This is a genomic window from Bacillus cereus group sp. MYBK95-2 (genome assembly GCF_051915225.1).
GTDB classification, from domain to species: Bacteria; Bacillota; Bacilli; order Bacillales; family Bacillaceae_G; genus Bacillus_A; species Bacillus_A cereus.
In genome coordinates this window covers 576,716-634,386 of record NZ_JBQAEH010000001.1, presented here as the reverse complement: position 1 = coordinate 634,386, position 57,671 = coordinate 576,716, and the positions used below count along the sequence as shown (strand labels likewise).

Here is a 57,671-nt window from a genome sequence, read left to right as displayed (position 1 = left end):
CATTTGCAATTTTTAAAGATATAACAGAAGTTGTAGATTTAGCGGAAGAAGTTACAGATTTAAAGGAGATTCAAACACTATTAGAGGCAATTATTAACTCATCTGAAGAAGCAATTTCGGTTGTGGATGAAAAAGGAAGAGGTTTAGTCATTAACCCGGCATATACGAAATTAACGGGTTTAACAGAAGAAGATATTATTGGGAAGCCTGCTACAACTGATATTGTAGAAGGCGAAAGTATGCATATGAAAGTACTTCGAACGCGTCGTGCGGTGCGCGGAATACATATGAAGATTGGGCAAAAAAAGCGCGATGTAATTGTAAACGTGGCACCAGTCATTGTGGATGGAATATTGAAAGGAAGCGTTGGCGTTATCCGTGACGTGTCGGAAATTCAAAAGTTAACAAATGAATTGAATAGAGCAAGGCAAATTATTCGCACATTAGAAGCGAAATATTCATTTGATGATATTGTCGGGAATTCAGATGAAACAACGGCAGCTATCGAACAGGCGAAGCTAGGAGCAAATACACCAGCAACAGTACTGTTACGCGGTGAATCTGGGACTGGTAAAGAATTGTTTGCACATGCAATCCATAATGGAAGTAATCGAAAATACAATAAGTTCGTCCGTGTAAACTGTGCGGCCATTTCGGAGACGTTGTTAGAAAGTGAATTATTTGGTTATGAGGAAGGGGCGTTTTCTGGAGCGAAAAGAGGCGGGAAACGTGGGTTCTTTGAGGAAGCAAATAACGGTAGTATTTTTTTAGATGAAATAGGGGAGTTATCTGCAAATACACAAGCGAAACTCCTTCGTGTACTGCAGGAAAAAGAAATTGTAAAAGTTGGTGGAACGAAAGCGATACCTATTAATGTTCGAGTAATTGCAGCGACGCATGTGAATTTAGAAAAGGCTATTCTAGAAGGGAAGTTTAGGGAGGATTTATATTATCGATTAAATAAAATCCCAATTCAAATTCCATCTCTTCGTCAACGTAAAGGAGATATACCGACAATTGCGGACAGATTGATTCAAAAAATTAATCAAGATTACGGTCGTAATGTAGAAGGGCTCACTGATTCAGCCATTTTATATTTACAATCATACGAATGGCCAGGGAATGTGAGGGAACTTGAAAATATTCTGGGAAGAGCTATTATCTTTATGAATTATAACGAGACCTATATTGATGTACACCATTTACCGCCATTACATAACGAAGAGCAGGTGGAGTCAAAGCAATCTCATTTATTACCTGAATTAGAAGAAAAGCCACTTGAACATTTAGTGACAGAGTTTGAAGGGAATATTATTCATGAATATTTGGAGAGATTTGATGGGAATAAAACGCAAACTGCAAAAGCGTTAGGAATTTCCGTTCGAAATTTATATTACAAGCTAGAAAAGTATGACCATGCAAAAAATAGCATGCAATAAATTGCGTACCGTGCAATTTATTGCATGGTATACAAAAAGCGACAAAATAAGACAGAATCTTTTGTTATTTTCCAAAGTATTGATTTTACTGCATTTTGAATGCGTTTTCATTATTGGTAAGACCACTTTTAAAAGTTGGCACGGTATTTGCTTTATAAATAGACGAGGGACGACGGAAAGGGTTGATTACAAAATATGAAGTTAGAATACTTAATTGATCAAGCAGCAGGGCAGCCTAAAAAAACTGTAGCTGTAGCAGTAGCTGAAGATCATGAAGTAATTGAAGCTGTAGCGAAAGCAATTAAATTACAGTTAGCTCAATTTCGTCTATATGGAAATCAAGAAAAAATAATGGGGATGCTACAAGAACATGGTTTACAAACTTCAGAACATGTTCAAGTGATTGCAGCAATGTCTAGTGCAGAGGCTGCAGAACTTTCTGTTAAAGCTGTGAGAAATGGTGAAGCAGACGTGCTTATGAAGGGGAACATCCCAACAGCGAATATTTTGAAGGCTGTGTTAAACAAAGAGTGGGGCCTACGTAAAGGTAGCGTACTTTCACATGTAGCAGCATTTGAAGTTCCAAATTACGATCGTCTTATTTTCGTTACAGATGCAGCGATGAACATCGCACCTGATGTAACACAAAAAGCTGCTATTATACAAAATACTGTAGAAGTTGCCCGGGCAATAGGAATCGACTTGCCAAAAGTGGCACCAATTGCAGCAGTAGAAGTTGTGAATCCAGCGATGCAGGCGACAATTGATGCAGCGATGTTAACACAAATGAATCGCCGCGGACAAATTAAAGATTGTATCGTTGATGGACCACTTGCTTTAGATAATGCAGTATCACAAATTGCAGCAGAGCATAAAGGCATAGTAAGTGATGTAGCAGGTAAGGCAGATATTTTACTCGTCCCAACGATTGAAGCTGGAAATGTGCTATATAAATCACTCGTATACTTTGCGGATGCAAAAGTAGGAGCAATGATTGCTGGCGCAAAAGCACCGATCGTTTTAACATCTCGTGCTGATTCAGCAGAAACAAAAGTATATTCATTAGCATTGGCAGTTGCGACTGCTTCAAAATAAACCAAAAAGGGTAAAACATTAGGGGGAAACGACAATGACATTAGAAATCTTCGAATACTTAGAAAAATATGATTATGAGCAAGTAGTATTTTGTCAAGATAAAGAATCTGGTTTAAAAGCAATTATTGCAATTCATGATACAACACTTGGACCGGCTCTTGGTGGAACAAGAATGTGGACATATGATTCTGAAGAAGCGGCGATTGAAGATGCATTGCGTCTTGCAAAAGGGATGACATACAAAAACGCAGCAGCTGGTTTAAACTTAGGTGGTGCGAAAACAGTAATTATCGGTGATCCTCGTAAAGATAAGAGCGAAGCAATGTTCCGTGCACTAGGACGTTATATCCAAGGACTAAACGGACGTTACATTACAGCTGAAGATGTTGGTACAACAGTAGATGATATGGATATTATCCATGAAGAAACTGACTTTGTAACAGGTATCTCACCATCATTCGGTTCTTCTGGTAACCCATCTCCGGTAACTGCATACGGTGTTTACCGTGGTATGAAAGCAGCTGCAAAAGAAGCTTTCGGTACTGACAATTTAGAAGGAAAAGTAATTGCTGTTCAAGGCGTTGGTAACGTAGCATATCACCTATGCAAACATTTACACGCTGAAGGAGCAAAATTAATCGTTACAGATATTAATAAAGAAGCTGTACAACGTGCTGTAGAAGAATTCGGTGCATCAGCAGTTGAACCAAATGAAATTTACGGTGTTGAATGCGATATTTACGCACCATGTGCACTAGGCGCAACAGTTAATGATGAAACTATTCCACAACTTAAAGCAAAAGTAATCGCAGGTTCTGCAAATAACCAATTAAAAGAAGATCGTCATGGTGACATCATTCATGAAATGGGTATTGTATACGCACCAGATTATGTAATTAATGCAGGTGGCGTAATTAACGTAGCAGACGAATTATATGGATACAATAGAGAACGTGCACTAAAACGTGTTGAGTCTATTTATGACACGATTGCAAAAGTAATCGAAATTTCAAAACGCGATGGCATAGCAACTTATGTAGCGGCAGATCGTCTAGCTGAAGAGCGCATTGCAAGCTTGAAGAATTCTCGTAGCACTTACTTACGCAACGGTCACGATATTATTAGCCGTCGCTAATCATTCATATATAACTTTTACAAAAGGTGTGGTTACCTCTTATGAGGTTTCCACTTCCTTTTGAATTTATTAGTGGAGGTAGCAACATTGTCTGTAAATCGAATTCTTGTTATTAACCCAGGTAGTACATCCACAAAAATTGGTGTTTTTGATAATGAAAGACCCGTTCTAGAAGAAACGATTCGTCATGACGTAGAACAGATTGGAAAATATAAGAGAATTATCGACCAATATGAGTTTCGAAAAGAAACGATTTTAGAAGTTCTACATTCTCATGGTATTAACATTTCAAAATTAAACGCTGTTTGTGGGCGTGGTGGATTACTTCGTCCAATCGAAGGCGGTACGTATACAGTAAACGATGCGATGTTAGAAGATTTGAAAAATGGCTTTAGCGGTCATCACGCTTCAAACCTTGGAGGCATTTTAGCATATGAAATTGCTTCTGGATTAAACATTCCTGCATTCATTGTAGATCCTGTCGTTGTAGATGAGATGGAGCCGGTTGCTCGTATAAGTGGCATTGCTGGTATGGAACGCAAAAGTATCTTCCATGCATTAAATCAAAAAGCAGTTGCTCGTAAAGTAGCTGAACAGTTAAATCACAAATACGAGGATTTAAATTTATTAGTTACACATATGGGTGGCGGTATTACAGTTGGTGCTCATAAAAAAGGAAGAGTAATCGATGTGAATAACGGTTTAAACGGAGAAGGACCATTTAGTCCAGAGCGCGCTGGTACAGTACCAGTAGGGCAACTAGTAGAAATGTGTTTCTCTGGTGAGTATTACCGTGATGAAATGATTAAAAAACTTGTCGGACAAGGTGGACTTGTAAGTTTAATCGGTACAAATGATGCGATTAAAGTAGAGCAAATGGTTGAAAAAGGTGATCCTGAAGCAACTCTTATTTATAAAGCAATGGCATATCAAGTTGCAAAAGAGATTGGCGGAGCTAGCGCTGTACTTCACGGGAAAATCGATGCAATCGTATTAACTGGTGGACTGGCATACAGTAAAATTCTTGTCGATGAAATAAAAGAGCGAGTGGACTGGATTGCAGATGTTATCGTACATCCAGGCGAAGATGAGTTAGAAGCGTTAGCAGAAGGAGCACTTCGTGTATTACGTGAAGAAGAAGCTCCAAAAGAATACGTTGTACGTGAAAAAGAAACGGTAGCTAGGGGTTGAGATAATGGCAAAAGAATATGATTTAGTCATCGTTGGCGGCGGTACTGGTGGATATGTTGCTGCAATTCGTGCATCACAACTAGGGTTAAAAACTGCACTAGTCGAAAAAGAAAATCTTGGTGGTACTTGTTTACACAAAGGATGTATTCCTAGTAAAGCTCTTTTACGTAGTGCGGAAGTATATGCAACTGCTAAAAAAAGCGAAGAGTTCGGAGTTATTGCAAGCAATGTAGAATTAAACTTTGCGAAAGTACAAGAGCGTAAAGAGAAGATAGTAACGCAGCTTCATAAAGGCGTTCAACATTTAATGAAACAAGGTAAAATTGATGTGTTTGAAGGTATTGGCCGTATTCTTGGCCCATCTATTTTCTCTCCGATGCCAGGGACAATTTCAGTTGAACTTGCAAGTGGAGAAGAGAATGAAATGTTAATTCCAAAAAATGTACTTATTGCAACAGGTTCTCGTCCAAATTCATTACCAGGTTTAGAATTAGACGGAGAGTACGTAATGTCTTCAGATCATGCTCTAAAAATGGAAACGCTTCCTAGTTCGATTATTATCGTTGGTGGCGGTGTAATCGGTATTGAGTGGGCATCTATGCTTGCTGACTTCGGTATAGAAGTTACAGTATTAGAGTATGCGAAAACGATATTACCACTAGAAGATCAAGACGTTTCAAAAGAAATGCAACGTCTATTCAAGAAAAAAGGTATTAAAGTGGTAACTGGTGCAAAAGTATTACCAGAAACATTGGTAAAAGATAATGGAGTAACAATCCAAGCTGAACACAACGGTGAAAATAAAGAATTTAAAGCAGAAAAAATGCTTGTATCTGTAGGAAGACAAGCGAATACGCAAAATATTGGCTTAGAGAATACAGATATCGTTGTGGAAAAAGGATACATTCAAACAAATGAGTTTTATCAAACGAAAGAATCGCATATTTACGCAATTGGAGATGTAATCGGTGGCCTGCAACTCGCTCACGTTGCTTCTCACGAAGGAATTGCTGCAGTAGAACATATTGCAGGGAAAGAAGTTACACCAATTGATTACTCTATGGTATCAAAATGCGTATATAGCAGTCCGGAAGTTGCTTCTGTCGGTTTAACAGAACAAGAAGCGAAAGAAAAAGGCTATAAGTTAAAAGTAGGTAAGTTCTCATTCCGCGCAATCGGAAAAGCACTTGTATACGGAGAATCAGATGGTTTCGTAAAACTTGTAGTTGATGAAGAGACAAATGACATTCTTGGTGTTCATATGATTGGACCGCATGTAACAGATATGATTTCTGAAGCGGGTCTTGCAAGAGTACTTGATGCAACACCTTGGGAAGTAGCACATACAATTCATCCGCATCCATCATTATCTGAGGCGATTGGTGAAGCAGCACTTGCTGTAGATGGAAGAGCGTTACACGCATAAAAATGTGGATTTAGGAGGTTATGAAAAATGGCAGAAGTAAAAGAAAAGCGCCATGAAGAGCTTGGCTTAAGTGATGAGCAAGTATTAGAAATGTTCCGTACGATGTTACTTGCACGTAAAATCGACGAACGTATGTGGTTATTAAACCGTGCTGGTAAAATTCCATTCGTAATTTCTTGTCAAGGACAAGAGGCTGCACAAGTTGGAGCGGCGTTCGCTCTTGATAGAGAGAAAGATTATGCATTACCATACTACCGTGATATGGGTGTTGTACTAGCATTTGGTATGACAGCTAAAGAGCTTATGTTGTCTGCTTTCGCGAAAGCTGGAGATCCAAACTCTGGTGGTCGTCAAATGCCTGGTCACTTCGGTCAAAAGAAAAATCGTATTGTTACAGGTTCATCTCCAGTAACAACGCAAGTACCACATGCAGTTGGTATTGCATTAGCTGGAAAAATGGAGAAGAAAGATTTAGTAACGTTCGTTACATTTGGAGAAGGTTCTTCAAACCAAGGTGACTTCCATGAAGGGGCAAACTTTGCTGGTGTACACAAACTACCTGTTATTTTTATGTGTGAAAATAACAAATATGCAATCTCTATTCCAGTTGAAAAACAATTAGCATGTAAAAACGTATCAGATCGTGCGATTGGTTACGGTATGCCTGGATATACAATAGACGGAAACGATCCGCTTGCAGTATATAAAGCTGTAAAAGAAGCAGCAGATCGCGGTCGCCGTGGTGAAGGCCCAACTTTAATTGAAACAGTATCATATCGTTTAACAGCACATTCTAGTGACGATGATGATCGTGTTTATCGTGATAAAGAAGAAGTAGAAGAAGCAAAGAAAAAAGATTCAATTATAACATTCGCGGCTTATTTAAAAGAAGCTGGTGTATTAACTGAGGAATCGGAAAAACAAATGTTAGACGAAATTATGCATATCGTAAATGAAGCAACAGAATATGCAGAAAATGCTCCGTATGCAGCACCTGAAGATGCATTGAAGCACGTATACGCAGAATAGGGGGGAACGTTTCATGGCTGTAATGTCTTATATTGATGCTATTACATTAGCAATGCGCGAAGAAATGGAACGCGATGAGAAAGTATTCGTTTTAGGAGAAGATGTTGGTAAAAAAGGTGGCGTGTTTAAAGCGACACACGGCTTGTATGATCAATTTGGTGAAGATCGTGCGCTTGATGCACCGCTTGCAGAATCTGCAATTGCTGGGGTAGCAATTGGTGCGGCAATGTATGGTATGCGTCCAATCGCTGAAATGCAGTTTGCTGATTTCATCATGCCAGCAGTAAACCAAATTGTTTCTGAGGCAGCAAAAATTCGTTATCGTTCTAATAATGATTGGACTTGTCCAGTTACAATTCGTGCACCATTTGGCGGGGGTGTTCACGGTGCATTGTATCATTCACAATCTGTAGAAGCGATGTTTGCAAACCAACCAGGTTTAAAAATCGTTATCCCTTCTACACCATATGATGCAAAAGGCTTATTAAAAGCAGCCATTCGTGATGAAGATCCAGTATTATTCTTCGAACATAAACGTGCATATCGTTTAATTAAAGGTGAAGTGCCGGAGGATGACTACGTATTACCAATCGGAAAAGCAGATGTAAAACGTGAAGGTGATGATATTACAGTTATCACGTACGGATTATGTGTTCATTTTGCTCTTCAAGCGGCTGAAAAGTTAGCACAAGATGGCATCTCTGCACACATTCTTGATTTACGTACTGTATATCCATTAGATAAAGAAGCAATCATTGAAGCAGCTTCTAAAACAGGTAAAGTTCTTCTTGTAACAGAAGACAATAAAGAAGGAAGCATTATGAGTGAAGTGGCAGCAATTATTGCTGAAAACTGTCTATTTGATTTAGATGCGCCAATCGCACGTCTTGCAGGTCCAGACGTTCCAGCAATGCCATATGCACCAACAATGGAAAAATTCTTTATGGTAAATCCAGATAAAGTTGAAAAAGCAATGCGTGAACTTGCGGAATTTTAATCGGGGGGACTATACATGGCTGTAGAAAATATTACAATGCCTCAGCTCGGGGAGAGCGTTACAGAGGGCACAATTAGTAAATGGCTCGTTAATGTTGGCGATCACGTAAACAAGTATGATCCGCTTGCAGAAGTAATGACTGATAAAGTAAATGCTGAAGTACCATCTTCTTTCACGGGGATTGTAAAAGAGTTAATCGCTGGTGAAGGTGATACGTTAGCTGTAGGTGAAGTAGTTTGTGTGATTCAAGTAGAAGGCGCAGATGAAGTAGCAGCAACAGCTGTTGAAGAAAAAACGAAAGAAGAACCAAAGGCAGAAGTAGCTACGTCTGAAAAAGCACCGAAAGTAAAACAACCAACTGATGGAAAACCACGTTTTTCACCAGCTGTGTTAAAACTTGCGGGTGAGCATAACGTTGATTTAGATCTAGTAGAAGGTACGGGAGCAAACGGCCGTATCACTCGTAAAGATATTTTAAAGCTAGTGGAATCTGGAAATATTCCGCAAGCAGGTGCAGCGAAGAAAGAGGAAGCTGTAGCGGCAGTAGTAGAAGCTCGCCCAGAAGCACCAAAAGCAGCACCAGTAGCGCAAAAAGTAGAAGCTGCGAAACCAGTTTCTGTACCTACAATGCCTGGAGATATCGAAATTCCAGTAACAGGTGTGCGTAAAGCAATCGCAGCAAACATGTTACGTAGTAAACATGAAGCACCACATGCTTGGATGATGATTGAAGTAGATGTGACAAACCTTGTGTCATACCGTAACTCAATTAAAGGTGACTTTAAGAAGCGTGAAGGCTTTAACTTAACGTTCTTTGCTTTCTTCGTAAAAGCAGTAGCACAAGCGTTAAAAGAGTATCCTCAAATTAATTCAATGTGGGCTGGCGATAAAATTGTTCAGAAGAAAGATATTAACCTTTCTATTGCTGTTGCAACAGAGGAAGAACTATTTGTACCAGTAATTAAGCAAGCGGACGAGAAAACAATTAAAGGTATCGCTCGTGAAATTACAGAACTTGCAGGAAAAGTACGTACGAAATCGTTAAAAGCAGACGAAATGCAAGGTGGAACATTTACAATTAATAACACAGGATCATTCGGTTCTGTTCAATCTATGGGTATTATTAATTACCCACAAGCGGCTATTTTACAAGTTGAATCAATTGTAAAGCGCCCAGTAATTATGGATAATGGTATGTTCGGTGCTCGTGACATGGTTAACTTATGTTTATCACTTGATCACCGAGTACTTGATGGTTTAATTTGTGGTAAGTTCTTAGGGCGTGTTAAAGAAATTTTAGAAAACATGTCAGAAAATAATACATCTGTATATTAATAAAAAGCTCGCTTATGCGAGCTTTTTATTATCTTATTTCTTCATCTACATCCTACTATATGTATAAATATCTTTCCCAGTAATCTTACAATAAACGATTATGTATTAGGAATTTACGAAAATACATTGCTGATATATGGTATATGGATATAAAATAAGAAAAGAATAATTTTTTTGGCAAATCTTACTGATGAAACTGTAGTATAATATATTGTATTGTATGAAAAAGAGAGTTATTCTATATAAGTGTTTTATAGATAATGTGTAATCAGTCGTCAAAACATGAAGAATGTTGACTCCTGGTTTTTTATTTTTGCCGTAACAATGTTTCAGGAGGATGTCATGAAAAGAAGTACCGAGTTTCTAAAAAGTTTAGATGTAAAATTAATTTTAATTTTGTGTGCACTATGTGTGACGAGTATAGCTGCTATATATAGCAGTCAGCAAACGGGACAGTATGGAGCTGCAAACTTTGCTATGAAACAAGGTGTTAACTACATAATTGGGGTTGTATTGTTACTTCTTGTTGCAAGCATTGATTTAGATCAGTTACAAAAATTATCTTGGCCGCTTTATATTGCTGGGTTTGCTTCACTTATTCTTTTGAAAGTATTACCACCATCAGGTTTTACACCTGAAAAATTAGGTGCAAAAAGATGGTTTGTTTTCCCAGTATTTGGACAAATTCAGCCGTCTGAGTTTTTCAAAATTGCATTGCTACTTGTAGTAGCGAGTATAGCAGTAAAACATAATGCACAGTATATGGCAAGGACATTCCAAACAGATTTAAAGCTAGTAGGTAAAATTATGCTAGTGTCACTTCCACCTATGGCGGTTGTATATAGTCAACCTGATACAGGTATGGTGTTCTTATATGCTGCTGCTATTGCATGTATTTTATTTATGTCAGGTATTCAAAAGAAATTGATAGCATTATGTACAGTTATTCCGTTGACCATATTATCTGCTTTAATATTTATTTTCTTTAAGTATCAAGATTTTTTCTATAATAATTTAGTTACTTTACTAAAACCTCACCAACAGTCGCGTATTGTAGGTTGGTTAAATCCATTTGAAAATGCAGATCAAGGTTATCAAACGCAACAATCGATTTTAGCTGTAGGTAGTGGAGGAATGGAAGGTAAAGGGTTTGGGGGAGGAAGCGTCTATATCCCAGAGAAGCATACTGACTTTATTTTCGCTACAATTGCCGAAGAAGGTGGATTTATCGTAGCAGCCTTAGTTGTCTTCTTGTTCCTATTACTACTATATCGAACAATTATTATTGGTTATTCCGCTGATAATTTATTTGGTACATTATTATGCGCTGGATCGATCGGTATATTAACAGTTCAAATATTCCAAAACATCGGTATGATCGTTGGATTAATGCCTGTAAAAGGTATTGCATTACCTTTCTTATCGTATGGGGGAAGTTCCTTATTCTCGAATATGATTATGATGGGGCTCATACTATCGGTACGGAAAACGTATAAAAAATATATGTTTTCAGTTAAGTAAAAAAAGCTGGTTCGTTTTTAAACGAACCAGCTTTTTTACATATATGCTCATAAACGTTGCAAACTAAAACAGGTTAGCAGTTTGAGACGGGTAAGGAGTGCAAAGTGATGCATATGCATATTTTTGAAGGAGCACGGCATCTTTCTAGTAGTGAATGGGTTATTCGGGCTATTATAGCATACATATTTTTAATATTAGTTGCGAAAGCGATGGGACAAAGGTCTATCGCACAACTTCGTTTTTTAGATGTTGTATTAGTGTTATTGCTTGGTGGGAATATTTCTAACGCATTGTCTGATGAAAAAGTAGGGTTACTGGGCTCGATGATTACAACGTTCATACTCGTTGTACTTCATATTATAAGCTCAGTTTTAATGCTGAAATGGGATAGATGGAGACGTTTTTTAGAGCCAGCACCTATCATTCTTATACATAATGGTTCCATTGATTTTAGCAATTTGAAAAAGGCGAGAATTACCGTGGAATATTTGTTTTCGGAACTTCGTATGCGAAATGTGAGCGATATTCAAACGATTAAATTAGCATTATGGGAAGCAAACGGTGTCGTTTCTATATTTCGGTATCCAGAATATGAAGCAGTTTCGCGGCTTGATCTTAAAGTGGCGGGAAAAAAATCTCCAGTTTCTTTTGTATTAGTAAAGGATGGGAGGATACAGAAAGATGTTCTTGCATTATTAGGAAAAACAGAAGCTTGGGCGAGAGAATTTCTAGAGGAGAGTACAGAAGTGGAATCTATTATGTTAGCTACAGTAGATGAATCACATAAAATAAATATTTTGTTAAAAAAATGAAAAATATACGCATTTTGTCGTTTCGAACATATGATACAATAGTGTGGACAACGAAAAAGGAGGCGATACGGTGGGATATGTAGAAGAATTACGAAAAATAGTTGGTCATCGCCCTTTAATTTTAGTTGGTGCTGTTGTACTCATTATAAATGAAAATGGATATGTTTTATTGCAGCAGCGGACAGAGCCGTACGGAAAATGGGGGCTACCTGGCGGGCTAATGGAGCTTAGTGAATCACCAGAAGAAACAGCTTATCGTGAAGTATATGAAGAGACAGGAATAAAAGTGAAGAACTTGCGACTAATCAATGTATTTTCTGGAGCGAACTACTTTACAAAATTAGCAAACGGTGATGAATTTCAATCTGTAACAACCGCCTATTATACAGATGAATACGAAGGGGATTTTGTTATGAATAAAGAAGAAGCAGTTCAGCTTAAATTCTTTTCAGTAACAGAACTACCTGACTATATTGTAGGATCGCATAAAAAAATGATTGCTGAATATATGAAGATTATGGAAAAAAAGATATAATCATAGTGAAAGAAATACAAAAACACAGTTCTGGTTGGTAGTCCAGACGCATGATTTCATGTCAGTAACCTTCCCCTCCGGGATGTCCTGTATTTCTAATCTTTTAAAGGAGGGGCTGTCAATGGATTTGACAGTATATCACGATGGCCAATTTTTTGTTGGAATCATTACATGTAAAGAACAAGGGAAATTGTATGGGGCGAGGTATATTTTTGGGGCGGAACCGTCAGATGAAGAAGTGCTTATGTTTGTGAATGGTTCACTTTTAGAGCATTTTCAGCACTTTGCAAAATGTGGTGTAGAAGTTAAAGAAAAACAGCGTCCTAAAAACATAAAGCGTATCATACGACAAGCAGCAAAAGAAATAAATATTAAACGTTTTACTAAGGCGCAAGAGGCGATTAGTTTATCTTATGAATTGCATAAACAAGAAAAGAAAGTGCAGTCTAAAGAGAAGCGAGAAGCTGAAAAAGAAAGAAGACGTTTAATGAAAGTACAAAAAGCAAAGCAAAAACATCGTGGTCATTAAAGAAAAGGTGTTAGAGCAAGAGCTCTAACACCTTTTCTATACTGAAATACAAGTAAACTTACTTGTATTTCATAAACATTAACTGGTAAGATACAAATAGGTAGTTTTAGAGGAGGGAAAAGAGTGATTAATTTTAACTTTTTTATGAATGATGTTGTCCGCCAAGCGCGTGAAGAGATTGTCTCTGCTGGATATACAGAATTGACGACGCCAGAAGCGGTAGAAGAAGCGTTTAAAAGAAATGGAACAACACTTGTAATGGTAAACTCTGTATGTGGTTGTGCAGGTGGTATTGCTCGTCCTGCTGCTGCGCATTCCGTACATTATGATAAACGTCCTAACCACCTTGTAACGGTGTTTGCAGGTCAAGATAAAGAAGCGACAGCAAGAGCGCGTGAATATTTCGAAGGGTACCCACCTTCTTCTCCATCATTTGCTTTATTAAAAGATGGAAAAATTGTAACGATGGTAGAGCGTCATGAAATTGAAGGTCATGAACCGATGCAAGTTATTGCGAAACTACAATCATATTTTGAAGAGAATTGTGAAGAACTATAAAAAATAAGAGAAGAGGCGGCACGTCCACAATCAAGTGGATGTGCCGCCTTTTTTATTTATTATTAAAATTTATGGAATATGCATAGTCGTGTTATTTTATGCATCATTTTATACATAAAAAATAGCATTTATATTGTTTTGTTATTTATTTTTATTTTATATATTGCATAAAAATAAAAGTGCTGATACAATACAAACATCGAATAAATATTCTATTAAACTTTTAAATATACATTATTAGGGGGAAGAAAGATGAAGAAGTTAGTATCAATATCGTTTGCACTTATTTTAATTGTAAGTATATTCAGCGCTTGTAGTAATGGGGAATCGAAAGAAACAAAAGGAAATAAAAAAGTACTCGTAATGGGAACTTCAGCAGATTATAAACCTTATGAATATGTAGATGCGTCAAAGAGCGATGAAATTATTGGTTTTGATGTTGATGTTGCTAAATATATCGGAAAAGAACTTGGGTATGAAGTGAAAGTGAAAGATATGGATTTTGGTGGTTTATTAGCATCTCTTAGTTCAGGAAAAGTTGATTTCGTAATGGCAGGCATGACGCCAACTGCAGAGCGTAAAAATAATGTTGATTTTACAGATATTTATTTTGTTGCGAAAAATATGGTCATTTCTAAAAAGGATTCTAACATTAAATCTGTAGAGGATTTAAAAGGGAAAAAAGTAGGAGTACAAACAGGGTCTATTCAAGAAGAGAAAGCAGCAGAATTTAAAAAACAAGTAGATTTCCAGGTTGAGGGACGTGACCGTATACCAGAAATCGTACAAGAAATTAAAGCTGGTCGTTTTGAAGCTGCAATTATAGAAGACACAGTTGCTAAAAATTATTTAGAGAAAATGAAAGATTTACAAGGAGTTGAAATTAAAGAAGCGCCAGAAGAAGTTGGAGCAGCAATTGCCCTTCCGAAAAACAGTGATAAAACAGCTGAATTTAATAAAGTAATTAAAAAAATGCAAGAAAATGGAGAAATGGATAAATTAGTGAAGAAATGGTTTGGCAGCGGAAAATAAGCTGCCTTTCACTTTTCTGTGAGGGGAATGAAAAGAATGAACTTAGATTTTTCGGCGATTACGCCTTCGATACCATATATACTAAAAGGTTTAGAAGTTACTTTGAAAATTGTAGCAGTATCAGCTTTAGCAGGATTTATTTTAGGAACGCTATTAGCACTTTGTAAAATTGCTAGAATACGAGCATTAAATATAGCAGCAGATTTTTATACATCAATTTTTCGTGGTACACCCCTTGTATTGCAATTAATGATTATTTATTTCGGTGTCCCGCAAATAATTGGTTATGAAATACCAGCATTCTTAGCTGCTGTACTTGCATTTAGCTTGAATTCAGGTGCATACATGTCAGAAGTAATTCGTGCTGGTATTCAAGCGGTTGATAAAGGACAAACAGAAGCAGCAATGGCTTTAGGGGTACCATACGGAAAAATGATGAGAAATATTATTTTCCCTCAAGCATTAAAAAATATATTACCAGCGCTTGTGAACGAATTTGCGACACTTACGAAAGAATCGGCTGTAGTAACAGTAATAGGCGCGACTGATTTAATGCGTCGTGCTTACATCGTAGGCGGTGAGACATTTAAATATCTTGAACCATTACTTTTTGTTGGACTGATTTATTATATGTTAGTCATTATTCTTACATTAGTCGGGAAGGCAATTGAAGGGAGAATGAAGAAAAGTGATTAAAATTGAAAACCTTCATAAATCATTTGGTAAAAACGAAGTATTAAAAGGAATTACAACAACGATTGAAAAAGGGGAAGTAGTTGCAATTATAGGACCTTCTGGATCAGGAAAATCAACATTTTTACGTTGTATGAATATGTTAGAAGCACCAACGGATGGTCACATTTGGATTGGAACGGAAGAAGTAACGAATCCGAAAACGAATGTTATGCATGTTCGTGAAAATGTCGGTATGGTATTTCAACATTTTCACTTATTTCCTCATATGACTGTATTAGAAAATATTACGTATGCTCCTACCAATGTAAAAGGGGTAACGAAGCAAGAAGCTGAAAAGAAAGCTGAGAAACTTTTAGAAAAGGTTGGACTAGTAGATAAAAAAGATACGTATCCAAATCGTCTTTCGGGAGGACAAAAGCAACGTGTAGCAATTGCAAGAGCGTTAGCAATGGAACCCGAAGTTATGTTATTTGATGAACCGACATCGGCGCTAGATCCAGAGATGGTGAAAGAAGTGTTAGAAGTTATGAAATCGTTAGTTACGACAGGAATGACGATGGCTATCGTTACACATGAAATGGGCTTTGCAAAAGAAGTGGCAGATCGTGTTCTTTTCTTGGACGGAGGAAAGCTTGTAGAAGATAGTGCGCCAGAAGAATTTTTTGCAGCGCCGAAAAGTGAACGTGCGCAACAATTTTTACAAAAAATATTGTAATATGAAAAGGTTATGTGAATAATAAGTAGAAAAGGATGACATTGTGTCATCCTTTTTTTATACTAGCTGTAAATACGTTTATACATATAGGAGTAATGATATGTTTAAAATTGGATACCGTACAGTAAAAACAGCAATAGGGACAGGCGCGGCAGTTTTTATTGCTCAGTTATTAGGGTTGGAATTTTATAGTTCAGCAGGTATTTTAGTTATTTTATGTGTACAAAATACGAAGCGCAAATCGCTTCAAGTGTCGTTACATCGTTTTCTAGCTTGTGTATTATCAATGGTATTCGCGTTTTGTATTTTTGAAACGATCGGCTATACACCACTTGCAATTAGCATATTGTTACTTACATTTATTCCGACTGCAGTAATGCTTAAAATTCAAGAAGGCATTGTCACGAGTTCAGTTATTGTTATGCATCTATATTCATTGAAGCAAATTACATGGCTTATAGTTGGAAATGAAATTGCTATATTAACGATAGGGATTAGCGTGGCGTTATTAGTAAATATGTATATGCCGAGTAGTGAAAATAAGCTAAAAGAGTATCAGGATAAAATAGAGAGCAATTTTAAAACGATTTTGTTTGAAATGGTTGTGTATTTACGAAATCGAGAAAGTAGTTGGAGTGGGGCAGAACTCATTGAAACCGAGAATATGTTAAATGAAGCAAGAGATTTATCGTTTAAAAAACTTGAGAATGCATTTATGCGAGAAGATGATTATTACTATCGTTATTTTAATATGCGTATGCAACAATTCGAAATTTTAGAGCGAATGATACCACTAGCAGCTTCTTTATCATGGACATATGAACAAGCTGATATGATTGCAGATGTTGTTGAAAACATTGGTAATGCTATTAGCCCTGAGAGTACTGGCGTTATTTCCTTAAGGCAGCTTCAAGAAATGAGGGAATTATTTAGAGACATGCCATTACCAGCTACACGCGAAGAATTTGAGATACGTGCGAAACTTGTTCAACTTGTGTATGAAATGGAACAATATTTACTCATTAAAAGTCGCTTTAAGGGAAAGGATAATATAAAAGAACTTATATAGAAGGTAGGAATTATCTATGCCGTATCTTCTCTCTATCATATTATGTCTTTCTTTATCGCCGATTTGGCCTCTTGGGGATAATCCACGTGCCGGAGATCCTTTTATTATTGTAAATAAAGCAACGAATAAATTAGCTTACATTGACGATGGGAAGATTCAAAAGGTTTTTCCAGTAGCGACAGGGAAAACGAATGAATTAACTCCAGAAGGAACTTTTGATGTTGTAATGAAAGCGAAGGATCCGTATTATATTGCGAAGGATATTCCAGGTGGGTCGCCAAAAAATCCACTTGGGTCAAGGTGGATTGGATTTAATGCAAGAGGAACTGATGGAAGTAAATATGGAATACATGGAACAAACCAACCGAGTTCAATTGGAAAGTATATTTCACAAGGGTGTATAAGAATGAAGAAAAACGATGTGGAATATTTGTTTGATCGCATTCCAATTGGAACGAAAGTATGGATTGTGAAATCGAAAAAATCATTTCAGCAATTGGCAAAAGAAAAAGGAGCCGTTGCATATGAAAAAGCCAACGAAAAGGTTGGCTTTTTCTATTATAATAAGTTGTCTTGACATGTGTACATAACCGTGCGTTAATGAGAATATAGAAAGATAAAATTAGATAAAGGGGTTGCTCATATGTACTTGAATCCAAAACTTTCGTATATGCAGTTTTTTATGGGATTTCTATTTGTTATTACATTCATATTGGCAACTTTTAATATATGTTCTTATCTTGTAGCGATTGTATGTATGGCATTGCTTAATCTAACTTTTGTTATTGGAGCATTTCAGCAGAAACAATATACAAGTTTTGTAATAGCACTTGTAATGTCATTTTCCTTTAGTATTGTAGCGATTGTGTTTTATATAAAATAAACCATCTCGATGTCGAGATGGTTTATTTTGTCATGTGTAAAAAGTAAAAAAAGGACGAACACATCGCCCTTTTTACCAAAACATACTCGCGCCAGCAAGTAATGTTGTTACAAGCATAGAAATCAGCATCACATAAACCATAACTTTTTGAGCTTTTTTATGCATCGTTATACCTCCTTGCAAATCAGTACAATTTCATTGTAACGAGAAATGAAATTATGGACAAGGGGAGAGTGAGGACAAAATTCGGGAGGGGATTGCAAAATATAACAGGAAATTTGAGTGTGTATAGAGAATATAGTAAAAGGGTATATTGTTAATTTTTAGTTGGGCAAGCTGAAGAATGGAGATACGATGATGAAAATATACGAAACAGATCGTTTATACTTAAGGGAAATTGATGAGTCGTATGCTGAAACAGTTCTTCAATATTACGACAGAAATCGTGAATTTTTAAAAGCTTGGGAAGAGTATAGACCGGATGATTTTTTTACGCTAGATTATCAAAAGAAAAAGTTGCAAAAGGATAGAAAAGAGTTCGAAGAAGGGAAAATCATCAGACTATGGATTTTTAAAAAGGGTGATGATACGAAAATAATTGGGTGTATTTCATTTAATTTAATCGTTCGTGGCATTTATCAATCTTGTGTACTCAGTTATAAATTAGATAAAGCAGAGTTAAACAAAGGGTATACGACAGAAGCGCTTAGAAAAGCAATTCAAGTTGCTTTTGGGGAATTTCAGTTACATCGTATAGAAGCTCCGATTATGCCTCGTAATTTAGCATCTATACAAGTAGTAACGAAGATAGGTTTTCAATATGAAGGCGTGTCTAGGAAGATGTTAATGGTAAATGGCGTGTGGGAAGATCATATGCGCTGGGTATTGTTAAATGAGTAATAGAAAGCAGATGGTTATCTAGACATGTAAACCATCTGTTTTTTGTCTTGTATTTCGAAACTTTTGCGAAATTCTGTTATAATTAATAGTGTTACATACATAATGGTAGTGCAGGAGGCGCAGTCTTATGATTAATCAAGAACGTTTAGTAAATGAATTTATGGAATTAGTACAAGTAGATTCTGAAACGAAATTTGAAGCAGAAATCTGCAAAGTATTAACGAAGAAATTTACAGATTTAGGTGTAGAAGTATTTGAAGATGACACAATGGCTGTAACTGGTCATGGTGCAGGTAACTTAATTTGTACTTTACCAGCAACAAAAGATGGTGTTGATACAATTTACTTTACTTCTCATATGGATACAGTAGTTCCTGGTAATGGAATTAAGCCTTCTATTAAAGATGGATATATCGTATCAGATGGTACAACAATTTTAGGTGCGGATGATAAAGCTGGATTAGCATCAATGTTCGAAGCAATCCGTGTTTTAAAAGAGAAAAATATCCCTCATGGTAAAATAGAATTTATTATTACAGTCGGAGAAGAATCAGGTCTTGTTGGTGCAAAAGCATTAGACCGTGAGCGTATTACAGCGAAATATGGCTACGCATTAGATAGCGATGGAAAAGTTGGTGAAATCGTTGTTGCAGCTCCAACACAAGCGAAAGTGAACGCAATTATTCGCGGGAAAACAGCTCACGCTGGTGTAGCGCCGGAGAAAGGTGTATCTGCAATTACTATCGCAGCGAAAGCAATTGCGAAGATGCCACTTGGTCGCATTGACTCTGAAACGACTGCAAATATTGGACGTTTTGAAGGTGGTACACAAACGAATATCGTTTGCGATCATGTACAAATCTTTGCAGAAGCTCGTTCTTTAATTAATGAGAAAATGGAAGCACAAGTTGCGAAAATGAAAGAAGCATTTGAAACAACTGCAAAAGAAATGGGCGGTCATGCAGACGTTGAAGTAAACGTTATGTACCCAGGATTTAAATTTGCTGATGGCGATCACGTTGTAGAAGTTGCAAAACGTGCAGCTGAAAAAATTGGTCGTACACCTTCTCTTCACCAAAGTGGTGGCGGAAGTGATGCAAACGTAATTGCAGGACATGGTATCCCAACAGTTAACTTAGCGGTTGGTTATGAAGAAATTCATACAACAAACGAGAAGATTCCTGTTGAAGAATTAGCAAAAACAGCAGAATTAGTTGTTGCAATTATTGAAGAAGTAGCGAAGTGATGGAATAGAAAAAGCGTGTAAATCAATTATGATTTACACGCTTTTTATTTTGATTCGATTGCTTTGACAAGACGTATAAGCGAATATAAGAAAAACTATGGAAGTATATACGTTGTTGCTACATGTACTAGACGAGGGAATAACCTTAACGTATTCATATTGAAAATCGGAAGTAGTAAATAATTAATTGCAATGATTAATATAACTACAAGGAATGTATAGTTGAGTTTATCCCGCTATTTGCCGGACAGTAAGACCCCTACCTCAAAATTCAGCGAAAGTAAAGAAGTTAGGTGGGGGCCCTGCTGCCCGTAAAAGTCCGATTAGTGAGAGTTGATTAAAGTTTCGATTTATATCGATTATAAAAAAGAACAAGTAATTATTATAACTATTGTGCAAAATTTGATATAATAAAAGAACGAACGTTCTGATTAGGGAGTGAGTACTATGCGAGAAATGTATCCGAAAAATGGTCGTGTTATTTTACATGTAGATATGAATTGCTTTTTCGCATCTGTTGAAATTGCTCATGATCCATCATTACAAGGAAAGCCATTAGCGGTTGCTGGAAATGAAAAAGAGAGAAAAGGAATTATTATAACATGTAGTTATGAGGCGAGAGAATACGGAATACGTACGACGATGCCCCTTTGGGAAGCGAAAAGGTTATGCCCGCAATTAGTTGTAAGGCGTCCTAATTTCACATTATATCGCGAAGCTTCATTTCAAATGTTTCAAGTCCTTTCTCGTTTTACAGAAAAGATACAACCAGTCTCAATAGATGAAGGATATTTAGATATTACAGATTGCTACGCACTTGGTTCGCCTCTTGAAATAGCAAAGATGATTCAACAAGCACTATTAACAGAGTTGCAGCTTCCGTGTAGTATCGGAATCGCTCCAAATCTTTTCCTAGCAAAAACAGCTTCTGATATGAAAAAACCTCTCGGTATTACCGTACTTCGAAAACGTGATATTCCAGAAATGATTTGGCCACTTTCAGTTGAAGCAATGCATGGGATTGGAGCAAAAACAGCTGAAAAATTAAATGAAATTCATATACATACAATTGAACAGTTAGCGAAGGGAGACGAGCATATCATTCGCGCTAAAATTGGCAAGCACGGTATTGATTTACAAAAGCGTGCAAAAGGTACGGATGATAGGGAAGTGGATCCGAGTCAAATGGGCCAACATAAAAGTGTCGGTAACTCGATGACTTTTTCAAAGGATATGGATGAAGAGAAAGAATTACTTGATATGTTAGAACGGTTATCAAAATCAGTGAGTAAAAGATTACAAAAGCGAACCCTTGTCAGCTATAATATTCAAATTATGATTAAATACCATGATAGGCGAACAGTAACACGGAGTAAGCAATTGAAAAATGCAATTTGGGAAGAACGCGATATTTTTCAAGCAGCATCCCGTTTATGGAAGCAACATTGGGATGGTGATTCCGTTCGTTTACTAGGTGTTACAGCTACTGAAATAGAGTGGAAGACAGAATCGGTGAAACAATTAGATTTATTTTCATTTGAAGAGGATGCGAAAAAAGAACCACTACTTGCTGTCATTGATCAAATTAACGATAAGTATGGAACACCGATTTTACAACGAGGTAGTCAACTACTACGTAAGCAAGAGAAGTCGTTTCAACAAAAGTTAGAAAATAAGTTTATGTAGAAGGTGTCATGAAGTAGTAAAATCATGACACCTTTCCTAGTTAACTCGCTTCTAAATTTAAAGAAGTCTTCCATCCAGCTCCAGTAACGCCAGATTCTAATAGCATTCTACTTACTATTTTTTCAATTAAGATAGCCGCATTTGTCTTGCAATGTAATGTAGCCTGTATACACACCTTTTGATTAGAATCTACGTCTTCACTATACAACTCTTTTAAACCGATTCCTTCTGTACTTACCATATGCATAAGTAAAAAACGAATATGTGCTTCATTTTCTTCTGAACAAGTAAGGGAAAGTAAGTAGTTCGTTTGTTCTGGTGATTCTTCTTTTGATTTTTTATTCATAAAAAGAGCAATTGGGCGAAGAAGTATATTTGCTAGTAACACGCCGGCTGCACCTAATATAGCTGCAACGAGGAAACCGGCGCCTGTAAGAGTACCGACAGCAGCTGCACACCATAAAGTAGCTGCTGTATTTAGCCCTCTAATACTAAAACCATCGCGGATAATAACGCCACCCCCTAAAAATCCAATACCACTAACGACTTGAGCAGCAATGCGGGATGGGCTAGCATCATGATCAAGCATGACGGATAATAAAACAAATATACAGGCACCAAGTGATACGAGAGCATTTGTCCGTAACCCAGCCATTCGGTGTCTCCATTGTCTTTCCATTCCAATGCAAGCTCCTACAATAATTGCTATAACTAACCTGAATACAATGTCGTACCATACCATCATGGTCACCTCCATATATAATATGTGTTATGTTTTTTAGAATGAGCGGGGGATACCCACTCATTCTTATTTTTACAACCAGCTATGAAACTTTTTAATATAAAGCTTTTTCAGGAATTGTGTTAAAAAAGCGTAGCCTAATAGTATTCCTACTAACCAAGGGAAATAGTTAAGTGGCAATGCTTGTAAACCAACGGCTGCACCAAGTGGTGAAAATGGAATATAAATCCCGATTGCCATAATAAGAGCGGTTAATAAAACGACTGGTGTTGATGCAGTGCTTTGAATAAATGGAATCTTTTGTGTTCTTATCATGTGAACAATTAAAGTTTGTGTTAACAACCCAACGACAAACCAACCGGACTGGAATAATGATTGCTCGCTCGGTGTATTTGCACCAAATACATTCCACATGACTACGTATGTGATAATATCAAATATAGAACTAATTGGGCCGATACAAATAATGAAGTTTCGTAAGTTTGCAGTATCCCATTTTCGTGGTTTTTCTAGAAACTCTTTATCCATTTTGTCCCATGGAATAGAAAGTTGTGAAATATCATAAAGTAAGTTTTGAATTAAAAGATGAATGGCAAGCATCGGTAAAAAAGGAATGAAAGCACTTGCTACTAACACGCTAAACACATTACCGAAGTTAGAGCTAGCTGTCATCTTAATATATTTTAAAATATTTCCGAATGTAGTACGTCCTTCTAAAATCCCTGCTTCTAATATAGTTAAACTTTTTTCGAGTAGAATAATATCGGAAGCTTCTTTCGCAATATCAGTAGCAGTATCAACAGATATTCCGACATCAGCTTCACGTAATGCTACAGCATCGTTAATGCCGTCTCCCATGTAACCTACAGTGTATCCATTTCCTTGTAATGCGTGTATAATACGAGATTTTTGCATGGGATTAAGCTTCGCAAATACAGTCGTTTCTTCGGCAAGTTTTGCTAATGCTTTATCTGGTAAAGAATCAATCTCGTAACCGAGGATTGGTTCGCAGATATCTAATCCAACTTCTTTACAAACCTTTCTTGTAACAATTTCGTTATCGCCAGTTAAAATTTTCACTTGTACACTATGTTTTTGTAATGCTTGAATTGCAGCTGCTGCAGATGGTTTCGGTGGATCTAAAAAGCCGATATATCCAGCGAGAATCATATCAGTTTCGTCTTTTACTGCGTACTCTGTATCATTTATTCTTCTATCTTTTTTATAAGCCACAGCAATAACCCGCATACCTTCACTATTTAGTGTCTCACTTATTTTTTTGACATTTGAACGTATTTCCTCGGTGAGTGGAACGATTTTTTCATCCACTTCAGTGTAGTTACAAATTGATAAAATTTCTTCTACGGCACCTTTACAAACCATTGTATGTTCACCTGAAATATCCTTTACGATGACTGACATACGCCGGCGGGCGAAATCGAATGGAATTTCATCTAGCTTTTGAAAAGCTGATGGATTAAATGTATTGTTTTCCTCTGTATGCTTAATAACAGCTTTATCTATTAAATTTTTCAATCCAGTTTGATAGAAACTATTTAAATAGGCAAATTGCAAGACGCGATTGCATTCATTTCCCTTGGGATCTAAGTGACGAACAAGGACAACTTTATCTTCTGTTAAAGTTCCGGTTTTATCTGTACAAAGAATGTTCATAGCACCTAAGTTTTGAATAGAATTTAGCTGTTTTACAATTACTTTTTGTTTAGACATTTTAACGGCACCTTTAGCTAAATTAGCAGTTACAATCATTGGTAACATTTCAGGTGTAAGGCCAACAGCGACGGCAATAGCGAAGAAGAAAGCTTCTTGCCAATCACCTTTTGTGAATCCATTAATGAGAAGGACAATAGGTGCCATAATAAGCATGAATGTAATTAAGAGCCAGCTTACTTTGTTTACATCTTTATCAAAGCTTGTTTCTACACGCTTTCCAATTACCTTATTGGCTAAAGAGCCGAAATACGTATCGGTACTTGTTGAGATGACAACAGCTTTTGCGCTACCACTTACAATATTTGTTCCCATGAAACAAAGGTTTTCCATATCGAGTGGATTGTAATTTTTTTTCATGTTTGTCGGTAAGATATGCTTATTTTCTGTATGGTAGCAGTGTTCGTATTTTTCTACAGGAAGTGCTTCCCCTGTTAAAGAAGATTGATTAACAAATAAATCTTTAGCGGATACAATACGCACATCAGCTGGAATGATATCACCGGCTGAAAGGGAAATGATATCGCCAGGTACAAGTTCCTCAATTGGAATTTCTGTTGTGTAATTTCGATTTAAATTCGTTACATTTTTTGTTTCATGTACAAATCCATTTATTCTAAATACGCTTGCAGTTGTTCGAACCATAGCTTTTAAATTATCGGCAGCTTTTTGAGAACGAAATTCTTGGGAAAACCGAATTGTTGCACTAAGTAGTACCATTGCAGATACGACAATTGTTCCTTGCATATCATCCGTGAAAAAGGAGAGTGCTCCAAGAGCTAATAAAACGAAAATAAATGGATTTTTAAATGCCGACAGAAATTGAATGTACCACGGTGCCATTTTATTATGAGCTATTTCGTTCGGACCATATAAAGAAAGTCTACGAGACGCTTCTTGTTTAGATAATCCATCTTGTGTTGTTTCTAAAAGTTTTAACGCAGAGCTTACATCTTGTGTTGCAACCTCCACTAATAATTCGTTATTTGTTTTCATGCTATCTTGCTCATAAGCATGCTTTGTTTCTTGTCTTTGTAAATTAAACATCGGTAGTTCCTCCTCTGTCATGAAGGAGGAAACAATCTGTTACCTAACTATTTGAAATGGTGAGGAACAGTTTCTTTCCTACCTACATGATGAAATATGAATGTAAAACGTATGGGTATCTGGGCCGAATCATCAATTGCCAACTGTTCCTCACCTCCGTACAATTTAGTAGTTTCTGAATATGCTATGTTTGTTTCATAGTAAGGTGCATATAGACGTAAAAAGACCTTTACTCAAAACGAGTAAAGGTCTGAATTCGCAGCTAAAAGAGTCCACAACAAAGACTGTTAGTAGACATAAATAAAAACAGTTTTTGTGTATGACAAAATACATGCACCTCTCCCTCGTTGAGTTTTAGCACTGTATAGCATAGGTACTGAAACCAGCTACATTAAAAAAGGCCTTCATTCCGACCTTTCCTGTTGACCCATTGGCGTCTCTCGACATTTTTGGGCAGCAGCGTTTCTCTATACAGGAGCCTCACCTAACAGAGACCATATTCAATTACATGTTGAATGTTAGCACTGTAAAATCGTAGTGTCAATATCTTTTTATCTGTGTTTTTAAAATATTAAATGGATTTATAATAGATATATGGGATGAAATGTATGATATTGATTATGAATAATATGGAAAATAAATATTTTTATAAAAGGGGAATTTGTAATGGTACCACAAAATTTTATTATAAATATTGAGAATCAAAAGTGGTTGTTTAATGAGCAGGAAGATTTATGTTCTCACGGGGAAATTTATTTAAATGTGGATGGAACGATTATTACACAAACAGGTATGGATGAGGAATGGGGAATAAGTGAATCAGCTTTAGCTCTGTTACGAACTTTAGATAAAGAATATATTTGTGATATTGAAAATGAAGAGGGGCTTATTTTGCACGGATGTGGCACTATGCTCATGTTAGGATGCCCAATTTCAATTCATTGGACTATAAACCATATAGGTGAAAATGTGGTTTTAAAGGATTTTGTCAAAGTTATTTCTACTGATCAAAAGGCTATATACTATGAAGGGCTTCATATAGAAGTAAATGAAAATGAATATAGAAAACAAATTGTTTCTTTTGCACTACAAGCAAAAGAATTATTTAATAAATCAAGTGAAAAGATAATTTCAAATGAGTTTGAGCGAAGTATGTATACCGACTTTTGGACGGAATATGATCATTTGTTAAATAAGTATAAATAAAAAAGCACTGGTTACAGTGCTTTTTTATTATAGATTACGAGATTGTAGGATTTTCAAAAATAACAATCTCTGAACTGTTTGTAGTTGAAACACGTTGGGCGTAATATGTTAAAGCTGAAGAAATATATGCTGGTAACGTATCATTTGTATGTGATGTTGTATATTCATGGATTAATTCCTTTAAAGTTGTCCATTCTAATTGTGCTGGGTGATCAGACACGAAAGAACTTACCCAGCGATCAAATGAAGATGAAAAATCAGTTTGTAAACGAAATACTTCTTTCATAATAAAACGCTCCCTTAAAATGTAGTATAATTATTTTAACACAAAACACGAACGATAGCTAAATTTTTTGAGTATAACGTTCGTGTTATATAGTTGTCTAGATGTTTGGTTATGTAAATTCAATTTGCCATTTGAAATAACATTCCGTAAGATGAGAGATAGAGTATATTTAGAGCTGGAGGAAAGAAAGTGGAATTTGTATTTTTAGGAACTGGTGCAGGTGTTCCTTCAAAAGGAAGGAACGTTTCAGCAATTGCTTTACAATTGTTAGAAGAACGAGGACAAACTTGGTTATTTGATTGTGGCGAGGCCACGCAACATCAAATATTACATACATCTGTACGTCCGCGCCGCATTGAAAAAATATTTATTACGCATTTACATGGCGATCATATTTTTGGATTGCCTGGTTTATTAGGTAGCCGTTCATTTCAAGGAGGAACTACGCCTTTAACGGTGTATGGACCGAAAGGAATTAAACAATTTATTGAAGTGGCATTATCGGTAAGTACGACACATGTGAAATATCCACTTGAAGTTGTGGAGATAACAGAAGAAGGTACCGTATTTGAAGATAATGAATTTTATGTAGAAACGAAAAGATTGTCACACGGTATAGAATGCTTTGGATATCGTATTGTAGAGAAAGATATACAAGGTGCTCTTTTAGTTGATAAGTTGCTTGAGATGGGTGTGAAACCAGGTCCAATCTTTAAACGTTTAAAAGATGGTGAAGTAGTTGAATTAGAGGATGGCACGATATTAAATGGAAATGAGTTTATCGGCCCACCTCAAAAAGGAAGAATTATTACTATCTTAGGTGATACGCGATATTGCGAAGCGAGTAGGGAGCTTGCGCAAGATGCAGATGTACTTGTCCATGAAGCGACTTTCGCAGCAGAAGATGAGCAACAAGCGTATGATTATTTTCATTCTACATCTAAGCAAGCTGCGAGCATTGCACTTCAGGCAAATGCGAAGCGACTAATATTAACTCACATTAGTTCTCGCTATCAAGGAGATACATATAAGGAATTATTGAAAGAGGCTAGAGAGTTGTTTTCTAATACAGAAATAGCGACAGATTTGAAATCATTCCCAGTAGAAAAATAATAATTTTGTAAAAAATGGTAACGGTGGGTTACCATTTTTTTATGTCTAAAAAAATTTAAAAATAAAACTGTTATTATTTTATACTTATACTTGGATGATACAGAAAATTAGGATGCTTTGAATATATAGGATAAAAATACGAAATAATGATTATTTAGAAAAACTGTTATATAAGTCAGATGACATACAAGTGATACAAATAGCAGAAATGGAATTTTATTCAGAACTTTTAAAATTCAACAAAAGTAAGCGTTTTATAAAAAACAAGCTATAATGAGGGCAGATTATAATTTATGATAAGTCGCATGTATTTTAGTCATTATCGTAACAAGTGAAGTTGACTAAATCATGAGAGAGTAACACGAGAATTATAATAGGAAAGATATTACTATTATTTGTCATAAGTCTTTTTCACTTTTTAGCTAAACGATATGATTAGCAAGTGTAGCTATTGCGAGTTCCTTAGTAGAAGCTTTTTATTAATAAGGTGGTGGAGATTTAATTGGTACACCACTCTTTAAAAGAGTTCAGAACATCAGCAGGTAGTCTAGGCGGAATAGCGGGTGCAAATTTAGTTGCATTAGCAATGGTTATATCACTTGTTTATGCTATGCTTGCAATGGCTTCTGTGTTAAACTTTGGATTGCTACCAGACTTTATTCTGGATTATCTTGTATCATTTTTAAATGAAAATAATGCTAAGATTCTTATGTATTATGATAACTGGTATTATTTCAGGTTATATTGGATTACTTTTATTCAAAAACTATCCAATTCGTACAGCAGAACAAATTCGTGGTACAACTGGAAAAGCGACAGATGTAGCAGCTTAATAGAATAGTAGAATAAATTTTTTCATAGAGGTTTAGGGGGAGTTATGATGAAGTATCGCTCAGTATTTGATATTATCGGTCCAGTTATGATTGGACCATCAAGTTCACATACAGCAGGCGCAGCAAGAATGGGGCAAGTTGCTCGCCAGCTGTTTCGTCATGAACCAGAAAGAGTAAGCATTTCGTTATATGGATCATTTGCAAAGACGTATCGAGGGCATGGTACGGATGTAGCACTAATCGGTGGAATATTAGGATTTGAAACAGATGACTTACGTATTCCAGAGGCGCTAGAAATAGCAAAAGAGCGCGAAATTGAAGTGGAATTCATTGAAGAAGATGCCAATGCACCTCACCCAAATACAGCGAGAATTCGTTTGTATAAAGGTGAAGATGAAATTGAAGTTGTTGCTTGCTCAATTGGTGGCGGTAAAATTGAAGTTGTAGAATTAAACGGATTCGATCTTCAATTATCAGGCACGAGCCCAGCACTACTTATTGTAAATAACGATCGCTTCGGTGCTATTGCAGCGGTAGCTTCAATCCTTGCGAAACATGAGATTAACATTAGTACAATGAGTGTTTCTCGTAAAGAAAAAGGAAGAAGAGCGCTTATGGTCATTGAAACAGATGAATTATTAGCAGATGAAGTGATTGAAGAAATAAAAGCGCAACAAAATATTTGTCAAGTAACTATTATGGAATAATTGCAGGGGGGACACACCATGTTTCGGAACGCAGCGGAACTAGTGGCGCAAGCTAAAGAACAAAATGTAAAAATCGCAGAAATTATGATTCAATGTGAAATGGAAACAAGAAGTATTTCACGTGAAGAAGTAATTGCTGGTATGGAAAAGAACTTAGTCGTGATGGAGCAAGCAGTAGAACGTGGTATTCGCGGCGTGAAATCACCAACTGGTTTAACTGGTGGAGATGCTGTAAAAGTTCAAGCGTATATGAAGAGTGGAAAAGGCTTATCAGGAGATACGATTTTGGACGCAGTAAGCAAAGCTGTTGCAACAAATGAAGTAAACGCGGCGATGGGAATTATTTGTGCAACACCAACAGCAGGGTCTGCTGGAACAGTGCCAGGTGTACTATTTGCACTAAGAGAAAAATTGCAGCCTACACGTGAAGAAATGATTGAATTCTTATTTACAGCAGGAGCTTTCGGTATGGTTGTTGCGAATAACGCTTGTATTTCTGGTGCAGCGGGAGGATGCCAAGCTGAAGTTGGTTCAGCAAGTGGAATGGCGGCTGCAGCCGCAGTTGAGATGGCTGGTGGAACACAAGATCAAGCAGCTACAGCGATGGCAATTTCATTAAAGAACATGCTTGGTTTAGTGTGTGATCCTGTTGCAGGACTTGTAGAAGTACCTTGTGTAAAACGTAATGCAGCAGGAGCTGCGAATGCGATGATTTCAGCAGATTTAGCATTAGCTGGTGTAACGAGTACAATTCCATGTGATGAAGTAATTGAGGCAATGTTTAGAATCGGACAAACGATGCCAGTAGCACTTCGTGAAACAGCAGAAGGTGGACTTGCAGCAACGCCGACTGGTCGTCGCCTGCAAGAAGAGATTTTTGGGAAGAACAATAACTAAGTGTAATTATAGAAAAAGGAGCTCAAATAAACTTGAGCTCCTTTTTCTATTTTTCTTTTGTTAGTTGTTCTAATGTTTTTCCAAGATTATGTGATCGTTTCGTTGCCTGTGTAATACAAGAAATAAGTGCTTGTTGAAATTTATGTTCTTGTAATACTTCAATACCTGCTTCGGTAGTTCCACCAGGAGAAGTAATTTCCTTTCTCAAAATAGAAGGGTGTTTGTCACTTGCTTTTAGCATTTCAGCAGCACCAATCATCGTTTGAAGAATAAGTGATTTTGCAACATCTTCTTTTAAACCGATTTTTTTTGCAGCTTCTTCCATAGCTTCCACTACGTAATAAATATAAGCAGGTCCACTTCCGGATAATGCAGTGACAGCATGCATATCTTCTTCCTCTACAACAGAGACGAGACCAATCGTTTCAAATAAAGATGTTGCAGTGCGAATATGCTCCGCTGTTGCATGTTTTGAAGGGGAGATAGCGGTAGCTGATTTTAAAATGGCTGCGGATGTATTTGGCATTGCACGAATAATTGGAACGTCTTTTTGAAGTAGTTTTCTAATTGAGTCAGTAGAAACACCTGCTAGTAATGAAATAATAAGCACGTTATTATTTATGTATTCTTTAAAAGGGGTAAGCGCCTCTGCAACATCCTTTGGTTTCATTGCTAGAAAAAGAATATTTGCATCAGTAAGTAATTCTTTTTTATTATGAGTACCTTTGACACCGTATTTTTTATGTAGCTCTTGTAATCTTGTCTCGTTAGAACGATTACTTACAGTAATTTGTTCACCTTTAACGACATTTGCATGTAACAAGCCACCAATAATAGCTTCGGCAATAGAGCCTGCACCGAGAAAGGAAATGTTTTGAATAGACATGATGTTCCTCCTTTAATTTTGGTTAGAAATTCTTATAAATGTACATACATTCGTTTTTTTATAGGAAACACCTCTTTTTATCTGAAAATAATGACAAATATATATAGAAGTTGTAAACTGAAGAAGTATTCATTTTTGAACCGGAAAGAGACAGGGGGGCTAAGCATGACGGCGATTCACCGAATGGAGATTCCTGTACCATTTGCAGTGGAAACTGTGAATGTGTTTTTAGTTGAGGGGGAGACATTAACATTAATTGATACAGGGACGAATACAGAAGAGGCAAGGAATGCGTTAGAAAGTCAATTAGGTGCATTAGGACATACGATAGAAGATATTGAAACAGTAGTCATTACGCATCATCATGCAGATCATTGTGGACTTTTAAATATATTTTCTGAGAAGACGAATATTATTGGACATCCTTGGAATGAGCCTTGGATTACACAAAATCCAGAATTTTTAAAGCGGTATCATGAATTTTTTAGAGAGACGGCCTTACAGTTTGGTGTGCCAGCAGCATTTTTGAAAGACGAGTCGTTATTGACGACGAGGACACTTAAATATTCTTGTAATAGATCGTTAACGCATACTGTGAGAGAAGGAGATCGTATTGATTCTTTGCCTGGATTTACAGTACTTGAAACACCAGGTCATGCTTCTACTCATATTTCTTTATATAGAGAATCTGATGGAATATTAATTGGTGGAGATGCTCTCATTAGTCATATTTCTTCGAATCCAATACTAGAACCGCCATATGAAGGGCAAACAGAGCGGGCACGCCCATTACTACAATATAATCAAACATTACAGCGTTTAAGCGAAATGAATATTTCACGCATTTTATCAGGGCATGGGGAAGATGTTCTAAATGTGAAACAACTTATTGAAACGAGATTACAAAAGCAAGAAACACGTGCTTTTAAAGTGCTTGAATTATTAAAGGAAAAACCAATGACAGCATTTGAAGTATGTGTAAAACTATTTCCGGTATTATATAAAGAACAATTACCACTTACTATTTCAGAAACGGTTGGACAATTGGACTATTTAGCATATAATCAACAAGTGATGATTGATGAGTCATCGCAACAATTGATTTATTATGCAAAGTAGGTGACAGCAATGACAGGACGTTTACAAAATAAAGTAATCGTCATTACAGGTGCTTCTAGTGGGATTGGTGAGCAAGTTGCAATGCAAGTTGCAGCACAGGGAGCGACGCCAGTATTAATGGCTCGAACAGAAGAGAAACTACAAGTGTTAGTAGACAAAATTAAAGAAACTTATAATACGCCTTGCTATTATTATGTATTAGATGTAAGTGAAGAGATGGAAGTACAGTCTGTTTTTTCAAAGGTATTACAAGAAGTGGGACGTATTGATATATTAGTAAACAATGCGGGATTTGGTATTTTTAAAACGTTTGAAGATGCGTCAATGGGTGAAGTAAAAGATATGTTCCAAGTAAATGTATTTGGATTAGTAGCATGTACGAAAGCGGTACTACCTTATATGGTAAACAAGAACGAAGGACATATTATTAATATTGCTTCACTTGCCGGAAAAATTGCAACTCCGAAATCAAGTGCGTATGCAGCAACGAAACATGCTGTATTAGGATTTACGAATAGTTTACGCATGGAATTAGCGAATACAGATATTTATGTTACAGCAATTAATCCAGGTCCGATAGATACAAACTTTTTTGAAATAGCGGATCAATCTGGTACATATGTAAAGAATATGGGACGTTACATGTTAAAACCAACATACGTAGCAGAACAAATCGTAAAGTCGATGCACACGAAAAAACGTGAAGTAAACTTACCGAAGTGGATGGGAATTGGTCCAAAACTTTATGCTTTATTCCCAGGTTTATTTGAACGTGTAGCAGGTAAATCATTAAGTAAAAAATAGGAGATTTCCACATGGAAATCTCCTATTTTTTATTGTTTTCCAGTCACATAATCATAAACAATATCCTCAATCTCCTCGTATAAATCAATTTCAATATTTGAATGAGTCACCGTTTGAATATGTTTCACTAGCATTTCCTGATCTTCTTTTGATATTGGACTGCATTGATATTGCTGAAAACTTTTTATAATCATTTTCTCAATTAATTTTTCGTTCATATTTTTTCCCGCCTGTATGTACGTATGTATTGTTTTATTGTACTTGAAGTGAAATAAAAAAACTACTATGCACTATTTTTGTATAAAAATTCGGTTGAGTATATTATTTTTCTAATAAAATTAAGTTTTTTTAGATTTAAAAATTTATAAATATTTAATTGACTCTATAAATATACAATATTATAATCATACTTAATTTAAAGAATCGATTTGAGGAGGAACTTATGAAAGTCGCAATTATTGGAGCCACTGGATATGGGGGCATTGAATTAATTCGTTTATTAGAACAACATCCATATTTTTCGATAGCATCTCTTCATTCTTTTTCGCAAGTTGGTGAGTGTATAACAAATGTATATCCGCATCTTCGAAATGTTCTCGTTCATACGTTACAAGAAATTGATGTGAAGACAATAGGGAAAGAAGCAGAAATCGTATTTCTAGCAACACCAGCAGGAGTATCGGCGGAGTTAACTCCCAAGTTATTAGCAGAAGGTTTAAAAGTAATTGACCTATCTGGAGACTTTCGTATGATAGATCCTTCGTCATATGAACTGTGGTATAAAAGGCCAGCAGCGAAAGAAGAAATTCTTAGAAAAGCAGTGTATGGGTTAAGTGAATGGAAAAGGACTGGGATTCAAAAGGCAAATTTAATTGCAAACCCAGGATGTTTTGCTACAGCCACATTGCTAGCGATAGCGCCGTTAGTACGTAGCGGCATGATTGAAGAAGATTCGATTATTATTGATGCGAAATCAGGGGTATCAGGAGCAGGTAAAACACCAACAACAATGACTCACTTTCCTGAGCTATATGATAACTTGCACATTTATAAAGTGAATGAGCATCAGCACGTTCCAGAGATTGAGCAAATGCTTACAGAATGGAATAATGGATCACAGCCAATTACATTTAGCACACATTTAATACCGATATCACGAGGAATTATGATTACACTTTATGCAAAAGTAAAACAAAAGATGGAAATAAAGCAACTTCAAAAATTGTATGAAGAAACGTATGAACAATCGCCTTTCATCCGAATTTGTACGCAAGGGAAATTTCCAAGTCCAAAAGAAGTGAGAGGCTCAAATTATTGTGATATTGGCATAGCTTACGATGAAAGAACTGAAAGAGTTACGGTCGTTTCTGTTATAGACAATATGATGAAAGGCGCGGCTGGGCAAGCGATTCAAAATGCAAACATAATAGCGGGACTAGAAGAGACAACAGGTTTACAACATATGCCGCTTTATCTATAAGGGGGACATGATGATTAAAGTAGCGTCTATTACAAAATTAGAAAATGGTTCAATTGTAACGCCGAAAGGCTTTTCGGCAATTGGTACTGTAAATGGTCTGAAAAAGGAGAAAAAGGATTTAGGGGCAATCGTTTGTGACGTACCAGCATCATGTGCCGCTGTGTATACAACGAATCAAATACAAGCAGCCCCTTTGCAAGTAACGAAGGATAGTATAACGGCAGAAGGGAAGTTACAAGCAATTATCGTTAATAGTGGAAATGCAAATGCTTGTACTGGAATGCAAGGATTACAAGACGCATACGAGATGCGCGCGTTAGGGGCGGAACATTTTGGAGTGAAAGAAAATTACGTTGCAGTAGCTTCAACAGGTGTAATTGGTGTTCCACTGCCGATGGATATAATCCGAAAGGGGATTGCAACTCTTATACCGACGAAGGAAGAAAGTGAAGCATATTCTTTTTCTGAAGCAATTTTAACGACAGATCTTATCACGAAAGAAACTTGCTATGAAATGATTATTGATGGGAAGAAAGTGGCGATTGCGGGTGTTGCAAAGGGTTCAGGGATGATTCATCCGAATATGGCAACGATGCTTAGTTTTATTACGACAGATGCTCATATAGAGCATGACGTATTGCAAACAGCGTTATCACAAATTACGAATCATACATTTAATCAAATTACGGTGGATGGAGATACTTCTACGAATGATATGGTCATCGTTATGGCAAGTGGATTATCAGAAACAAGGCCGATAAATATGGAACATACAGATTGGGAAACTTTCGTAGGTGCTTTACAGAAGGTATGTGAAGATTTAGCGAAAAAAATTGCGCAAGATGGTGAAGGCGCTACGAAGTTAATAGAAGTCAATGTGCTAGGAGCTCAAACGAATGAAGAGGCAAAAAAAATTGCAAAGCAAATAGTCGGTTCGAGTCTTGTGAAAACAGCAATACATGGTGAAGACCCAAACTGGGGGCGAATTATTAGCAGTATTGGACAAAGTGAAGTAGTTATTAATCCGAACACAATTGACATTACTCTTCAATCTATATCGGTATTAAAAAATAGTGAGCCTCAAACATTTTCTGAAGAAGAAATGAAAGAGAGATTACAAGAAGATGAAATAGTGATTAATGTGTACTTACACTTAGGTGAAGAGACAGGATCAGCTTGGGGCTGTGACTTAAGCTATGAATATGTGAAAATAAATGCTTGTTATCGTACATAAGGAGAGAGAAGATGAGCGATTATATTGTAGTGAAATGCGGCGGTAGTATGTTGAATCAATTAAATGCTGTGTTTTTTGATTGTATAAAGAAATTGCAACAGAAGTATAAAGTAGTGATTGTTCATGGTGGTGGGCCAGAAATTGATGCCAAATTAAAAGATTGTAACATCAACGTAGAAAAAAGAGATGGATTACGCGTAACACCAAAAGAAGTTATGGATGTTGTTCAAATGGTGCTATGCGGAAGTACGAATAAAAAACTCGTAATGAATTTACAAAAGCATAATTTACTTGCTGTAGGTTGTTCAGGGTGTGACGGTAATTTACTTCAAGTTCAACCTGTCAGCGAGGAGATAGGATATGTGGGAGAAGTAAATTATGTAGAAACAGCCTTATTAAAAGGATTAATAAATATGGGGTATATTCCTGTTATTGCTCCAATCGGGGTAAATGGTAATGAAATTTATAACATAAATGCGGACAATGCTGCAGCTGGGATTGCGGCCGCGTTAGGGGCAAAAGAGCTGATTTTTATTACGGATGTAGATGGAATATTACATGAAGGGAATTTGGTAAAGGAAACGGATGAATCTGAAATTGCAACTTTTATAGAAACAGGTGTTATTACAGGTGGGATGATTCCGAAAGTACAGGCGGCACTAGCATCATTAAAAATGGGAGTGCAAAAGATAAGTATTGTGAATGGTACAAAAGATTTTACTGAGGTTACGGGAGAGTGTATTGGAACGACGGTAACGAAAGGCGTGAGTATTGCATGACGAGTCATCTTTTTCAAACGTATGGCAGAAGAACTATTAAGTTTGTAAAGGGAACTGGAACGAAAGTTATTGATAATAACGGTAAGGAATATTTAGATTTCACATCAGGAATTGGCGTATGTAATTTAGGACATTGTCACCCTACTGTTCTCAAAGGTGTACAAGATCAACTTGATGATATATGGCATATATCTAACCTGTTTACAAACAGCTTACAAGAAGAAGTTGCGTCATTATTAACAGAAAATAGAGCATTAGATTATGTGTTTTTCTGTAATAGTGGGGCAGAGGCAAATGAAGCGGCTTTAAAGTTAGCACGTAAGCATACTGGAAAATCTCTCGTCGTAACATGCCAGCAGTCTTTTCACGGTAGAACATTTGGAACGATGAGTGCAACAGGCCAAGATAAGGTAAAAGAAGGATTTGGTCCATTACTTCCATCTTTTTTACATATCCCTTTTAATGATATTAAAGCATTAGAGGAAGTAATGAATGAAGAAGTTGCGGCGGTAATGGTAGAAGTTGTTCAAGGAGAGGGAGGAGTAATACCTGCCGATCTATCTTTTTTGAAAGAGATTGAAACATTATGTAATAAGTTCGGTTCCTTATTTATTATAGACGAAGTACAAACGGGGATAGGAAGAACTGGAACACTATTCGCTTATGAACAAGTGCGAATAGAGCCTGATATCGTTACCGTTGCAAAGGCACTTGGGAATGGGGTTCCTGTCGGAGCGATGATTGGCCGGAAAGAGCTCGGAACGTCGTTTACTGCAGGATCACACGGTTCAACTTTTGGCGGGAATTACATCGCGATGGCTGCAGCGAAAGAAGTATTGCAAGTGAGTAAAAAACCATCGTTTTTAAAAGAAGTACAAGAAAAGGGCGAGTACGTATTAGAGAAGTTGCAAGAGGAATTACAGCATGTCGAATGTATTCAAAATATACGTGGTAAGGGGCTTATGATTGGGATTGAGTGTAAGCATGAAGTTGCAAGTTTTATAGAACAACTAGAAAACGAAGGGCTTCTCGTATTACAAGCAGGCCCTAATGTTATAAGACTATTACCGCCACTCATTGTCACGAATGAAGAGTTAGAACAGGCAGTATATATAATAAAAAAAGTAGTTTGTACAAAAAACGTATCAATCATATAAGGGGGAAGTTTCATGTCAACTGTACAAGTACCGAAATTAAATACGAAAGATCTTTTAACACTAGAAGAATTAACGAAAGAAGAAATTATTTCTTTAATTGAGTTCGCTATATATTTAAAAAAGAATAAGCAAGAGCCTTTATTACAAGGCAAAATATTAGGGCTTATTTTTGATAAGCATTCAACTCGTACTCGTGTATCTTTTGAAGCGGGAATGGTACAACTCGGGGGACATGGTATGTTTTTAAGTGGAAAAGAGATGCAAATGGGAAGAGGAGAAACTGTTTCAGATACTGCGAAAGTATTATCGCAGTATATTGACGGGATTATGATACGTACATTCTCGCACGCGGATGTAGAAGAGCTTGCAAAAGAATCAAATATTCCTGTTATTAACGGTTTAACGGATGATCATCATCCTTGTCAAGCATTGGCAGACCTCATGACGATATATGAAGAAACAAATACATTTAAAGGAATAAAATTGGCTTACGTAGGTGACGGAAATAATGTATGTCATTCATTGTTGCTAGCGAGTGCAAAAGTCGGAATGCATATGACTGTTGCAACGCCTGTAGGATATGAACCGAATGAAGAGATTGTAAAAAAAGCGTTAGCGATTGCCAAGGAAACAGGAGCTGAGATTGAAGTTTTGCATAATCCTGAATTAGCGGTGAATGAAGCAGATTTCATTTATACTGACGTTTGGATGAGCATGGGGCAAGAGGGCGAAGAAGAGAAATATTCTTTATTTCAACCTTACCAAATCAATAACGAACTTGTTAAGCATGCGAAGCAAACATATCGTTTCTTACACTGTTTACCTGCCCATCGTGAAGAAGAAGTAACAGGAAAAATTATAGATGGACCGCAGTCTATCGTCTTTGAGCAAGCTGGTAATCGATTGCATGCTCAAAAAGCGTTATTAGTGAGTTTATTTAAAAATGTAGAAGAGCCTTCCTAAAAGGGAGGTTTTTTTATATTAAAATGTCATATGTATATTTAGTTAACCATTTCGATATCATTTATAATAAAAGAGAAAACTAAATTTGTTTTTCAGAGTGTGTAAGGACATACTACATATAAAAATATAGTTAAAGAGATGATGAGGGTGAAAACAACTAAGAAAACATATTCGTTTTTTCAGCGGATGTGGAGAATATTAAAGTTTCAATATTATAAGTTGCTTCGATCGCCAGAAGGCGCAAAGAAAGTATCGTTAGGGTTTGCTATAGGATTCGGCTTAGAAATGTTAGTCATTTATACGGCATCGCTCGTATATGTAATATTTTATCCAATCGTCAGGTTAGCAAAGGGATCTTTTCCTGCGGCAGTTATTGGCAATATTATTGGGAAAATATCGTTTCTCCCAGTATTTTTATTTCCGCTTGCGTATGCGCTAGGAAAAATGATTTATCCATTTCATGTACAGAAAATTCATCATGAACCATTTACGATATCGGACTTGTTTTCAAGTCACATTTTTACGATATTAAAGAGCTTATTACAAAGTGAAGTGTATGTATTAATTGGAATGACGATTTTAGGAGTTGTGTTTGGTCTCATTTCGTATTTCGTTGTGCATTATTTATACGAAAAGAACCGTAAGTTACGCTTGAAGAAAAGGAAGAAACGAGTGAGAGAACCACTTGTACAATTATAAACAATGTCACATCCATTTTCTCCTTTGAATATGTTTAAGAAAAAGGAGGAGAGGATAATGTATTATTATTACGTACCTCAAGTATATCCATATGTAAATTATTATCCGGTTTATGATACGAGTAGACAATACGAATTATATCGGCAACAACAATTACAGCAATTATCACAAATACCACAATTACCACAACAACAGCCTACACAGGAAAAAAAACCATATTTAACAACATGGCCATATTCCAATGTGTACTATGGTAACTATTACGAATCATAAAGCTGCTTCTATTTAGAAGCAGCTTTATACGTTTGTTTTCAAAATTAAATTTTGAATGGTTTGAAGAGAATGAATGAGCTTTTCGCGCTCTTCCTCAGATAATGTTTGGAAATTTTCTTTTAGTTTGTCTAAAATGAATTGCTGATACTGATTTACTAATAATTTCCCTTCAGCTGTTAGGGAAATTAAAATGACCCGTCGATCTTTTTCGCTATAATGACGCTCTATTAGTTCTTCTTGAATAAGTTTGTTTAATAGAGGTGTCATGTTAGGCCGTGAAATCGCTAGCCGCTTGCCGATTTCGGAAACTGCTAATGTGCCGTTTTCATGCAAAAGCAGTAATACTTGTGTATGTGATGGCGGCATATGTCTTTGAGAAGAAAATTCTCCAGGAAGCATAAATTTGCGATAAAAAAGAGGCACTAGCGAAAGAAGATGATCAACAATACGTTCCCACTCGCGTGATTCCATATAAAGGCCCCCTTCCACTATCATTGTAACAAAAAAGACATGTTATAAAAATAGAATTGTTTCATGGTCGCTTTAATATTTGTAGGATAACACTTGCTTTGTAAATGTATTGGCAATAATTGCATAGCCGTTATCATTTGGGTGTACTTGGTCAAATAATAACTCTTTTTTATCATTTGATATTAATTTGCGAATTGGTAAAACGATAGATGGTTGATTTGCTTTGGAAATGGAATAAACAGATTCATTCCAGCCATCTAAAAACATATCTGCATAACTTGCGATAGAGTCATCGAGTTGTAACGGGTTATAGAGTTCTGAGAGAATGAGTAAAGCATCCGGATTTTGATCTCGAACTGTCTTTACAATACTTTTTATATCCGCTTCAAAATGGGCTTTTTCTTTATTTAACATTTTTATACCATCTATAACACCAACATCACGATTTAAACGAAATAAATTATTTCCTCCAATATTAATTGTAATTATATTTGCTGCTCTAATTTTTTCCTTTACATCTTCTGATTGAACTTTTTTAGCGAGACGATCTGTTGTAAGACCGTTTACCCCAAGGTTTTCTACTGTAATTGGTTTATGAATTTGTGCTTCTATTTGCTTAGAAGCTAATTCAGCAAATCCACCTTGTGTCGATCCATATCCTTTAGCGAGTGAATCACCTAATACAAGATGATAAAAAGATTCGTTTGTTTGCTTATCAATCCAATTTGGGGCAGATGTTTTTTCTGTTTTTTCTTCAGATTCATTTTGTTTTGTCTCGTCGTTCTTTTCAAAATAAGAATAAGAAATGATCAGAAGGAGGAGACAAACAATTGTTAAGATGACTTTTTTCATAAATTCATCCTCCTTGTAATTGGTAATTGTATCATATTCAGCAGTATTAGCAATGTAAGGGCATATTATATGTTTATGAAAAGTTTATAATAACTTTACAGAAAATTTGTTGAAGTTTGTCAAAAAATATTGACGATAGGAAAGAACTTTATATATGATAATGTCAGATAAGGTGAAACTTTAATTAGTGGGAGCTTTATTTCCTATTAATTGTTAGTCTTCATCAATCGGGCGTTTAAGGGGACTACTCGTTAGCGCAGGGTGAAATGAAAATTGTGTCTCTAATAGAAGAAAAAAGGTATGTGGTTAGAGACAGATAGGGATTCATTTCATTATTTCTGGTAATTGTATAAGGGGGATTTTTTGTGAAAAAGTCAAAAAAAATGCTAGCTGGAGCAACTCTTGCGATTGGTGTTATAGCACCGCAAGTAATGCCAACAACAGCTCATGCAGATGAGAACGCTGGGGAGAGTACAGTTAACTTACGAATTCTAGAAACATCAGATATTCACGTTAACTTAATGAATTACGATTATTATCAAACGAAAACAGATAATAAAGTAGGTCTCGTACAAACGGCAACACTCGTTAATAAAGCACGTGAAGAAGCGAAAAACTCTGTCCTATTTGATGATGGAGATGCATTACAAGGGACACCGCTTGGAGATTATGTAGCAAATAAAATAAAAGATCCGAAGAATCCTGTGGATCCTAGTTATACACATCCATTATATCGTGTAATGAATTTAATGAAGTATGACGTCATCTCTCTTGGGAATCATGAATTTAACTACGGTTTAGATTATTTAAACAAAGTGATTGAAAAAACGGATTTCCCGGTTATTAACTCGAATGTCTATAAAGACGACCATGATGATAAGGAAGAGAACGATGAAAATTATTTTAAACCATATCATATTTTAGAGAAAGAAGTAGTGGATGAAGCAGGCCAAAAACAAATAGTGAAAATTGGTGTAATGGGATTTGTTCCACCACAAATTATGAATTGGGATAAAGCGAATTTAGAAGGAAAAGTGAAAGCGAAAGATATAGTTGAAACAGCGAAGAAAATGGTACCAAAAATGAAAGCAGAAGGTGCAGATGTTATCGTTGCACTAGCTCATTCCGGTGTTGATAAAAGTGGATACAACGTTGGTATGGAAAACGCGTCGTATTATTTAACAGAGGTTCCTGGCGTAGATGCAGTATTAATGGGACATTCACATACTGAAGTGGCAAGTGTATTTAATGGTGTTCCAGTTGTAATGCCTGGCGTTTTTGGAAATAACTTAGGGATTATTGATATGCAATTGAAAAAGGTAAAGGGAAAATGGGAAGTACAAAAGGATCAATCTAAGCCACAATACCGCCCAATTGTTAATGATAAAGGTAATGTAGGACCTGATCCAAGATTAGTTAATGAGATTAAAAGTGAGCATGAAGCGACAATCGATTATGTAAATACAGCTGTAGGTGAAACGAAAGCACCAATTAATAGTTATTTTTCATTAGTACAAGATGATCCTTCTGTACAAATTGTGACAAATGCGCAAAAATGGTACGTAGAACAAGAACTTAAAAAACCAGAGTACGAAGAGATTAAAGATATTCCGGTTTTATCTGCAGGTGCACCATTTAAAGCAGGTGGCCGAAACGGTGCAACATATTATACGGATATTCCAGCTGGAACGTTAGCAATTAAAAACGTTGCAGATTTATATGTATATCCAAATACGTTATATGCTGTAAAAGTAAATGGGGCACAAGTGAAAGAATGGCTTGAAATGTCTGCAGGTCAGTTTAATCAAATTAATCCAAAGAAAACAGAAGAACAGCCGTTAGTAAATATAGGGTATCCTACATATAATTTCGATATTTTAGATGGCTTAAAATACGAAATTGATGTAACACAACCGGCGAAATACGATAAAGATGGAAAAGTTGTAAATGCAAATGCGAATCGTATTGTAAATATGACATATGAAGGTAAGCCAGTAGCTGACAATCAAGAGTTCATCGTTGCTACAAATAACTATCGTGGAAGTAGCCAGACGTTCCCAGGTGTAAGTAAAGGGGAAGTTGTATATCAATCGCAAGATGAAACACGTCAAATCATTGTGAAGTATATGCAAAAAATAAAAAATATTGATCCAGCAGCTGATCAAAATTGGACGTTTAAACCGATTGTTGCAGATAAATTAAATACAACATTTGATTCTTCACCAAATGCACAAAAGTACATAAAGAAAGATGGGAACATATCATATGTTGGACCATCTGAAAATCAATTTGCTAAATATGCAATTGATATAACGAAGAAGAATGATGATAAAGAAACTGGTGAAGGAAATCCAACGACACCGCCGAAAGGTGATGGAGGAAATCCGACGACACCACCAACAGGTGGGGGAGAAAATCCAACGACACCGCCAACAGGTAATGGAGAAAACCCAACACCACCAACAGAAGAAGGTAATAATGGTAATGAACCAAAGCAAGATGGAAATAATACCGGATCTGGACAAACTACAACAGATGATCAAAATACAAAAGAAACAACAACAACTGTAAGTGAAAATAAAGAAGCTGAAAAAGATGAACGTGATTTACCGAAAACAGGTGCAAGTATTGCTTCTACAATTGGAGCTGGTCTTGCGTTTGTTGGAGCGGGATTACTTATGTTATTTAGAAGAAAGAAAGCAAATAGATAGTCGAGAAATATAAAAAGGATTACCGATTTGGTAATCCTTTTTATTATATTATGAAACTGGTACTGCTTTTTCTTTTTTCCATGAAAGACCGAATCCAGTAAAGCCGACGATAATGGTTACGACTGGACATGCTAAACAGAAGATTGCGTATGGCAGGTAATCGAATGTTGGAACGCTAAGAACGTTTGTTAAGAATACGCCACTTACACCCCATGGTACGAGTGGATTAATTACTGTACCAGCATCTTCTAATACTCGTGATAAATTACGACGTTCTAAACCGACTTCATCGTATTTATTAGCGAATGCTTGTCCTGTTAAAACGATAGATAAGTATTGCTCACCAAGTAAGAAGTTTACACCAATTGCAGTTGAAGCAGTAGAAATAATTAAGCGTGTACTAGTTTTTACGAAGCTAGAGATAATATTCATCAGCTGCGCTATAATACCCATTCCTTGTAATAATCCTCCCATACAAAGAGCTAGGAAAATAAGAGCAATTGACATCATCATACTTTGCAGGCCACCGCGAGATAATAAGCTGTCAATGTCTTTGATACCAGTTTTAGAAACGTAACCGTCTTGCATAATTTTTATTAAATCAGCTAAAGAAGTGCTAGGTTTAAAAATAAAGAGAATAATAATCCCTACCACAATTCCTGCAAGTAATGTTGGAACTGCGGGTACCTTTTTAAATGCGAATAGGAACAGTAATAAAATAGGAATCAGTGTAACGATAGAAATCGTTGCATTTTTTTCTAGTGTGTTAATAAATGCTGAGAAATCAACGTTTCCACCAGATCCGCTTCCTAAAATGAAAAATGCGATAAAAGCAATAATGAAAGCTGGAACTGTTGTCCAAAGCATGTTACGAATATGTTCAAATAAATCTACACCCGTTACAGCAGGCGCTAAGTTTGTTGTATCAGATAAAGGAGACATTTTATCTCCGAAGAATGCACCAGAAATAATTGCACCAGCAATAAGAGCTGGATCGTATCCAAGGGCAGTACCCATTCCCATAAAGGCAAGTCCTACAGTTGCAGCAGTTGTAAAAGCACTACCGATACTCGTTCCAACAATTGCACAAACAACAAAAACAGTTGGAACGAAAATTTTTGGAGATACAAGCTGGAAGCCGTATACCATTAAAGTCGGAATAGTTCCAGCTGCGATCCAAACGCTAATTAATACGCCTACAAGTAAGAAAATAAATATAGATGGAATACCAGCTGAAATACTACTAATCATCCCTTTCTCCATAGTAGACCAAGAGATTCTCTTCAGGAATCCAAATGCTAATAAAAGAACGATACCAAATAAAATTGGAATGTGTGGTGAAACTTCTAATTGAATAACACTAAAACCAATACAGAAAAAGATAAAAATTGTTAAAAGAACAGACTCAATTTTTGAAACCATTGTTTTCCCCTCCTAAGTAATGTAAAATAGCTCTTTTTTATATAAAATTCGCCAATATTGTATATTTCCTTCTAAAATTTAGAATTTTGTGACAAATTACCGGCAATTGTTAGTCCTTCTATATGATACGGAAATGATTGGATAAAAAAACGTCCCTGCATATAATTATGCAGGGACGAAGAAATCGCGGTACCACCCTAGCTTGTGAAATGAATGCGTCACAAAATAAAGGGTCATATGATATGCGCTTATAAAATAAAAAACGCCCCTGCAATATATGCAGGGACGAAAAATTCGCGGTACCACCCTAAATTGTGAAACAGTGTCGTTTCACCACTCTTTAGACATAACGGTCTATAACCGTCTTTCACTACTCCTCACGTTTCGTAAAAGAAGCTCCAGGGGGTAATTCATAATTCGCTCTGTACTGGTTCGCACCGACCACCAGCTCTCTGAAATCAGAAATCGAAATACTACTAAATCCTATCAACGCCGATTCATATGATGTTAGTTAAATTTTTATCATATTTTCATCTTACATGTCAATAAAAATATTAAATGTTTTTTTAGGGAAATAAAGGATAATTGTTTTTAACGCTGTAAAAATGTACGTTATAATGAATTTGAAAGGGGGAGGAAAGAGTGAAGAAAAAAATAATTCTTTTTACCACTTTATTAGTTATTGGAGGAAGTGCTGGAATTTACACAGCTTTTGCGGCTGAATCAGAGCAGTTGAAACAAAAGCAAATACAACAGTCAGAAGTGAAGAAAGTAAAAGAAATAGAAGAGAAGAAATCAATGGAAAAAGCAGCAGAAAAACTAGGAGTTTCTACTGAGGGGAAAACAAAAGAAGAGGTTACGAAAGAAGTAAATACCGCTAGATTTGAGAAGCGTCATGATTTATTAATTGAGCACGCTAAGCAACTTGGAATTGATACAGAGGGGAAAAAAGATGAAGAAATTATTTTAGAAATTGGAAAGATACAGCATGGAAAGTAGAACAACTTATCGTATGATAAGTTGTTCTTTTTTAAGAACTATTTGATTTTAAAATAATTGACAGTCATTCGGATTTAATGTTAACTATATTTATAAACAAGTTAACATTAGGGGTGACAATTGTGACAATAAATAGTAGAACGATTGAAAAATCATCTTATACATATGAAGAATTAGCAGAGAAAAATAAAGCTTACGTATGGCACCCATTTACACAAATGAAAGATTATTTAGAAGAAGATCCTGTCATTATTGAACGTGGAGAGGGAAGAAAGCTATACGATGTAAATGGTAATGAATATTGGGATGGTGTTTCATCTATATGGTTAAATGTTCACGGACATCAAGTACCGGAATTAGATGAAGCAATTCGTGAGCAATTAAATAAAATTGCTCATTCTACTATGCTAGGACTTGCTAACGTTCCATCTATTTTATTAGCAGAAAAAATTATTGAGGTTGTACCAGATGGATTGAAGAAGGTATTCTATTCTGATTCAGGTTCTACCGCTGTTGAAATTGCAATTAAGATGGCTTTCCAATATTGGCAGCATAAAGGGAAACCAAAGAAACAAAGATTCGTTACATTAAAAGAAGCATATCACGGTGATACAATTGGAGCTGTTTCAGTAGGAGCAATAGACTTGTTTCACCAAGTGTATAGTTCGCTCTTATTTGATGCGATTAAAATGCCGTATCCATATACATATCGTTCTCCTTACGGAAATAATAAGGAGGAAATTGTAAAAAGCCATTTAGAAGAAATGGAAGAATTGTTGAAAGAAAAGCATGAAGAAGTAGCTGCCATCATTGTAGAGCCATTAATGCAAGGTGCTGGCGGGATGATTACAATGCCAAAAGGATATTTAAAAGGACTGCGCGATTTATGTACTAAGTACAATGTATTATTTATTACAGATGAGGTAGCAACTGGATTTGGGCGTACAGGGAAAATGTTTGCTTGTGAACATGAAAATGTGACGCCAGACATTTTAACTGCTGGGAAAGGTTTAACAGGTGGATATTTACCAATTGCAGTTACGGTAACGACAGATGAAATATATAATGCCTTCTTAGGAGAATATGAAGAACAAAAAACATTTTTCCATGGACATAGCTACACAGGTAATCCGTTAGGGTGTGCCGTAGCAATCGCGAATCTAGAACTATATGAAAAAACAAATTTAATAGAAGAAGTGGCACGTAAAACGGATTATGTGACAGCGCAATTAGAAAAGCTCTTTGCGTATAAACATGTAGGTGATATTCGTCAATGCGGATTAATGGTTGGTATTGAGCTTGTGAAGAATAAGAAAACGAAAGAAGCGTTTGACTGGACAGAAAGAGTCGGTGTTCAAGTATGTAAACGCTCAAGAGAGCTGGGTATGATTTTACGACCGCTAGGTAACACGATTGTATTTATGCCACCACTTGCTTCTACTTTTGAAGAGATTGATGATATGTTACGCATTTTATATAAGGCAATCTCGGATGTTACGGAGGGAGAATAATGAGTGGTTTTTTCATAACAGCAACTGATACTGAAGTTGGAAAAACAGTAGTTGCAGGTGCTATAGCAGGTGTATTTAGAGAATTAGGATATAACGTAGGGGTGTATAAACCGTTGCAAAGTGGGCATGTTGCATCAAACCCTGAGGGAGATGCGGCAAGGTTAAAAGCATTATCAGGTGTACCGACACCAGAAAATGAAATTTGCCCTTATTCTATTGAAGAACCACTTGCTCCGAGACTTGCCATGAAAAGAGCTGGAAGAGTAGTAAAGTTAAAAGAAATTACTGATTACTATAATGAACTATTAAAAGAGTTTAATAGCTTATTTGTAGAAGGAGCAGGTGGGCTTGCTGTCCCATATACAGAAGATGCTTTAGTAATTGATTTTGCAAAAGAATTACAGTTGCCTCTTATTGTAGTAGCTCGTCCTACATTAGGAACAGTAAATCATACAGTGTTAACGATTGCTTACGCAAAGGCGCATGGTTTAACCGTAGCGGGTGTCATTTTATCAGGTTGCAAAGAATGTGAAATGGAAAGAGTGCAAGAAAATAAAGAGATGATTGAAGAGCTGAGCGGGGTACCAGTTTTAGGATTATTGCCATTCTTTGCAGGTGAGTTTACGAAAGAAGAAGTATTAGAATCTGCAAAAGAACATATTATGATTTCAAAATTAGAGGAGTTTATCCAAAATGAATCAAACGTGGCGGGCGCACCTTCAATGTAAATTACAACAATTACATGAGGAAGGGCAGTATCGTGATTTGCATGTAACAGAGAAGGCAGAAGAGACTTGGCTTATTCGAGATAAAAAAAGGATGTTAAATTTAGCGTCAAATAATTATTTAGGGTTAGCTGGAGATGAAAGGTTAAAAGAAGCTGCTATTGCCTGTACAAAAAGATATGGAACTGGAGCGACTGCCTCTCGTCTCGTTGTAGGAAATCATCTATTATATGAAGAGGTTGAGAGAAGCATATGTGACTGGAAAGGTACTGAAAGAGCTTTAATTGTAAATAGTGGGTATACGGCAAATATAGGTGCCATATCTTCTTTAGCCTCTCGGCACGATATTGTTTTTAGTGATAAGTTAAATCACGCAAGTATTGTTGATGGAATCATATTAAGCGGGGCAGAGCATAAAAGGTATCGTCATAATGATTTGGATCATTTAGAGAAGTTGTTGAAAATGGCTTCGCCTGAAAAAAGGAAATTAATCGTAACAGATACCGTTTTTAGTATGGATGGTGATACTGCGTATTTGAGAGATTTAGTACAGCTGAAAGAGAAATACGGGGCAATCATTATAGTCGATGAAGCACATGCGAGTGGAATATATGGAATCGGCGGAGCTGGGTTATCTCATATAGAAAAAAATCTTTCTCAAAAAATTGATATACATATGGGGACGTTTAGCAAGGCTTTAGGGTGTTATGGTGCGTATTTGACAGGTGATGAAATTTATATAGAGTATTTACAAAATATGATGAGAAGCTTTATTTTTACTACAGCCTTACCACCAAGTACGTTAGGAGCAGTGCAAAAAGCAATTGAAATTGTAAAAGAAGATAACGAAAGAAGAGAGAACCTTATAGCAAACGGAGAATACTTCAGAACTAAATTAAGGGATGCTGGTTTTGATATTGGAAATAGTTCAACTCATATTGTACCGATTGTAGTCGGTTCAAATGAACATGCTTTACGGTTTAGTAAAAGGTTGCAAGAGGCAGGGATTGCGGCTATTGCAATTCGTCCGCCAACTGTGCCGGTTCATAGTTCTCGAATTCGCTTTGCAGTTACATCGCAACATACAATAGCTGATTTAAAATGGGCTATTGACCGAATTATCCACATTGCGAAAGAAGAGGAGCTTTTCGTATGAATGAGCTAAAGATTATTTTTATCCCCGGATGGGGAATGGAAGAGAATATTTGGGATTTAGTACTTCCGTATTTTAAAGGATATTCTGTTCAATGCATAGATTGGCGTAATGTGAAAGAACGAAGTGAATTTGCGGAACGAATTATAGATGTAGCGCATAATGACAACGTAATATTGGTTGGATGGTCACTAGGAGCGTTAGCAGCAGTTGAAGCTTATAAAAAGATTCAGGCAAAAGGCATCGTATTAATTGGTGGTACTGCTAAATTTACAAATACGAGCGATTACAGTAACGGATGGAATGCTTTGCATGTAGAACGGCTGAAAAGGAATTTGGCGAGAAGGAAAGAAGATACGCTCAAGCGGTTTTATGAAAATATGTTTACGAAAGATGAGCTAAAAGAGAATAAAAACTTTGAAGACATTGTAGACCGTTTTAAAGGTGATTCTATTCAGTCTTTACAACTAGGTTTAGATTATTTAATAGAAACAGATATGAGAGAAGAACTAAAAGAAATTAAAGTACCTATACTACTTATTCACGGAGAACAGGATGTAATATGCCCATTGTCTGCGGCACGTAGTATGACGGAGAATAGCAGCAGCGAGCTGAAAGTAGTAAGTGAAGCAGGGCATGCATTATGTGTGACGAATTTTGAATATTGCGCAAATGAGATACTTCAATTTGTAGAGGGGATACGACATGATCAACAAAACGCTACTACAAAAACGGTTTAATGGGGCAGCCGTATCTTACGATCGATATGCAAATGTACAAAAAAAGATGGCACATTCATTACTTTCAATCTTAAAGGAACGATATAGTGAAACGGCATCAATACGTATTTTAGAACTGGGATGCGGGACGGGGTATGTAACAGAGCAATTATCAAAGTTATTTCCGAAAGCACATATTACAGCAGTTGATTTTGCTGAAAGTATGATTGCGATTGCGCAAACTAGACAAAATGTAAAAAATGTAACGTTTCACTGTGAAGATATTGAGCGATTACGATTAGAAGAATCATATGATGTCATTATTTCAAATGCTACATTTCAATGGTTAAATAATTTACAACAAGTGTTAAGAAATTTATTTCAACATTTGTCTATAGATGGGATATTACTCTTTTCAACGTTTGGACATGAAACGTTTCAAGAATTGCATGCTTCGTTCCAACGTGCGAAAGAAGAAAGAAATATAAAAAATGAAACATCGATTGGTCAACGTTTTTATTCAAAAGATCAGTTGCTTCATATATGTAAGATAGAAACAGGGGATGTGCATGTTTCTGAAACATGTTACATAGAGAGTTTTACAGAAGTTAAGGAGTTTCTGCATTCTATTCGAAAAGTAGGAGCAACTAATAGCAATGAAGGATCATATTGTCAAAGTCCCTCACTCTTTCGTGCGATGCTACGCATATACGAAAGAGACTTCACGGGAAATGAAGGGATAATGGCAACGTATCATTCTTTATTTATACATATAACAAAAGAGGGGAAGAGATGAAATGAAACAAGTACAAACAAAAAGGGATTGGAAAAAACTTGCATACGACGTAGTGGAAGAGAAGATGATTACGAAAGAAGATGCAATAGCGATATTAGAAGCTGATGATACCGAAGTTTTAGAAATTATGAATGCGGCTTACATTATTCGCCATCATCACTTTGGTAAGAAAGTAAAATTGAATATGATTATTAATACGAAATCTGGATTATGTCCTGAAGATTGTGGATATTGCTCACAGTCTATTATTTCAGAAGCACCGATTGATAAATATGCATGGTTAACGCAGGAGAAGATTGTAGAAGGGGCACATGAAGCAATACGCCGTAAAGCAGGTACATATTGTATTGTAGCGTCTGGTCGTCGTCCGACGGATAAAGAGGTAAATCACGTAATTGGAGCAGTTAAGGAAATTCGTGAAACGACAGACTTGAAGATTTGTTGTTGTTTAGGTTTCTTAAATGAAGATCAAGCAGGACGTTTAGCGGAAGCAGGCGTGCATCGTTATAACCACAACTTAAATACACATGCAAATAATTACGATAGTATTTGTTCAACTCATACGTATGATGATCGTGTTGATACAGTTCAAAAAGCAAAACAAGCGGGCATTTCCCCATGCTCGGGAGCGATTTTTGGCATGGGAGAAACAATTGAAGAGCGTGCTGAAATTGCATTTGAATTACAACGTATAGATGCAGATTCTATCCCTTGTAATTTCCTTGTTGCTGTAAAGGGGACACCTCTTGAAGGACAAAAAGAGTTAACTCCAGTAGAATGTTTAAAAGTACTGGCAATGATGCGTTTTGTAAACCCAACAAAAGAAATTCGTATTTCAGGAGGACGTGAAATCAATTTACGTTCTGTACAGCCAATCGGTTTATTTGCAGCAAATTCTATTTTTGTCGGGGACTACTTAACGACAGCTGGACAAGAGCCGACTGCGGACTGGGGTATGATTGCAGATTTAGGATTTGAGATTGAAGAATGTGCATTATAAGATAGATGAAAAAGCAAACTTGTAAAAGGGTTTGCTTTTTTTGTAAATAAAATGTAATAAATAGTTGTGAACGCTTGATATTATTGGTTTTTAAGCGAAAAAAAGAATTTTTGTGGACGAATTTTCCAAGCCCTAGTTGTACATAGTAAATATGTAATTTATATTGGGTTGGAGGATTTTACATGTACAAATACATATTAGCGATTATGACTTGTTTAATTTTAATAAAAGCAATAAGTTCTGATCCAGTTAAGGCTGCTGAAAATCCTGAACAAAAAGAAATGCAACAAAGAATCGAACAACACTTTCGAACGAAAGCTGAACATTTTGGATTGAAAACGGAAGGAAAAGATTTAAAGGAAGTTAGAAAAGAAATTACTATTATAGAAGAAGCGAAAAAAAGAGAGAATGTATGGAGAACGGCACAAGCTCTTCATATAAAAACAGAAGGAAAAACGATGAATGAATTAATAAAAGATGTACAAAAAAAGGTGAAAAAATAAAAAGAGGCCGCAGCCTCTTTTTTTATGCCCATTGTTTTGATAAGTGAGCCATTTCAATTGCAGCAACAGCTGATTCATATCCTTTATTACCAGCTTTCGTACCTGCGCGTTCAATCGCTTGTTCAATTGTTTCTGTCGTTAATACGCCGAAAATAACTGGGATGTCCATTTGTAGTGATAAAGACGCAACACCTTTTGCTACTTCATTACAAACGTAATCGTAGTGAGTTGTAGCACCTCGGATTACAGTACCTAATGTAATAACAGCATCATACTTTCCGCTACTAGCCATCTTTTTAGCGATTAAAGGAATTTCAAATGCACCAGGAACCCAAGCAACATCAATATCATTTTCTTCTACACCGTGACGCTTTAATCCGTCTAAAGCGCCGCCAAGTAACTTACTTGTAATAAATTCGTTAAAACGTCCAACAACAACTCCAACTTTTAATCCTGTACCAACTAAATGACCTTCGAATACCATAATAAATCTCTCCTTTAATTATAAGTTTAGCAAGTGTCCTAATTTGTTTACTTTCGTTTGTAAATACGATTTATTCTCTTCTTTTGCTGGCATTTGCAACGGTACACGCTCGACTACTTCTAAATCGTAACCTTGTAAGCCAGCAATTTTTCTTGGGTTATTCGTTAATAATCGTAAACTCTGTAAACCTAAATCTTTTAATATTTGAGCACCGATACCGTAATCACGAAGATCAGCAGGGAAGCCGAGTTTTTCATTTGCTTCTACAGTATCGAATCCTTCTTCTTGTAATTTATAAGCACGAAGCTTATTAAGAAGCCCAATGCCTCTTCCTTCTTGCCTCATATAAAGAAGAACACCTTTTCCTTCACGCTCAATTTGAGCAAGTGCTGCATGGAGTTGTGGTCCGCAATCGCAGCGATGTGAACCGAATACATCTCCTGTTAAGCATTCAGAATGAACACGTACAAGTACCGGTTCACCTGTTGAAATATCACCTTTTACAAGTGCGATATGTTCTTTCGTATCTAATGAGTTAGAATAGCCAATTGCGTGGAAAGTACCGAAATCTGTAGGTAATGTAATTTCCACTTCTCTCGTCACAAGTGTTTCATGATGGCGGCGGTAAGCAATTAAATCTTCTATTGTAATCATTTTTATATCAAATTGTTTTGCGCATTCTATTAAATCAGGTACACGTGCCATCGTGCCGTCCTCATTTATAATCTCGCAAATAACTCCAGCTGGTTCGGCACCGCATAGCTTTGCTAAATCAACAGCAGCTTCTGTATGACCTGCACGACGCAGGACACCGCCTTCTTTCGCAATTAATGGAAAGATATGTCCAGGTCGATTGAAATCAGCACCTTTTGATGCGGGGTTTAACAATTCTTGTATCGTAGTTGCACGTTCGTGAGCGCTAATCCCTGTTGTTGTAGAGACATGGTCAATGCTCACTGTAAACGCAGTATGATGTGAATCTGTATTATGAGATACCATTGGTTCTAATTGTAGACGTTCTGCGTACCCTTCCGTAATCGGTACACAAACGAGACCACGGCCATGTGTAATCATAAAATTAATTGTTTCTGGTGTAATGTACTCGGCTAAAGCAATAAAATCGCCTTCATTTTCTCGGTTTTCATCATCACATACGATAACGACTTTACCTTTTTTTAAATCTTCTAGAGCTTCTTCAATACGATGAAACATTGTGCTTCCCCCTTATAGAAATCCGTTTTCTTGTAAAAAGCTTTCGGTCATTGAACCTACTCGTTTTGTAGGTTTAGTAATAAAGCGTTCAATATATTTACCAATCATGTCACACTCAATGTTTACGATATCTCCGGCATTTTTTGCTCCAATGACAGATTCGCTTACTGTGTGCGGGATGAGTGAAATCGTTATGGAAGATTCGTCTATATCAAATATCGTTAAACTCGTCCCATCAACAGCAATGGACCCTTTCTGCAAACAATAGCGCAGTAGTTCATCAGAAATTGCTATTTTGTAATAGACGGCATTGTAATGTTGTTTTTTATTTAAAATCGTTCCGATTCCATCAATATGTCCTGAAACGAAATGTCCACCGAATCGTCCGTTTGCAGCCATTGCGCGCTCTAAATTTACTTTAGAGTGCGGTTTAAGCATGCGAAGTGATGTCGACTGCATCGTTTCAGGCATTGCATCAACTGTAAATGAAGTAGTTGTAAAGCTTGTTACAGTTAAGCAAATACCGTTAACCGCGATACTATCACCTAAGTGAACATCTGATAAAATTTTTTTTGCATGAATCGTTAATTTCATCGCTTCTCCGCTTTGTTGCATGTTTGCTATCGTTCCTAATTCTTCTACAATTCCTGTAAACATTTCGTCACCTCGTTTCGGGCATTCGCAACGATTTTTATATCATCACCAATTTGTTTCATCTCTTGAATTTTCAAGGAAAGCGCATTTTGTAATTTTGAAAAACCATTTCCTCCAAATAAAGTAGGAGCATCTTTCCCACCAATTAATTTCGGACTTATATAGGTTACAATTTCATTAAAATTGTTTGTTTTTAAGAAACTTGCATGAATCGATTGGCCACCTTCAACGAATAGAGAAAGAATTTGTTTCTCTCCAAGAAAGGAAAGAAGGTCCTCGATTTCTATATGTTTCGTTTCCATTTGGAATATAGCTATATTTTTAGATTCATAAGAAGATATCTTCTCTTCCTTTACATCCTTACCGACAATAATCCATGTCGGTGCTAAACCATCTGTTATAACATGAGAAGATGGTGGCGTTCGTAAATGGGTATCTAAAACAACGCGAATAGGATGTTTCCCACCATTTGGAATTCTTGTTGTTAAATGAGGATTATCAGCTATAACTGTATTCACTCCAACAAGAATTGCATCATGTGTATGGCGATATTGGTGAACATCAGCACGTGCTTCTTCACCTGTAATCCACTTACTTTCACCAGTTACAGTTGCTGTTTTTCCATCTAAGCTCATCGCTGTTTTGATTGTTACAAAAGGGCGCTTCGTTTTCATGTAGTGAAAAAAGTAGCGATTTAATAAAACTGCTTCTGCTTCAAGAACACCGGTCGTTACTTCAATTCTAGCTTCCTCTAATCTTCTTTTTCCGTTACCAGAAACGAGCGGATTACAATCGAGAGTAGCAATTACAACACGCTTAACTCCTTTTTCGATGAGCAATTCACAACAAGGTGGTGTTTTTCCAAAGTGGCTACACGGTTCCAGTGTTACATAAACGGTAGCGTCTTTGGCGTTCTGACCAGCCATTTGAAGGGCATGAACTTCTGCGTGTTCTTCACCAGCTCGTAAATGAGCCCCCATACCAACGATGTTTCCATCTTTTACAACAACAGCACCAACCATAGGATTTGGACTTGTTTGTCCTGATGTCCCTTCTGCTAACTGCAGGGCAATCCTCATATATTCTTGATCTGTCATTTTCTTCACCTCTCCTAAAAAAATCAAAAAACCCCAAGGATTTAATATCCTTGGGGTTTGGGAGACGTGATTTCTAGAAATATAGTTTGAATACGAAAGCATAGGAAAGAAACCTAACGATAATTGATATTTCTGCATAAGGAAAAAACCTAGCAAAATATCGAATTTTTAAACGCTAGTTGTCTCTTTTTATTTCAGTATAAAAAATAAGTATAGAAAATTAAACATATATAAAGAATCAAAATGAATCTTTAAAAATATGCATACTGAAATAAAAGTGTATTCACTATATAAAAAACTAGAAACATATCCTTCTCCCATCCAGACTATACTGTCGGCCCTAGAGTTTCACTAGATCCACCGTTTTCGAGTTGAAAACGGGTCACGGACTTAGAAGTTTTCACTTCATCACCGCCGGTTGGGAATTTCACCCGACCCCGAAGGATGCTGTTTGCTCAAATTATAGCACAAAAAAAATAAAAGGCTAGTAAAAAATATTCGAATGTGAAGAATTGTGTGAAAATATATGCAGGCTGGAATGGAAATAAAAGTATTAGAAATGTTGTAAGGAGAAGGGATATAACGGAGTTGCTAAAAAGAAAAAACATGCACAAAAAAATGTGCATGTCACATGTAAAATTATTCTGCCTCTGGTGCTCTAACAACAGACTCGAATTTACCTTTATGCGAAGCGTCGCAATAAGGCATATTTTTTGATAAACCACAACGGCATAAAGAAAATGCCGGTTTTGCTGGGAATACATTCCCTTGTGAGTCGACTAATTCCACGTCCCCTGTAACGCGAAAAGAGCCATTATCATTTACTTTAATTTGTACTTTTGCCAACGTTATCCCTCCTTCCCAAACGCTTAATTTCATCATATAATCAAGGGAAGTGCTTGACAATATAAAAAGAGCACTTTGTTTGAGAAAGAAGAGAGTGTTATAATAGTTTTCATAACTGACTAGAGTAAGGTGACGAGAGATGGATAAACAATTACATACATTACGAAACATTGCAAATGAGCGCACGTGGGCATCATTTTTGAATGATAATCATCCATATAGTTTGTTACATTGGTCCATTGCAGGTGTAGGGCAAGAGGCAAAGGATGTTTGGTTACTTCAAGATGAAGTAACATTTCAAACGACAGAATTCCCAACGTTAGATGATGCAATGCAATGGATTTCTGAAAATATGGAACAAGTTACAGACGTTTTAGCGCAATAAAAAACAGGCTTATGCAAGCCTGTTTTTTGTTTCTTTCACATATGTGTTTAAAAATTGATCGACGGCTGCTTCGTACTCTTCTTTATTTTCGTTATAAGAGCAAGCGTGTGCACCGTGTTCTGCAATATAAAGCTGCTTATTATTTTCTTTCGCTTCATATAACGCTTTTGTCATATCAGCTAAAATATAGTCGTCATCTTTACTATGAATAAAGAGAACGGGATTGTTAATGTTTTTTATACAGTCGATTGGTGAAACTTCACGAATTGTATAACCGTCACGAACTTTCAAAAATGCGTTTGCTAAAGGTAATAAAGGCCATTTTGGTAAATGGAATTCAACCTTT

The 57,671-nt window shown here is 36.4% G+C and carries 60 protein-coding genes, 2 riboswitches and 1 other annotated feature (2 of these 63 running past the window's edge); of the genes, 45 read left to right on the top strand and 15 right to left on the bottom strand.

Features of this window, described 5'->3' with window-relative positions:
• From ACTFN4_RS03175 to ACTFN4_RS03085, 19 genes are all read left to right on the top strand, one after another.
• Window positions 1-1,439: the 3' portion of a sigma-54 interaction domain-containing protein gene (locus ACTFN4_RS03175; RefSeq protein ID WP_033666632.1), read on the top strand. The gene continues 634 nt to the left of window position 1, outside the view; the window shows 1,439 of its 2,073 coding nt (coding positions 635-2,073); its start codon lies beyond the left edge, outside the window; the stop codon is at window positions 1,437-1,439.
• 195 nt (window positions 1,440-1,634) lie between these two features.
• Window positions 1,635-2,534, top strand: a complete 900-nt coding sequence (gene yqiS / locus ACTFN4_RS03170) for a phosphate butyryltransferase (RefSeq protein WP_000764678.1) — start codon at window positions 1,635-1,637, stop codon at window positions 2,532-2,534.
• Between the two features lie 34 nt (window positions 2,535-2,568).
• Entirely contained in the window at window positions 2,569-3,669 is a 1,101-nt protein-coding gene (locus ACTFN4_RS03165; protein ID WP_000171355.1) for a leucine dehydrogenase, read from the top strand.
• 87 nt (window positions 3,670-3,756) lie between these two features.
• On the top strand, window positions 3,757-4,860 hold the full coding sequence (buk, locus tag ACTFN4_RS03160; protein WP_000115781.1) for a butyrate kinase: 1,104 nt from the start codon (window positions 3,757-3,759) through the stop codon (window positions 4,858-4,860).
• Between the two features lie 4 nt (window positions 4,861-4,864).
• Window positions 4,865-6,286, top strand: a complete 1,422-nt coding sequence (gene lpdA, locus ACTFN4_RS03155) for a dihydrolipoyl dehydrogenase (protein WP_439962062.1) — start codon at window positions 4,865-4,867, stop codon at window positions 6,284-6,286.
• 27 nt (window positions 6,287-6,313) lie between these two features.
• The gene (bfmBAA, locus tag ACTFN4_RS03150; protein WP_000852551.1) at window positions 6,314-7,315 is read left to right on the top strand and encodes a 3-methyl-2-oxobutanoate dehydrogenase subunit alpha; all 1,002 of its coding nucleotides are present in this window, start codon (window positions 6,314-6,316) and stop codon (window positions 7,313-7,315) included.
• Between the two features lie 13 nt (window positions 7,316-7,328).
• Entirely contained in the window at window positions 7,329-8,312 is a 984-nt protein-coding gene (gene bfmBAB / locus ACTFN4_RS03145; protein WP_000290071.1) for a 3-methyl-2-oxobutanoate dehydrogenase subunit beta, read from the top strand.
• A gap of 15 nt (window positions 8,313-8,327) precedes the next feature.
• The gene (locus ACTFN4_RS03140) at window positions 8,328-9,647 is read left to right on the top strand and encodes a dihydrolipoamide acetyltransferase family protein (protein ID WP_000257660.1); all 1,320 of its coding nucleotides are present in this window, start codon (window positions 8,328-8,330) and stop codon (window positions 9,645-9,647) included.
• A gap of 342 nt (window positions 9,648-9,989) precedes the next feature.
• Window positions 9,990-11,168, top strand: a complete 1,179-nt coding sequence (locus tag ACTFN4_RS03135; protein WP_000831181.1) for an FtsW/RodA/SpoVE family cell cycle protein — start codon at window positions 9,990-9,992, stop codon at window positions 11,166-11,168.
• A 107-nt stretch (window positions 11,169-11,275) separates the two neighbouring features.
• Window positions 11,276-11,980 (top strand): DUF421 domain-containing protein, encoded by a 705-nt coding sequence (locus ACTFN4_RS03130; RefSeq protein ID WP_000550974.1) that lies wholly within the window; start codon window positions 11,276-11,278, stop codon window positions 11,978-11,980.
• A 70-nt stretch (window positions 11,981-12,050) separates the two neighbouring features.
• Entirely contained in the window at window positions 12,051-12,515 is a 465-nt protein-coding gene (locus tag ACTFN4_RS03125) for an NUDIX hydrolase (protein WP_000542536.1), read from the top strand.
• 121 nt (window positions 12,516-12,636) lie between these two features.
• On the top strand, window positions 12,637-13,044 hold the full coding sequence (locus ACTFN4_RS03120) for a YjdF family protein (protein WP_000366599.1): 408 nt from the start codon (window positions 12,637-12,639) through the stop codon (window positions 13,042-13,044).
• 144 nt (window positions 13,045-13,188) lie between these two features.
• Window positions 13,189-13,602 (top strand): BrxA/BrxB family bacilliredoxin, encoded by a 414-nt coding sequence (locus tag ACTFN4_RS03115; protein ID WP_001979317.1) that lies wholly within the window; start codon window positions 13,189-13,191, stop codon window positions 13,600-13,602.
• Between the two features lie 252 nt (window positions 13,603-13,854).
• Entirely contained in the window at window positions 13,855-14,634 is a 780-nt protein-coding gene (locus ACTFN4_RS03110) for a transporter substrate-binding domain-containing protein (RefSeq protein WP_439962061.1), read from the top strand.
• A gap of 36 nt (window positions 14,635-14,670) precedes the next feature.
• Complete coding sequence (locus ACTFN4_RS03105) at window positions 14,671-15,330, top strand: amino acid ABC transporter permease (protein ID WP_001046916.1); 660 nt, start codon at window positions 14,671-14,673, stop codon at window positions 15,328-15,330.
• Entirely contained in the window at window positions 15,323-16,045 is a 723-nt protein-coding gene (locus ACTFN4_RS03100) for an amino acid ABC transporter ATP-binding protein (protein ID WP_000590206.1), read from the top strand. The genes ACTFN4_RS03105 and ACTFN4_RS03100 overlap by 8 nt, the downstream gene beginning before the upstream one ends.
• 100 nt (window positions 16,046-16,145) lie before the next feature.
• On the top strand, window positions 16,146-17,114 hold the full coding sequence (locus ACTFN4_RS03095) for an aromatic acid exporter family protein (protein ID WP_000472671.1): 969 nt from the start codon (window positions 16,146-16,148) through the stop codon (window positions 17,112-17,114).
• Window positions 17,115-17,130: 16 nt separating this feature from the next.
• A complete protein-coding gene (locus tag ACTFN4_RS03090; RefSeq protein WP_001146566.1) occupies window positions 17,131-17,691 on the top strand; it encodes a L,D-transpeptidase in 561 nt (186 codons plus the stop codon).
• Between the two features lie 66 nt (window positions 17,692-17,757).
• Window positions 17,758-17,997, top strand: coding sequence for a DUF3894 domain-containing protein (locus ACTFN4_RS03085; RefSeq protein ID WP_000281167.1), 240 nt, complete (start codon window positions 17,758-17,760; stop codon window positions 17,995-17,997).
• A 72-nt stretch (window positions 17,998-18,069) separates the two neighbouring features.
• Here ACTFN4_RS03085 and prli42 read toward each other — a convergent pair whose 3' ends face one another.
• Window positions 18,070-18,162 (bottom strand): stressosome-associated protein Prli42, encoded by a 93-nt coding sequence (gene prli42, locus ACTFN4_RS03080; RefSeq protein ID WP_000549040.1) that lies wholly within the window; start codon window positions 18,160-18,162, stop codon window positions 18,070-18,072.
• Between the two features lie 189 nt (window positions 18,163-18,351).
• On the opposite strand from prli42, the gene ACTFN4_RS03075 reads away from it, so the two are divergent.
• The 3 genes from ACTFN4_RS03075 (at window position 18,352) to ACTFN4_RS03065 (ending at window position 21,829) form a co-directional block, all read left to right on the top strand.
• The gene (locus ACTFN4_RS03075) at window positions 18,352-18,897 is read left to right on the top strand and encodes a GNAT family N-acetyltransferase (RefSeq protein WP_001987197.1); all 546 of its coding nucleotides are present in this window, start codon (window positions 18,352-18,354) and stop codon (window positions 18,895-18,897) included.
• A 127-nt stretch (window positions 18,898-19,024) separates the two neighbouring features.
• A complete protein-coding gene (locus ACTFN4_RS03070; protein WP_000609803.1) occupies window positions 19,025-20,143 on the top strand; it encodes a tripeptidase T in 1,119 nt (372 codons plus the stop codon).
• Window positions 20,144-20,590: 447 nt separating this feature from the next.
• Window positions 20,591-21,829 (top strand): DNA polymerase IV, encoded by a 1,239-nt coding sequence (locus ACTFN4_RS03065; protein ID WP_431147413.1) that lies wholly within the window; start codon window positions 20,591-20,593, stop codon window positions 21,827-21,829.
• Window positions 21,830-21,869: 40 nt separating this feature from the next.
• Here the strand turns inward: ACTFN4_RS03065 and ACTFN4_RS03060 are convergent, their stop codons facing one another.
• Together ACTFN4_RS03060 and mgtA are read right to left on the bottom strand one after the other, a co-directional pair.
• Window positions 21,870-22,571, bottom strand: a complete 702-nt coding sequence (locus tag ACTFN4_RS03060) for an MgtC/SapB family protein (protein ID WP_000262342.1) — start codon at window positions 22,569-22,571, stop codon at window positions 21,870-21,872.
• A 72-nt stretch (window positions 22,572-22,643) separates the two neighbouring features.
• Window positions 22,644-25,349, bottom strand: coding sequence for a magnesium-translocating P-type ATPase (gene mgtA / locus ACTFN4_RS03055; protein ID WP_439962060.1), 2,706 nt, complete (start codon window positions 25,347-25,349; stop codon window positions 22,644-22,646).
• Between the two features lie 331 nt (window positions 25,350-25,680).
• A riboswitch (M-box (ykoK) riboswitch) is annotated at window positions 25,681-25,848 on the bottom strand.
• A gap of 167 nt (window positions 25,849-26,015) precedes the next feature.
• Between mgtA and ACTFN4_RS03050 the strand changes: the two genes are divergently transcribed.
• Window positions 26,016-26,555, top strand: coding sequence for a hypothetical protein (locus tag ACTFN4_RS03050; protein WP_000249064.1), 540 nt, complete (start codon window positions 26,016-26,018; stop codon window positions 26,553-26,555).
• A 34-nt stretch (window positions 26,556-26,589) separates the two neighbouring features.
• Here the strand turns inward: ACTFN4_RS03050 and ACTFN4_RS03045 are convergent, their stop codons facing one another.
• Window positions 26,590-26,841, bottom strand: coding sequence for a DUF3932 family protein (locus ACTFN4_RS03045; protein WP_000665709.1), 252 nt, complete (start codon window positions 26,839-26,841; stop codon window positions 26,590-26,592).
• 189 nt (window positions 26,842-27,030) lie between these two features.
• On the opposite strand from ACTFN4_RS03045, the gene rnz reads away from it, so the two are divergent.
• The 3 genes from rnz to sdaAA all read left to right on the top strand — a co-directional run bounded on the left by rnz (window position 27,031) and on the right by sdaAA (window position 30,391).
• On the top strand, window positions 27,031-27,954 hold the full coding sequence (gene rnz / locus ACTFN4_RS03040) for a ribonuclease Z (RefSeq protein WP_000397455.1): 924 nt from the start codon (window positions 27,031-27,033) through the stop codon (window positions 27,952-27,954).
• An 880-nt stretch (window positions 27,955-28,834) separates the two neighbouring features.
• Entirely contained in the window at window positions 28,835-29,494 is a 660-nt protein-coding gene (gene sdaAB, locus ACTFN4_RS03035; RefSeq protein WP_000877445.1) for an L-serine ammonia-lyase, iron-sulfur-dependent subunit beta, read from the top strand.
• 18 nt (window positions 29,495-29,512) lie between these two features.
• On the top strand, window positions 29,513-30,391 hold the full coding sequence (gene sdaAA / locus ACTFN4_RS03030) for an L-serine ammonia-lyase, iron-sulfur-dependent, subunit alpha (protein ID WP_000489461.1): 879 nt from the start codon (window positions 29,513-29,515) through the stop codon (window positions 30,389-30,391).
• Window positions 30,392-30,437: 46 nt separating this feature from the next.
• On the opposite strand, the gene proI is transcribed toward sdaAA, so the two are convergent.
• Window positions 30,438-31,277: a pyrroline-5-carboxylate reductase ProI gene (gene proI, locus ACTFN4_RS03025; RefSeq protein WP_000027249.1), complete on the bottom strand. Its 840-nt coding sequence runs from the start codon at window positions 31,275-31,277 to the stop codon at window positions 30,438-30,440.
• A 165-nt stretch (window positions 31,278-31,442) separates the two neighbouring features.
• On the opposite strand from proI, the gene ACTFN4_RS03020 reads away from it, so the two are divergent.
• Window positions 31,443-32,396, top strand: a complete 954-nt coding sequence (locus tag ACTFN4_RS03020; protein WP_000125119.1) for an MBL fold metallo-hydrolase — start codon at window positions 31,443-31,445, stop codon at window positions 32,394-32,396.
• A gap of 9 nt (window positions 32,397-32,405) precedes the next feature.
• Window positions 32,406-33,200 carry an SDR family NAD(P)-dependent oxidoreductase gene (locus ACTFN4_RS03015; RefSeq protein WP_000147797.1) on the top strand — a complete coding sequence of 265 codons (795 nt, stop codon included), beginning with the start codon at window positions 32,406-32,408 and terminating at the stop codon, window positions 33,198-33,200.
• 29 nt (window positions 33,201-33,229) lie between these two features.
• Here the strand turns inward: ACTFN4_RS03015 and ACTFN4_RS03010 are convergent, their stop codons facing one another.
• Entirely contained in the window at window positions 33,230-33,418 is a 189-nt protein-coding gene (locus ACTFN4_RS03010) for a YqzH family protein (RefSeq protein ID WP_001003222.1), read from the bottom strand.
• Between the two features lie 224 nt (window positions 33,419-33,642).
• Between ACTFN4_RS03010 and argC the strand changes: the two genes are divergently transcribed.
• The 7 genes from argC (at window position 33,643) to ACTFN4_RS02975 (ending at window position 39,785) form a co-directional block, all read left to right on the top strand.
• Window positions 33,643-34,680 (top strand): N-acetyl-gamma-glutamyl-phosphate reductase, encoded by a 1,038-nt coding sequence (argC, locus tag ACTFN4_RS03005; RefSeq protein WP_000861256.1) that lies wholly within the window; start codon window positions 33,643-33,645, stop codon window positions 34,678-34,680.
• 10 nt (window positions 34,681-34,690) lie between these two features.
• Complete coding sequence (gene argJ / locus ACTFN4_RS03000; RefSeq protein ID WP_199630690.1) at window positions 34,691-35,914, top strand: bifunctional glutamate N-acetyltransferase/amino-acid acetyltransferase ArgJ; 1,224 nt, start codon at window positions 34,691-34,693, stop codon at window positions 35,912-35,914.
• 11 nt (window positions 35,915-35,925) lie between these two features.
• Window positions 35,926-36,693, top strand: coding sequence for an acetylglutamate kinase (gene argB / locus ACTFN4_RS02995; RefSeq protein ID WP_001286791.1), 768 nt, complete (start codon window positions 35,926-35,928; stop codon window positions 36,691-36,693).
• Window positions 36,690-37,850 carry an acetylornithine transaminase gene (locus tag ACTFN4_RS02990; RefSeq protein ID WP_134208386.1) on the top strand — a complete coding sequence of 387 codons (1,161 nt, stop codon included), beginning with the start codon at window positions 36,690-36,692 and terminating at the stop codon, window positions 37,848-37,850. The genes argB and ACTFN4_RS02990 overlap by 4 nt, the downstream gene beginning before the upstream one ends.
• 12 nt (window positions 37,851-37,862) lie before the next feature.
• Window positions 37,863-38,813 (top strand): ornithine carbamoyltransferase, encoded by a 951-nt coding sequence (argF, locus tag ACTFN4_RS02985; protein WP_439962059.1) that lies wholly within the window; start codon window positions 37,863-37,865, stop codon window positions 38,811-38,813.
• 138 nt (window positions 38,814-38,951) lie between these two features.
• Window positions 38,952-39,512, top strand: a complete 561-nt coding sequence (locus tag ACTFN4_RS02980; protein ID WP_002005691.1) for a DUF2062 domain-containing protein — start codon at window positions 38,952-38,954, stop codon at window positions 39,510-39,512.
• 57 nt (window positions 39,513-39,569) lie between these two features.
• Entirely contained in the window at window positions 39,570-39,785 is a 216-nt protein-coding gene (locus ACTFN4_RS02975; RefSeq protein ID WP_000291956.1) for a hypothetical protein, read from the top strand.
• A 24-nt stretch (window positions 39,786-39,809) separates the two neighbouring features.
• Here the strand turns inward: ACTFN4_RS02975 and ACTFN4_RS02970 are convergent, their stop codons facing one another.
• Window positions 39,810-40,256 (bottom strand): MarR family winged helix-turn-helix transcriptional regulator, encoded by a 447-nt coding sequence (locus ACTFN4_RS02970; protein ID WP_000445819.1) that lies wholly within the window; start codon window positions 40,254-40,256, stop codon window positions 39,810-39,812.
• 72 nt (window positions 40,257-40,328) lie between these two features.
• Window positions 40,329-41,108 (bottom strand): GDSL-type esterase/lipase family protein, encoded by a 780-nt coding sequence (locus ACTFN4_RS02965; protein ID WP_000755850.1) that lies wholly within the window; start codon window positions 41,106-41,108, stop codon window positions 40,329-40,331.
• Window positions 41,109-41,473: 365 nt separating this feature from the next.
• Between ACTFN4_RS02965 and cpdB the strand changes: the two genes are divergently transcribed.
• The gene (gene cpdB / locus ACTFN4_RS02960; RefSeq protein ID WP_439962058.1) at window positions 41,474-43,819 is read left to right on the top strand and encodes a bifunctional 2',3'-cyclic-nucleotide 2'-phosphodiesterase/3'-nucleotidase; all 2,346 of its coding nucleotides are present in this window, start codon (window positions 41,474-41,476) and stop codon (window positions 43,817-43,819) included.
• A gap of 48 nt (window positions 43,820-43,867) precedes the next feature.
• On the opposite strand, the gene nhaC is transcribed toward cpdB, so the two are convergent.
• Window positions 43,868-45,241, bottom strand: coding sequence for a Na+/H+ antiporter NhaC (nhaC, locus tag ACTFN4_RS02955; RefSeq protein WP_000253736.1), 1,374 nt, complete (start codon window positions 45,239-45,241; stop codon window positions 43,868-43,870).
• 278 nt (window positions 45,242-45,519) lie between these two features.
• Window positions 45,520-45,740 (bottom strand) — a binding site (T-box leader).
• A 143-nt stretch (window positions 45,741-45,883) separates the two neighbouring features.
• Here nhaC and ACTFN4_RS02950 point away from each other — a divergent pair.
• The 8 genes from ACTFN4_RS02950 (at window position 45,884) to ACTFN4_RS02915 (ending at window position 52,647) form a co-directional block, all read left to right on the top strand.
• Window positions 45,884-46,240: a hypothetical protein gene (locus tag ACTFN4_RS02950; protein WP_000726902.1), complete on the top strand. Its 357-nt coding sequence runs from the start codon at window positions 45,884-45,886 to the stop codon at window positions 46,238-46,240.
• A 77-nt stretch (window positions 46,241-46,317) separates the two neighbouring features.
• Window positions 46,318-47,751 (top strand): adenosylmethionine--8-amino-7-oxononanoate transaminase, encoded by a 1,434-nt coding sequence (bioA, locus tag ACTFN4_RS02945; RefSeq protein WP_197201891.1) that lies wholly within the window; start codon window positions 46,318-46,320, stop codon window positions 47,749-47,751.
• Window positions 47,751-48,479 carry a dethiobiotin synthase gene (gene bioD / locus ACTFN4_RS02940; protein ID WP_197201890.1) on the top strand — a complete coding sequence of 243 codons (729 nt, stop codon included), beginning with the start codon at window positions 47,751-47,753 and terminating at the stop codon, window positions 48,477-48,479. Before bioA ends, bioD begins: the two co-directional genes overlap by 1 nt.
• Window positions 48,445-49,632 (top strand): 8-amino-7-oxononanoate synthase, encoded by a 1,188-nt coding sequence (bioF, locus tag ACTFN4_RS02935; protein WP_025687582.1) that lies wholly within the window; start codon window positions 48,445-48,447, stop codon window positions 49,630-49,632. Before bioD ends, bioF begins: the two co-directional genes overlap by 35 nt.
• Entirely contained in the window at window positions 49,629-50,369 is a 741-nt protein-coding gene (locus tag ACTFN4_RS02930; RefSeq protein ID WP_439962057.1) for an alpha/beta fold hydrolase, read from the top strand. Before bioF ends, ACTFN4_RS02930 begins: the two co-directional genes overlap by 4 nt.
• Window positions 50,335-51,144, top strand: a complete 810-nt coding sequence (gene bioC / locus ACTFN4_RS02925; RefSeq protein ID WP_439962056.1) for a malonyl-ACP O-methyltransferase BioC — start codon at window positions 50,335-50,337, stop codon at window positions 51,142-51,144. The genes ACTFN4_RS02930 and bioC overlap by 35 nt, the downstream gene beginning before the upstream one ends.
• 1 nt (window position 51,145) lies before the next feature.
• Window positions 51,146-52,144, top strand: a complete 999-nt coding sequence (gene bioB, locus ACTFN4_RS02920) for a biotin synthase (protein WP_000815856.1) — start codon at window positions 51,146-51,148, stop codon at window positions 52,142-52,144.
• 182 nt (window positions 52,145-52,326) lie between these two features.
• Entirely contained in the window at window positions 52,327-52,647 is a 321-nt protein-coding gene (locus ACTFN4_RS02915; protein WP_000280032.1) for a hypothetical protein, read from the top strand.
• Between the two features lie 22 nt (window positions 52,648-52,669).
• Here ACTFN4_RS02915 and ribH read toward each other — a convergent pair whose 3' ends face one another.
• From ribH to ACTFN4_RS02890, 5 genes are all read right to left on the bottom strand, one after another.
• Entirely contained in the window at window positions 52,670-53,131 is a 462-nt protein-coding gene (gene ribH, locus ACTFN4_RS02910) for a 6,7-dimethyl-8-ribityllumazine synthase (protein WP_000230895.1), read from the bottom strand.
• Window positions 53,132-53,149: 18 nt separating this feature from the next.
• Window positions 53,150-54,343, bottom strand: a complete 1,194-nt coding sequence (ribBA, locus tag ACTFN4_RS02905) for a bifunctional 3,4-dihydroxy-2-butanone 4-phosphate synthase/GTP cyclohydrolase II (protein WP_000468976.1) — start codon at window positions 54,341-54,343, stop codon at window positions 53,150-53,152.
• 12 nt (window positions 54,344-54,355) lie between these two features.
• Window positions 54,356-55,000, bottom strand: coding sequence for a riboflavin synthase subunit alpha (gene ribE / locus ACTFN4_RS02900; protein ID WP_000493908.1), 645 nt, complete (start codon window positions 54,998-55,000; stop codon window positions 54,356-54,358).
• On the bottom strand, window positions 54,982-56,094 hold the full coding sequence (ribD, locus tag ACTFN4_RS02895) for a bifunctional diaminohydroxyphosphoribosylaminopyrimidine deaminase/5-amino-6-(5-phosphoribosylamino)uracil reductase RibD (protein ID WP_000131986.1): 1,113 nt from the start codon (window positions 56,092-56,094) through the stop codon (window positions 54,982-54,984). The genes ribE and ribD overlap by 19 nt, the downstream gene beginning before the upstream one ends.
• A 305-nt stretch (window positions 56,095-56,399) precedes the next feature.
• A riboswitch (FMN riboswitch) is annotated at window positions 56,400-56,543 on the bottom strand.
• Between the two features lie 190 nt (window positions 56,544-56,733).
• Window positions 56,734-56,940 carry a CDGSH iron-sulfur domain-containing protein gene (locus tag ACTFN4_RS02890; protein ID WP_001151582.1) on the bottom strand — a complete coding sequence of 69 codons (207 nt, stop codon included), beginning with the start codon at window positions 56,938-56,940 and terminating at the stop codon, window positions 56,734-56,736.
• Window positions 56,941-57,079: 139 nt separating this feature from the next.
• Between ACTFN4_RS02890 and ACTFN4_RS02885 the strand changes: the two genes are divergently transcribed.
• Window positions 57,080-57,325 (top strand): DUF2552 family protein, encoded by a 246-nt coding sequence (locus tag ACTFN4_RS02885; RefSeq protein ID WP_000360793.1) that lies wholly within the window; start codon window positions 57,080-57,082, stop codon window positions 57,323-57,325.
• Window positions 57,326-57,334: 9 nt separating this feature from the next.
• On the opposite strand, the gene ACTFN4_RS02880 is transcribed toward ACTFN4_RS02885, so the two are convergent.
• A protein-coding gene (locus ACTFN4_RS02880) for an alpha/beta hydrolase (RefSeq protein WP_000819235.1) crosses the window boundary here: on the bottom strand, window positions 57,335-57,671 show its final stretch. It continues 590 nt past the right edge of the window; the window shows 337 of its 927 coding nt (coding positions 591-927); its start codon lies beyond the right edge, outside the window — the gene reads right to left on this strand; the stop codon is at window positions 57,335-57,337.

What these genes read in the sequence shown, in the direction of transcription:
- ribE (WP_000493908.1), bottom strand. Translation starts at nt 55,000, where the DNA reads ATGTTTACAGGAATTGTAGAAGAATTAGGAACGATAGCAAACATGCAA.
- bioA (WP_197201891.1), top strand. Translation starts at nt 46,318, where the DNA reads ATGTTAACTATATTTATAAACAAGTTAACATTAGGGGTGACAATTGTG.
- ribD (WP_000131986.1), bottom strand. Translation starts at nt 56,094, where the DNA reads ATGACAGATCAAGAATATATGAGGATTGCCCTGCAGTTAGCAGAAGGG.
- bfmBAB (WP_000290071.1), top strand. Translation starts at nt 7,329, where the DNA reads ATGGCTGTAATGTCTTATATTGATGCTATTACATTAGCAATGCGCGAA.
- ACTFN4_RS03120 (WP_000366599.1), top strand. Translation starts at nt 12,637, where the DNA reads ATGGATTTGACAGTATATCACGATGGCCAATTTTTTGTTGGAATCATT.
- ACTFN4_RS03015 (WP_000147797.1), top strand. Translation starts at nt 32,406, where the DNA reads ATGACAGGACGTTTACAAAATAAAGTAATCGTCATTACAGGTGCTTCT.
- nhaC (WP_000253736.1), bottom strand. Translation starts at nt 45,241, where the DNA reads ATGGTTTCAAAAATTGAGTCTGTTCTTTTAACAATTTTTATCTTTTTC.
- ACTFN4_RS03135 (WP_000831181.1), top strand. Translation starts at nt 9,990, where the DNA reads ATGAAAAGAAGTACCGAGTTTCTAAAAAGTTTAGATGTAAAATTAATT.
- ACTFN4_RS03085 (WP_000281167.1), top strand. Translation starts at nt 17,758, where the DNA reads ATGTACTTGAATCCAAAACTTTCGTATATGCAGTTTTTTATGGGATTT.
- ACTFN4_RS02975 (WP_000291956.1), top strand. Translation starts at nt 39,570, where the DNA reads ATGTATTATTATTACGTACCTCAAGTATATCCATATGTAAATTATTAT.
- ACTFN4_RS03050 (WP_000249064.1), top strand. Translation starts at nt 26,016, where the DNA reads ATGGTACCACAAAATTTTATTATAAATATTGAGAATCAAAAGTGGTTG.
- ACTFN4_RS02990 (WP_134208386.1), top strand. Translation starts at nt 36,690, where the DNA reads ATGACGAGTCATCTTTTTCAAACGTATGGCAGAAGAACTATTAAGTTT.
- argF (WP_439962059.1), top strand. Translation starts at nt 37,863, where the DNA reads ATGTCAACTGTACAAGTACCGAAATTAAATACGAAAGATCTTTTAACA.
- ACTFN4_RS03065 (WP_431147413.1), top strand. Translation starts at nt 20,591, where the DNA reads ATGCGAGAAATGTATCCGAAAAATGGTCGTGTTATTTTACATGTAGAT.
- sdaAA (WP_000489461.1), top strand. Translation starts at nt 29,513, where the DNA reads ATGTTTCGGAACGCAGCGGAACTAGTGGCGCAAGCTAAAGAACAAAAT.
- ACTFN4_RS03010 (WP_001003222.1), bottom strand. Translation starts at nt 33,418, where the DNA reads ATGAACGAAAAATTAATTGAGAAAATGATTATAAAAAGTTTTCAGCAA.
- bioF (WP_025687582.1), top strand. Translation starts at nt 48,445, where the DNA reads ATGAATCAAACGTGGCGGGCGCACCTTCAATGTAAATTACAACAATTA.
- bioB (WP_000815856.1), top strand. Translation starts at nt 51,146, where the DNA reads ATGAAACAAGTACAAACAAAAAGGGATTGGAAAAAACTTGCATACGAC.
- bioD (WP_197201890.1), top strand. Translation starts at nt 47,751, where the DNA reads ATGAGTGGTTTTTTCATAACAGCAACTGATACTGAAGTTGGAAAAACA.
- ACTFN4_RS03070 (WP_000609803.1), top strand. Translation starts at nt 19,025, where the DNA reads ATGATTAATCAAGAACGTTTAGTAAATGAATTTATGGAATTAGTACAA.
- ACTFN4_RS03095 (WP_000472671.1), top strand. Translation starts at nt 16,146, where the DNA reads ATGTTTAAAATTGGATACCGTACAGTAAAAACAGCAATAGGGACAGGC.
- ACTFN4_RS02885 (WP_000360793.1), top strand. Translation starts at nt 57,080, where the DNA reads ATGGATAAACAATTACATACATTACGAAACATTGCAAATGAGCGCACG.
- ribBA (WP_000468976.1), bottom strand. Translation starts at nt 54,343, where the DNA reads ATGTTTCATCGTATTGAAGAAGCTCTAGAAGATTTAAAAAAAGGTAAA.
- lpdA (WP_439962062.1), top strand. Translation starts at nt 4,865, where the DNA reads ATGGCAAAAGAATATGATTTAGTCATCGTTGGCGGCGGTACTGGTGGA.
- prli42 (WP_000549040.1), bottom strand. Translation starts at nt 18,162, where the DNA reads ATGCATAAAAAAGCTCAAAAAGTTATGGTTTATGTGATGCTGATTTCT.
- ACTFN4_RS02980 (WP_002005691.1), top strand. Translation starts at nt 38,952, where the DNA reads ATGATGAGGGTGAAAACAACTAAGAAAACATATTCGTTTTTTCAGCGG.
- mgtA (WP_439962060.1), bottom strand. Translation starts at nt 25,349, where the DNA reads ATGTTTAATTTACAAAGACAAGAAACAAAGCATGCTTATGAGCAAGAT.
- ACTFN4_RS03045 (WP_000665709.1), bottom strand. Translation starts at nt 26,841, where the DNA reads ATGAAAGAAGTATTTCGTTTACAAACTGATTTTTCATCTTCATTTGAT.
- argB (WP_001286791.1), top strand. Translation starts at nt 35,926, where the DNA reads ATGAGCGATTATATTGTAGTGAAATGCGGCGGTAGTATGTTGAATCAA.
- yqiS (WP_000764678.1), top strand. Translation starts at nt 1,635, where the DNA reads ATGAAGTTAGAATACTTAATTGATCAAGCAGCAGGGCAGCCTAAAAAA.
- bfmBAA (WP_000852551.1), top strand. Translation starts at nt 6,314, where the DNA reads ATGGCAGAAGTAAAAGAAAAGCGCCATGAAGAGCTTGGCTTAAGTGAT.
- bioC (WP_439962056.1), top strand. Translation starts at nt 50,335, where the DNA reads ATGATCAACAAAACGCTACTACAAAAACGGTTTAATGGGGCAGCCGTA.
- ACTFN4_RS03115 (WP_001979317.1), top strand. Translation starts at nt 13,189, where the DNA reads ATGAATGATGTTGTCCGCCAAGCGCGTGAAGAGATTGTCTCTGCTGGA.
- ACTFN4_RS03020 (WP_000125119.1), top strand. Translation starts at nt 31,443, where the DNA reads ATGACGGCGATTCACCGAATGGAGATTCCTGTACCATTTGCAGTGGAA.
- ACTFN4_RS02970 (WP_000445819.1), bottom strand. Translation starts at nt 40,256, where the DNA reads ATGGAATCACGCGAGTGGGAACGTATTGTTGATCATCTTCTTTCGCTA.
- ACTFN4_RS03140 (WP_000257660.1), top strand. Translation starts at nt 8,328, where the DNA reads ATGGCTGTAGAAAATATTACAATGCCTCAGCTCGGGGAGAGCGTTACA.
- ACTFN4_RS03075 (WP_001987197.1), top strand. Translation starts at nt 18,352, where the DNA reads ATGATGAAAATATACGAAACAGATCGTTTATACTTAAGGGAAATTGAT.
- ACTFN4_RS03165 (WP_000171355.1), top strand. Translation starts at nt 2,569, where the DNA reads ATGACATTAGAAATCTTCGAATACTTAGAAAAATATGATTATGAGCAA.
- ribH (WP_000230895.1), bottom strand. Translation starts at nt 53,131, where the DNA reads ATGGTATTCGAAGGTCATTTAGTTGGTACAGGATTAAAAGTTGGAGTT.
- ACTFN4_RS02915 (WP_000280032.1), top strand. Translation starts at nt 52,327, where the DNA reads ATGTACAAATACATATTAGCGATTATGACTTGTTTAATTTTAATAAAA.
- ACTFN4_RS03060 (WP_000262342.1), bottom strand. Translation starts at nt 22,571, where the DNA reads ATGGTATGGTACGACATTGTATTCAGGTTAGTTATAGCAATTATTGTA.
- argC (WP_000861256.1), top strand. Translation starts at nt 33,643, where the DNA reads ATGAAAGTCGCAATTATTGGAGCCACTGGATATGGGGGCATTGAATTA.
- ACTFN4_RS02930 (WP_439962057.1), top strand. Translation starts at nt 49,629, where the DNA reads ATGAATGAGCTAAAGATTATTTTTATCCCCGGATGGGGAATGGAAGAG.
- ACTFN4_RS03130 (WP_000550974.1), top strand. Translation starts at nt 11,276, where the DNA reads ATGCATATGCATATTTTTGAAGGAGCACGGCATCTTTCTAGTAGTGAA.
- argJ (WP_199630690.1), top strand. Translation starts at nt 34,691, where the DNA reads ATGATTAAAGTAGCGTCTATTACAAAATTAGAAAATGGTTCAATTGTA.
- ACTFN4_RS03110 (WP_439962061.1), top strand. Translation starts at nt 13,855, where the DNA reads ATGAAGAAGTTAGTATCAATATCGTTTGCACTTATTTTAATTGTAAGT.
- ACTFN4_RS03090 (WP_001146566.1), top strand. Translation starts at nt 17,131, where the DNA reads ATGCCGTATCTTCTCTCTATCATATTATGTCTTTCTTTATCGCCGATT.
- proI (WP_000027249.1), bottom strand. Translation starts at nt 31,277, where the DNA reads ATGTCTATTCAAAACATTTCCTTTCTCGGTGCAGGCTCTATTGCCGAA.
- sdaAB (WP_000877445.1), top strand. Translation starts at nt 28,835, where the DNA reads ATGAAGTATCGCTCAGTATTTGATATTATCGGTCCAGTTATGATTGGA.
- ACTFN4_RS02965 (WP_000755850.1), bottom strand. Translation starts at nt 41,108, where the DNA reads ATGAAAAAAGTCATCTTAACAATTGTTTGTCTCCTCCTTCTGATCATT.
- ACTFN4_RS03105 (WP_001046916.1), top strand. Translation starts at nt 14,671, where the DNA reads ATGAACTTAGATTTTTCGGCGATTACGCCTTCGATACCATATATACTA.